The organism is Flavobacterium sp. SLB02, assembly GCF_009664855.1.
GTDB lineage: Bacteria > Bacteroidota > Bacteroidia > Flavobacteriales > Flavobacteriaceae > Flavobacterium.
Genome location: NZ_CP045928.1, coordinates 2,697,755 through 2,755,425, shown reverse-complemented (window position 1 = coordinate 2,755,425; position 57,671 = coordinate 2,697,755). Strand labels below are relative to the sequence as shown.

Below are 57,671 nucleotides of genomic sequence, written 5' to 3'. Positions count from 1 at the left end.
CTGTAGCCACTATATAAAGCTGATTTATAATGAATAAAGCAATATCTGTAAAGGTGTATTTACCTGTAAAAATGTCGGATTCAATTAAGCCATATCCTAAAACGGTCAGGAGAACACTAATTGTCGCAATTAGAGTAAATTGGCGTACTATTTTTATTCTTAATAATACCACCCTCGAATTCGATTTATCGCGATATTGATTGACATAATCAATACTTTTTGGTGTTACCGGATGTATGGTTTCTCTGAGCATTTCGTTCAAAACTATTTTATGGGATAGCTTTTTGGTTTCGGACAATGAGCCTATTTCAGCTGCTATTTTTTTTCCTTTTCGAATGATGAATTGCAGCATGGTTTCAATCTCTTTTTCGATCAGGGTTTCAAAAGCTGTTTTGGTATCAGTAGTAAGGGGTAAAGGTTTCACTTCAGCCGGAATAAAAGCATCTTCTTCTATAGGTTTTACAATTACGATCTCTTGAGGAGCATTCTCTATTGGTGGTTCAGGAATTTCTGAAGTATTAGGAGAACGATTTTTTAGTTTATCAAATATTGCATTCATAATTTTTCGTTTTAGTCGTTATAAAGTTGATCCTGTATAAAAGTCCAGCAGTTTTCCCTGAGTTATAGTGTCGTATTTTAGTACAACAGCTTGCAGCGCATTTTGTCTGTTCCAGTTTCGGAGCAGTAAATACGATTCGTAAGTAGAGTTTCCTGCTTCTAAATTTTTTTTGCTTTCGCTTAATAAAAGCGTGGTTTTATCAAGGGTAATGAGCATATTTTGATAGACAGCTTCTTTATTTGTCAATTCATTTATAATAAAAACCACGGTATTGAATAAAGTCTTTTTCTGATTTTCGAGCTGCGTTTTTTGGTAATTAAAATTGATAACAGCGCGTTCGATATTGGCATTTTGCCCTTTTAAATTCAATACAGCAACAGCAACACGCAAGCCTAAATAGTTCTGAATTCCAGACAAATTATTGTTATTATTGAAAGCATAAAAAGAACTTCCCTGAAAACTTATGGTAGGTGAAAGAAAAGTTTTTGCAATAGCTATATTCTTTGCCGCAATTGCAACTTCTAACTTGTTACTGCTTATTCCGGGATCTGCCAGAATTGCTTTAGGAAATGCTTCTGTAAGCATTTTGTAAGCAGGGGCAAAAGGCGGAATTTCTTCGATATCAAAATCAGGTGTGCTGTCCAGGTTAATGAGCTGTTTGATTTTTAATAATGCCAGTTCGTATTGCAGACTTAAGGATTCAATTTCCTGCCGATCTTGTTGTAGTATTGCATCAAAAAAAGTTTTATCTGTAAGGGTAAAGATCTTTTTTTGAGAAAGCTCATAGCGCAATTGTAGTGCTTTATGATAAAATCGAACACCAACCAGAAATTGTTCTTTTTTAGAAAGTGCATCTGTATAAGCATACATAACCTGCAGTTCGATATCATTTTGGGCACTGGCAATATTATATTCACTTTGTACGACTATCATATCGGCTTTTTCAAGTTCATATTTTTTTTTGGATCCTGAATAAATAATAGCATTGGCTTCTAATCCAAAACCGGATTGCCATAAATAACCTCCCGGGCCTTTTGTATAATAAGGATTGAGTACAGCATTGAATTGCGGAAGATATAAGGCTTCAATATTTTTTTTATCTTCTGCATAAGTCGCATTTAGTATTGTATTTTCTTCGGCCTTAAAACTACGTTTCCTGCCATAAGCAATACATTCTTTAAGTGTCCATACCTTTTGAGCCATTAATTTTGGAACAAGGCATAACAGGACCAGGCAAATTAATGCAATCTGTTTTTTCATGATAAATGATTTTAAATGAGATCTAGTTTTTTGCCAACTCATCAAGATTGATGGCATTGAACCCGCTGATGTCTACCTTTTGCCTGATTTCGCAACTGGGGTAGCGAACGCCATTTTTTGCAGAGAAATCGGCTATTGCATAAATGCAGAGTTCATCATCTAATGCCAATCTGTTTACTGTAGTTGTATAGAGTGCTTCTTGTTTTTTTCCTTTTACGGTGATTAAACTTCCCATAGCATTACATTTTTAGTGAAATATTCCTGATAACCTCTTACACATCCGGATGTTTTTTTGAGGAACTCCCACGGGAGTTTTTAAATTTTAATGCTGAAACAACTAAGTTCTTCTACAGCTTATAATTTGTCTATTTGCATTCACGTAAGTAATCTCGAAGATTCTTGGTGTCCCATCTTGATTTTGTGTAACGTAGAAGTGAAATGCAGTATTAGCGGTGTTTCTTCCTGTAAAGTGAAGACAAAATCCTCCGTGAACTAAATCTTCCGGCTGATGCGTTCCTTGCTCAATCGCGTAGACTTGAGTGCTTGATGCTACGGCAGTTCTAATAAAGTCTGCTGCTACAGGATCTGTAAAATGAGAGTTAGCATCACTAAATGCCTGCTCGATCAATAATGGTGTCAGGGTATCAAGAAAAGCCTGATACTCTCCGTAACGTGCTACAGTACGTGGAATGGGAGCATTCCAGCCTGGTCTAAAATTAAGTGCCATAATATTTATATTTAAAAGTTAATAATCAATGTTATACTACACTTTTAACCAGATAGTCATTGATCCTTAAAAAGGATTCTGAAGGGTCTCCGGCCTCAAATGTGATTTCAACGTTTGCCGTGGCTTGTTTTTTTCCAAAAATTCCGCCGCCGCCGCCCATGTCAATATCCAGACTTGGCCCATTTTTACTATCACCTTGTTCTACTTTAATTTTACCCAAACCAACTTTAAACTTTAGTTTGAGTTCTTTGATTTTGATTGCAGATGGCGGCAAAAGGCTTAATAAAGGAACACTTAGCGTTGTCATTGCGTTAGGATCATCATCAGGATCAAGGGTTGGTACATGAAGTTCTTGTACAAGTGGTTTTCCGTCTTCGTCAAAATATTTTGCGATTTGCATGATATGTTGCTCCTCTGTTAATTCCTGAGCTTTTAATACTGCACTGTGGATAGCCTGTAATAAATGGTCAAATCTTTGTTGTGACATGGTTTCAGTTTTTTAAATGTTATTTTTCATCCAGCCAGTATGGCTTTCTCGTAAAACCTACATGATAGGTTGTGCTTTGCATGTTGAGTTCGTGTTCACCCAGCTTAAAACTTCCGATAGAAATATCTTTGCCTATTATGACTCCCTTAGGGTGCTGCGAAAGACATTTGTTAAGCAACACCAACTGATCTTCCCGCATTTCTTCGGTAAAAGGTGCACTTGGATTAATAGAACCAATTGTTATTTTTTTTATATATCGTATATCTGCGATAGTGATCTTTTGCGAATTATCTGGTAGCATATCAGTTGGTGTTAGGTTGCTTCATCAATTACTCGTTAGGCTTTTCTGTAGATGGGGTTGCTTCAGAACCATCTGTATTTACGAGTTTACCTTGTTCTTTAGGTTTACCATCTTCGCCTCTTTCGATTTCGCCATTAGCATTTGGTTTATAAGCCATAACCTGACGTGGTTTTGCAGCATCATTCATAATATCAAGTACTCTTGCCAAACCTTCAGGTAAACCGTGGTTGGTTGCTTTTACTTCGACATGATATTTAGCCGAATGGTCTGTTGAGCGGGTGTTTTCTTTACTCGAAGAAACAGAACCCGAAACGCTTGCATTGATAGAAAAGAAAGCGATTTTTGCACTCATTGAGGCACTAAATTCTCCTTTGGAAGCAGATGATTCAACAGATTTCGTAGAGCTTTTAACTTCCATATCAAAGGTGATGTCTACCAAATCTACTTGCAGGTTAGGAATGGGTACAATGGCCAGCATTGGTACTTTCATTTTAACTTCTTCGACTGTAGCATTTCCGTCTTTGTCAAGCCCAGGGCGTTCAAAAACAAAATCTACCATTCGTGCAGGACCGGGAACAATAAGCCCTTCTGCATCTTTTACTTTTTCAAAACCAATGTCGTTAATAAACGCTGCTGTGGCTTTGGCCAAATCGGTATTTGATTTTACAGCTGCTGATAACGGTCCACCGATCAGGTCTTCCATAGGAAGGCCCTTAAATTGATCTCCAATGTTCATAATAAATTATTTAAGTGTTATTAATTTGTAGTAAAGTCCGACTCTTCCAGTAAGGTGTAGGTAAAAGAATTGCCGTAAAGACTTTTGGATTTGTTGCAGATTCCCATAAAGAATTTGAAATCGGCAACTTTTTTGAAAACGGTGCATCCGGCAGACCATTTTTCAACCGCCTGAGATTCTGAATCCGGATTGCTGCGGTGAATATTAATTCCAAAAATACCTTCGTGTTGTGGTCCGGAAAAGTCCAGTTTGCCATCTTTATTGGCATCTCTCCACACTTTTACGGGAGCTTTTTGTACCAAAGCTTCGTATTGGCCTTTGTGCAGCCCAATTTGGTGCGATCCTTTGTATTGGCCTGGTACTAAAATTGCAGTACCACTCACGTTTAATGGGTTTTTTAACCAAAATAATCCGGGATCTGTTGTGGCGGCAAAACTGAATATTTGCGGAGTAAGACTGTCGTCGCTAAAGATTAAACATAATGTATCATCAAAGGAATTGGCGATTACATTTTTACTTCTAATCCCTATAATGTTCAGATTATAAGGTTTGGCCGGGTCAAAAAAAGTATATCCTTTTTTGGCAAGAACGGCCTGGATTTCATTAATAGATGGTTTCATAGTCCTTATTTTATTTGATAAATTGATTATCAATGATTTACAGGACAATATTACTTCTGGTTAAAAGACTTTTTTGTTCTAATGGCACGAACGGTAAAGTTTTAGTTATGAACGGTTTAAAATAAATTATGTAGGATTTTATTTCTTATTTTTGGTTTATTGTATAACCCCAAAACAAATCATAATTATGACTATTACAGAAATTAGTGTTGAAAAAAGGGTTCAGACATCCATGCAAAAGAAGCAGGATTTGAACCAGATGGCTTTTTTTAATACTGTATCCCGATCAGATCAGTATTGTAGAAGTACAGTATTCAGGGTAATTGAGAGCAAATGTTGTTGGCACCTCACTACAAAAATTACAACAAAAATGCCCGTCGTCACGACAAGCTTCATTGGTTTACCACTTCCTTTTTATTAATAAATTGATTGTAGAGTCTATAAAGGAGTGACTGTCATAACTATAGAATATGCTTAAAAAAGGAATTTAATTCCTGATTTTAATATAGTTTATGATCAAATAATGGCATGAAAAAGAGGAAACTTTAAAGGCTCAATATTTCATTGTATAATGAGATTTATACTGAAAATGAAGTTAATTGTTTGATTTTTAATAGTATTACTGTTGAATCCTGAAATAATATTTTATTTAGAAAAGAGACTACATATAAAAGTTTATAATCGTATGAAGTTTGTTATTATTTCAATTATTAAGTCTTTACCAATTTCCTGAAAAAATGATACAGATTGCATGTTAAATTGTAATGCTATAATTTTTTTAGGAGATTATTACTGATATTCCCCCGTTTTTTTAATGTTTAATTTCATTTCTGTTTGAGATCCTTCAACAGACTTTTCCTCTTTATACTATTTACTTTTTAGTCTCGTCAACTTTTTGGTGAGGAATTTTTCTATGCTAATTTTTTAATGATTTAAAAATAAGCTTTAAAGATTCAGTGTCCAAAAATAGATGGGATCGAAGCACTGAACTATACTTTTTGAACTTTTGAATGAGCTTGAATTTTAAGGCAAATTTTAAAAGTTATAAAAGGTATGGCAATCCGTGCATTTATAACATTCAAAAAGATAAGATATTATGAAAATAAGAATACTAATTATAGAAGATGAGGCTTTGCAGGCACAATCTCTAAAAGAAGCACTTGAAGAAAGAGGATATGAAGTTACGGCTATAGCCAATAATCTAAAAGATGCATTAGGCTACTATTATGCTCAAAAGCCGGATATTGTTATTGTAGATGTGTACCTGAATGGGAAACCGGACGGAATTGTATTTGCCCAGCGAATAAACGAAAATCAATTTACGCTAAAACCTTTTGCTTTTTTGACAAGCTCGATCGACAGAAAAACCTTTGAACTGGCAAGAATTACAAATCCATATTGTTATTTGATCAAACCTTTTAATGTTCTCGAATTAGAGTTTGCTATTGAACTTGCGATCGAAAAATTTATGGGAATGCAAGGCGTTTTTTCAGGCAGTCAGTCCGGAGCCATTTTGATGGATGGTTTTTTCCTGATCAAAAAAAAAGACACTTTGGTAAAAGTATCTTTCAATTGTATCGAATACATTTATGTAGAAGGAAAATACACGTCGATTATTACCAGAGACGAATCATTTTTGGTCGAAATATCCTTAAAACAAATTCAGCAAAAATTACCCGATAAACAGTTTATACAAATACACCGCAATCATATGGTGAATCTGAATGTCATTAAAAGAATTCATATTTCTGACAGTCACATCGAATTATTATCCGGTAAAACGGTATCCATGAGCCGAAGATTTAAGGAAAAATTTGGAGATCATTATTCTATTTTGAAATAGAAATACCGTTAAAGCTTGCGGATAGATAAAACACTAATTTCACTAATTGACACAAATTTTAAATCCTGATTTGTTTTGTGAAATTAATTACACAAACTTAATTCGTGTTAATTCGTGAAATTCGTGTTTATGATATCGTACGCATGCAAGATAGATTCTTTTAGATTTTTTATCTTTTAAGAAGCATCAAATCCGTCTTCCTTATCTTTAAAAGCCCATGTTGCCATGGCTTCTATAACGGGCATTAAACCCTTTCCTGCATTACTGAGTTTGTAGGTTACAAACGGTGGAACAACCGGTTTTGCTTCGCGAATCACCAAATTATCTGCTTCGAGTTGTTTGAGATGCTGAATGAGCATTTTCTCGGTGACTGCCGGAATCGCTCTTTTAAGTTCGCTGTAGCGTTTGCTTCCGCCTGAAAGATGGTAGATAATAATGGGTTTCCAATATCCGCCAATTTTCTCCATAACATAGGTTACAGGGCATTGTTCTAAGGCATATTGCTTATTTTCCTGAATGGTCGATGATTCTTTGATCGCTGTCATTTGTGCATACTTTAGGGTAAGTACTTGTATAAAAGTAAGTACAAATATACCTTTGTTACAGATAATAAAAAAATAATTTAACTATGAAAATTACAATCTCAGGTTCTTTAGGAAATATAGGAAAACCTCTAACCACAAAACTAATTGCTTCAGGCCATGAAGTAACCGTAATTACGACTAATAATGACAGAGTTGAAGCTATTGAAGCTTTAGGCGCAAAAGCTGCTGTAGGTTCAGTAAGCGATGCTGCGTTTTTAAAAAATGCTTTTACAAATGTTGATGCTGTTTTTGCTATGACACCGCCAAACTTAGGTGGATCTAATATTGTTGCGAATACCACGGAAGCGGGTAAAGCTCTGGCAACTGCGATTAGCGAAGCAGGAGTGAAGCGTGTAGTAATGTTAAGCAGTATTGGTGCCGATTTGCCAGAAGGTACAGGACCAATTGCAGGACTTTATAATATCGAAAAAATATACGAAGGTTTAGATAACGTATCGCTTACTTTTCTTCGTGCTGGATTTTTCTACACAAATTTGTATAATGATGTTCCGATGATAAAAGGAGCGGGAATTATTGGATCTAATTATCCATCAAACGCTAAAATTCCTTTTGTGCATCCGGAGGATATTGCAAATGCGGTTGCCGAAGAATTGCAAAAAACATCGTCAGGAAAAAACATTCGTTATATTGTAAGTGATGTGAGAACTCCAGGCGATGTTGCAAAAGTTTTAGGTACTGCAATTGATAAACCAGAATTACCATGGATTGAGTTTACAGATGAGCAAGCGCTTGGCGGAATGACACAAGCAGGATTACCGGAAGAAATGGCTGGATTGTATCTGGAAATGGGTTCAGGTTTAAGAAGCGGAAAAATTCAGCATGATTTTTTGAGTAATACAATTGCTGTTGACGGAAAAATCAAGTTAGAAGATTTCGCAAAGGAATTTGCTGCAAGATTTTAATTTTTATAGAGAGCTGATTGTTAGATCAGCTCTTTTTTTTAAGTATTTTTATTTCAAGATACGTTTAATTTTCTGTTAACCAGGTTAGTAATTTACTTCGTTTTTCTCTGCTCACAATTATGTCTTTATCAAACGGAAAGGACAAATTGACTTTTAATTTTCTCGGAAAATAATCTGTTGCATCAATAATAGCGTTACGATTAACCAAAAATTGCCTGTTCATTCTAAAGAAAGTTAATCCTGTTTTATGTTCGAGTTCTTCAAGACTTTCTGTCATTGCATAGATTTTTCCGGAATAAGCGTGCATGTAAGTGATTTCATTTTCGAGACAGAAAAAAGCAATTTTATCAAGTGTAAAAGTTAATAATCGATCGCGGTATTTGATCATGATGGTACTGCTGCTGTTTTTGTTTTTAGCTTCTAAAGTTGCCATTGCCGCTTCATATTTTAAGGCAATACTTCCTGCCATTACTTTTTGCATGTTCTGAAATTTGACAAGGGCTTTTTCCAGCGATTCGATACTAAAAGGTTTCAGGATATATTCAATTCCGTTTGCCCTAAAAGCTTCTAATGCATATTCATCAAAGGCCGTACAAAAAATCACCGGAACTTCAATAGCGATAGTCTTTGCAATATCAAAACTTAGTCCGTCGCCCAATTGTATGTCACTAAAAATAAGATCCGGCTGCGGATTGGCTGAAAAATAATCTATAGCTTCCTTAACAGAACTCAGAACACTTACAATTTCGACATCAGGTGTTATTTGTTTGAGATTACTGATCAGATCATCGGCGACAAGTTGTTCATCTTCAATTATTACTATTTTCATGGGACATGATTTTAAAGCTTACCGAAAATAATTTTCCGTTATTCTTAATTATAATTTCTTCTCCAGACCACAATTGGTAACGTTCGGCTAAATTGCTTAAACCGCTTTTTGTTGATGTCTCTCCGGCATTTCTGAGGTTTATAGCATTAGAAACACTAATAAAATTGCCTTGCTGTTCTATCATTAATTTCAAAGGAGTTTCTTTGGTAAACATATTGTGCTTAATAGCATTTTCAAGTAAAGGCTGTAGCGAAAAAGAAGGAACAAATCCTTTTAGCAATTCGGGATTTTCAATGTTTAGATTCCATTCTAAAGCCTCACCAAAACGTATTTTTTGCATTTCCAGATAGTTTTTGCAAATGTCTAGTTCTTCCTGAAGTGTTGTCGCATGGCTATCGTTTAATGATACCGCAGAACGAAGAAAATCAGCTAATTGAAGCAAATAAATTTCGCCAAGTTTTAGATCCTTTTTATATAAAGCTTTTAATGTATTTAAAGAATTAAATAAAAAATGAGGATGAATTTGCTGTTTCAATAACAAGTTTTCTGCCTGAGTACTTCGAAGTTGTAAACGGGAATTTTCAAGTTCTGTCTGAATTTTATTCTGTCTAAAGATTACAAAATTATGCAGGAATAAAATGATTGTAGTTAGTACTGTAGAAATGGCTATAAAAGCGGCTAAAAGTTTGTAATTGTCTAAATGACTCGGAATTTTAGCAAGATAAGAGAAAATGGGCCATAAGGTAAGGTAGATTCCAATACCGGATATATAACTAAGACTTAACCGGCAAAGCTGAAATTTAAACAAATCATCCGGGAATTTCTTAGCGCTAAATTTTAGAATCCAGACCAATAAATTGCTTGTAATAAACATGTAACAGGCAGTTTTAATAGCGAGCACAAACAATGACGACAGAATTTCTTCGAATAAAAAGAGCAATAAAAAAGTAAACGGAAAGGCGAGACTTACCAATAGTATATTCAATCTTCGGATCTCTTTGAGATTGTAGGGAGTTATTGTTTTTCTTATATTTTTTATCATAGAAAATAGAATATCGAAACTGAGGTTTTTTCTTTTTATTTGGTGTATGAAATGTACAAATATCTGATTAAGAATTAGAATTTATTCTTTGCTAAAAATTCCGGCTACTTTATGCAGCCGGAATTTTTTAGACAGTTTTTTCATCTATTAAAAGATATAAAATAAACTTACCTGTGCGGTATTGTTTTGGAAATCAGTATTGAATCCTGCCGTTTTTACTTTGCTCACATCCGTTAAAGACAAATAATATCGCGCTCCAATTCCGAGCCCGTTTTGAAATTGATATCCAATTCCTGCAGCAACTCCGCCATCAATTTTTTCTGCAAATTTTGTACTCGAATTGATGCCCAGACTTGTAAAATCCTCGTCGACTAAAATCCCGATTTGCGGACCCGCTTCCAAATACAATCCAAAATTAGTTTTGTATTTTAAAAGAATCGGAACAGTAACATAAGAAAGTTTTATGTCCTCACCATCCATAATTCCCCCTTTGATTTTCGCACCTTGTGTAGAGTATAAAAACTCTTCCTGAACGGCAAAATGATCATTGAATTTATAGCCTACAAGTGCGCCAGCATGAAATCCGGCTAAACCTTCGGTATCGAAACCTGCATTGGTAAAGTCGCTATAATTCGCTCCGGCCTTTACACCAAAATAAAGGCGTTCTCCTATATTTTTAAAAAAGCTTTGACTAAAACTATTTGCAGAAACAAGGAGGATACAACCAATGAATAAATTTTTGATGATTTTCATAATTTTAAATTTTTGTTTTATACTAATTATTTTTTTATACCCGTCAAAAGTATATTGAGTTCAGTTCTTGTAATGGATAAATTAGGCGGAGGCGGACAAAATTGTACGGGAAACGGATTTTAGGAAATTAACCAGTAAAAAACACCGTCGAAATTTGGTAAATTTATACAGATATACAATCAACTTATACCATTTGTACAATTCCAACTGCTAGTATCTTTGTAGTATAATGAGAACTTAAAAATTAAAAAATATGAAAGCTATAGGATTTAAAACTTCATTACCCATTGCTGAAAAAGAGAGCTTTATAGCATTTGAAACTCCAAAACCAATTCCGGTTAAACGTGATTTGTTGGTCAAAATAAGTGCTGTATCTGTAAATCCGGTTGATTTTAAGATACGTCAGAATAGTGCAAAAGATACGGTTCTTGAAACTCCAAAAATTATTGGCTGGGATGCCGTAGGAATTGTAGAAGCAGTAGGAGAAGATGTGCGTTTATTTGAGGTAGGCGATGCGGTATTTTACGCCGGAGATATTACCAAACCAGGAAGCAATGCTGAATATCAGGTTATTGATGAGCGAATTGTGGGTAAAAAGCCAACATCGCTAAGTATTGAAGAAGCTGCTGTTATACCATTAACTGGTTTAACTGCCTGGGAAATATTATTTGACCGTATCAGAATCAGTCCTGAAAAAGACAAAGGAAAATCGATTTTAATTATTGGAGGCGCTGGCGGAGTAGGTTCGATTGCAATTCAACTGGCTAAGAAAATTGCCGGACTTACCGTTATTGCAACAGCATCCCGTCCGGAAACTATCGATTGGTGTAAAAAACAAGGCGCTGATTTTGTCGTAGATCATAAAGATTTGGTTGCTTCGGTTCGTAAAGCGGGATTTGAATATGCAGACTTTATTTTGGACTTTGTTGATACCAATGCTTATTGGGACACCATGGTAGAATTGATCAAACCTCAAGGTCATATTGCATCCATTACCGGAAGCAATGATCCAGTTGTACTAAATAAATTAAAGACTAAAAGTGCTTCTTTTTCCTGGGAATTCATGTACACGCGCTCGATGTTTGAAACGGAAGATATGCAGGAGCAGCATAACATTCTAAATAAAATTGCGGATCTTCTGGATGATGGCATATTAAAAACAACGCTGAACGAAACACTTATCGGGCTTACACCTGAAAATTTTAAAAAGGCGCATGAGTTGCTGGAATCTGGAAGGACGATTGGAAAGATTGCTATTAAGTTTTAATATAAATTCAAATGAAAAGGGAATAGAAACTAAAATTTCTATTCCCTTTTTTTAAGAAATAAATTATTTAATCGTAATTGCCATATTTGGAACAACAACATCGCCGCTACTGGAGTTTGCACGTTGTACACCAATTTCTATATAGTCATTATTGGATAATTCAATAGATGCATTTATTGGAAGAACAATAATATCAGTACTCAAAAGGGGAGGATTGCCTTTGCCGTAAATTTTATATTGATTTAAAGCAGTACTATTTTTAGCTATATAAATAGCGTAGATTGCTGTATTAGAAACTTGAACGGAAACTGATCCTGAAATTTGAAAAATTCTTTTCTTTTTTCCTAAATATTTCAATCGATTACTTATACCTGAGTCTGTAGAAAATCTGAATAAATTATAAGAGGTAGAATTTCCAGCAATTTTTACGATAGCACTTGGATTTCCTGACCCAAGATTTGTACTAACTCCACCACCAATCCCTCCGTCAATTGCAAAATCTCCAACTGCATTGGCATCTGATTCTGTAGGAATTCCGGCGCACCTTACATTCCAGCTGTTGTTAAAATTATATCCTGTATATGTTCCGGATGTATATGGTTTTATATATCCAGCACTATTAGCTCCCGAAAAAACCACTGATTCTAAAACTGCATCACCAGTTATGGATGGATTCGAAGAAACATCAATACCTATTGCACCAGCACCAACCTGACTAAATCCACTATTTTTTTGTATTTGCCCAAAGATGCCCGTAAAGGTTTCAAAAGTTCCGGTATTTGAACTGAACCAAGCCTGATTGCTTAAAAGTAAATTACTAATACTGGTATAAGTCATTCCTCCTATATTGTTTATAAACTGAATAATATTTCCAAAATATAGCCCCACATTTGCAATGGTTCCAGCGGTTCCGGTTGTCTGCCCGTCTACAATTGTATTCTGAACAAAAAGAGAAGTCCCGCCAGTGATGTTAAAAGCTCTTCCTCCTCTTAAAGTCACATTCCTGATACTTCCTCCTGTAGTCCCCTGAAAAATTGTTCCTCCCGGAAATGTAAGAATATCTTCGTTGGTATCAACTCCGGTTACATAGGCATCATTTAAATTAATAGGCGCAGCCAGTGTTATTGATCCGTTTATTTCATATAATGTATTTGTATTTAAGAGATAAACAGATCCTCCTGCTAGAAGCTCAGGCGCCAAGTCAGCTGCAGATTTTACGCGTTTAAAATTAGTTCTTCCTACCGAGCTGTTTAAAAGAGGTAACCAGCCGCTTGGAGTAGAGAAATAATAAAATGATTTTAAATCGGTATCATAAACTAATAGTCCTTGTGCAGGAGTTGTTATAGCATTTCTCTGAATAGTTGTCATTCTGGGAGCTAGCATCCCTTTTGTTGTTGAGGTGATATCCACAATAGAAGTAGCATCTGGCGTTGTTGTTCCAATACCGATTTGTGCATTTCCTATCGAAGTAATAAGAAAGAAAAACAACATTAATAATGTTTTATGATTTTGTAGAGTAGATTTAGTGCTCATAATTTCTAAATATTAGTTAGTGGTGTGTATTTTTTTTGCTCAAAAGTTTAAGTTTTATTTGCCTGAATTTGAGATGACAATTTTCTCGGTAAATCTTTGGTTATCGGTAGTTAAAAATTCTGTGATGTAAACACCGCTGCTTAATCCTGTAGTGGAGAAAGTATAATTTTCGTTTGTTCCCAGATCTTTTTTAGACAATACATTTTTGCCCAGAATATCATAAAGTTTAAATGATTTTAGCGCAAAATTATGAGGATTTGAAACTTTTAAATTGCTATTGACATTGTCCTGACTGATGAAAAATTGTTTGACAATATTGCTGCCGACACCAAGTGTATTGGCATCTCTAAAAGCAACTTTAAACCGGTCATTGTAAACACCCGGTGTAATAGAAACTTCATAAGTTCCATTTTTAACGTCATGATAAGAGTTATCAAGCGCATCATAAATATAAATTTTCTGAGTTGTGTCAAAGTTGATGACTTCCGGAATGAAAAATTTAAAATTAGTAGTTGTGGCAGCTTTTACCGTGAGTGCGATTTTTTTTGTTTCATCAAAAGTGACTCCCTGAATAACGTAGCTGCCATTTTCGATCAAAAAAGTAATATCATTAGGCAAGCCATCATCCATATTTAACGCATCGATGCCGTAATCAATCCCGTCTGTAGCTCTGGGTAAAAAAGCTAAAGCTAGTTGTCTGGTAAATTGATTGTTGATAATTGTATTTAGTTTAAAATGCGAAACATTTTCAGCCACATTATTTTCTGTTTCTGAGTTTTCTTTGGCAGTATCTTCTTTCTTGGTATTTTTATCTTTTGGTGTTTGTCTTTCAAATTGAGAAGAACCTACAGCTTCTTTAACATAAACTCTATGACTATTTTTGAATATTGCACTTCCATTAGCAATAGCATTAATGACAAACCCTTGACCTATAGGTGAGTATCGTCGATTTATTACAAGTCCGGATGATGCACCACCAGGATTCATTGATCCGTCTCCATTATAAGAGCTAAAAGTTGCAGCGGTATAAACACCATTAGAATTTACATCCATAGGTGCGTAAGATCCATAACCTCCTCTATAATTAATTAGGGTATGAGAGTTAACTGTTTTATCATGTTCCCAAAAGTAAGCAGTACCTCCGGTTGCTGTATTAGACGGATCAAAAAGAAAAGCATTTAGATCTATAGCCGATGGATAAGGATTACCTGTTAAAGTACTACTGTTAGTAGCCAATGTAATGGTTATGTTACCATCATTGGGTCTTCCTCTAAAATCATATCGCTGTGCACTTCCGGGATTGTTGGTTATTCCAGTTACTTCAGGATCTGTGGGATCAGTTCCGCTGGTTCCTTTCATAGAAAAGCCTTCTCCGGGAGCGAGTGTTGTAGCATTGCCAACGAAAACCCATTGCGAATAATTAGTAGCACTACTTAACTTGTAAATCCATTTTGAGGCTATTGCAAGGGGAGATGATGTTCCGTCAGAAGTTGTTGCAGGTAAAATGGTAGCAGTCGTGAATGCAGTGGAAGTTGTAGGCCTGCCTAACATTGTGATTCCAAATTTTCCAATTTCTGCTGGAACAGGACTCGTACTTCCTACGGGAGCGCACCAATAATTGTAATCATAGTTATCTGATGTACCTTCCTGATAAACAGATAATGTACCAGTTCCGGTATTGGCATTGGTTGTTATTGTACCTTGTAATAATTGCGAATTGTTTCTCAAATATAAATTTGAATTCGACGCTAAATTAATATCCTGCTGCACAAAGAGCACTTCGTTTTTTACGTACATATAAGCATTAGGACTAAAATAGATTTGCGAAATGCATTTTGTAGTAGTCAGTATCAAAATAAGTACTATAGTTTTTTTCATAACTTATGATAAAGATTAAACTGTAGATTTTGGTTTTCGTAATAAAAAAAATAGTCCAAGTAAAATACCAGCAGCAAAAAGTATTGCTATTTCACTGTCTATAGGTACCTGATCACCAACAGGAGGAATTCCCCTGGGTTGGGGTTCGGGGAGGTCAGGCAAGGCATAACTATCAAAAGAGATGCAAAGGAATAAGGCGAATAGTAACTTTAACTTTTTAACTTTCATATTGTAATTCTAGATTTGGGTAAATAAAATTCATGAAACGAATTATTCTTAATTTATGAGTAAGAATAATTTTATAAAAAATAAGAGCGGCCTGTAGTAATATTGGTATTTTAAATAAAAGGCATGTAAAATGTAATTTTTTGGCTACTAAATTATAATAACATAATTTGTTAAAACATGAAACAAAATGATAAAAAAGCACATACTAATCCTACGTAAATTAGAGTTTTTGTATTTTTTTAACAATTACTCTTTGTAGTATAAATAAGATATTTATTCTAATTTATTGAAAATAATCGTATAATTATGCTGTTTGTCGATAATTTTTTAAGTAAAACCTTATGAAGATACGTTGTTTTGGATAAAGTAAAAGATTGTTGAAAAATGAAATAAAAGCCTGTTTTGTTTAAGAAAACACAAAACGAGATGTGACAAAAAAAAGAGCTGATCCCATCATCAGCTCTTTTTTATAAGTAAAGAAGTTTTACTATTTATGTGTATTTTAAAATTGTATTATTGTTCAATAATAGACAAAATACTTTTAGGAATTTCATCAAAGCCTTCGATAGAATAAGGTTTTATCAGATAAGCTTTTACGCCCATCAAATCGCATTTTTCTTTATAAACAGGATTTATACTTGTTGAGTACACAAAGCAGGGAATCGTTTTTAAATCGTTATTATTTAAAATTTGTTGCAAAGCCTCAATACCATCAAGTATTGGCATGTTGATATCGGTAAGAATAATATCCGGTGTTTCGTTTGAAGTATCTTCTAAATAATTTAAAAGCTCTTCACCATTGGCAACGAGGCTTACTTTTGCAAAATCTGGATTTTTATTAAAGGTATGACAGATGATATCGGCATCATCGATATCATCTTCAGCTATAATAATATGGAAGTTATATAATTGTGGCATTTTATAAGATTGGGAAATAAAGGTTAAATGTAGTGCCCTCATTCAGTTTACTTTCTACGGTAATATTTCCTGAATGGTTCTCCATGATTTTTTTGCAGATGGCAAGACCAATTCCGTTTCCGGAATATTCATTTTTGGCATGCAGACGCTGAAAAATAGTAAAAATTTTAAGCAAATGATTTTGTTCCATACCTATACCGTTGTCTTTGATCTGAATTTTTAAATATTGTTCAGGCTGGTTTGGAATTTCTGATTCAAAATTATCAATTTGAGAAATCTGAATGAGCGGGAAACCCTCTTTTTTGCTGTATTTAATAGCATTTGAAATAAGATTAGAAAAAAGCTGACGCATTTGCACTCGCGAAGCTTTTAGGGTAGGCAGTTTTCCTATCTCAATAACTGCTTTTTTATCTGTTATTATAATTTCGAGATCATCGCTTACTTCACGGATTATATCGACCAGGTTAACATCTGTACGTTCTTCCTGTGCTGTATGAGAAGAATAACTCACTAAATCATCTACCAGCGAATTTAATCGTAAAGCAGCTGATTTCATGACATTCATAGATTTAGCATCAGCTTCAGAAAGGTAACTGGCATCTATACGACCATTATACATTACAATTTTCCGAAGAGGTTCTTTAAGATCATGCGATATGACATGAATAAACTCTTCCAGATTGGCATTTATTCTGTTTAATTCGTGAATTTTTTCTTCAAGATCTTTTTGATGCTGTATCAAAGCATCTTCGTGTTTTTTCTTCTCCGTCAGGTCTGTAATCACGATTCCAATTCCCTGAACTGCAGGTTCAAGATCTGTTACGGCTATATAGGCAGGAAAAGTATTTCTGTACGTCTCTGTTTTAAACACAATTTCATGTGTGGTAATACCATATTTTAAAGCTTCGATAATGGGTACGAAATTGTCCTTACTATTAAAGTATTCGTAAATGTAATTTCCAATTATTTTTTCAGCAGGCAAGCCTATCAGTTTCGAGAAATAATCATTACAATATAATATCAGCCCGTTTCTCGAAATACTCAGCGCACCTTGTCCAAATTTTTCGATCAGAAGCCTGAAGGTATAATCGGCAGTTTCTAACGAATAAAGTTGTGGGGTCCCATTTGTATTGACCACCAATGCATCGACATCTCCCTCTTTTATGGCATCAACAATACTATTAGATTCATAAAGTTGTTCTTTTAAGGCAGCTATTTCAGCTTGTAGGGATTCTATATTTGTATTATTGTCCTTCAAATTATTCGCGTATGTTTAGGATTCTTAATACCTTTTCTTTGTCTGATAGATCACCAAGAATTATTCGTCTTGGAGCAGGATTTGTTTTAATCAGGGTAGGTATTGCTACTATTTGATGTATTGCCGCCTGTTCTGTATCGCGACTAATGTCTATAATCTCTAATTCGTAATTATCTTTGAGATATTGGTCGCAGATTTTACGCAGGTTTTCGATAGCATGACCTGATTTAACAGACATACCCGAAACAAAAAGCATAAATTTATGTTTGGTTGTACTTGAGCCATCAGATGAATCATCCATTTTTTTAAGAGTTTAAGGGTTTTATATTAAGCCCAACAAGTACTCGTTCCTCATTCGAAAGATCGCCAATGATCTTACGAATAGGTTCTGGAAATTTTCTAACCAATGTAGGTACAGCAAAAATCTGATCACCTTCTGCCAATTGCGGATTTTTAAGCAAATCTACAATCTCAATACTGTAAATTCCTTTCAAATGTTCTTCAGCGTATTTTTTTATATTTTCCAGTGCCGTTATTGATTTTGGCGTTTGGCCTGCAATATATAGTCGTAATTGCCATTCGGCTACAGCTTCTTTTTTCATTTTACTCTATTTTTTTTTCGAAGACATCTTTTCCTGCAATTCTTCTGTAGCTTTCAGGATACTTAACTCTTCCTCTGCAGATTCGAATTCATTTTTAAGTGCTTCTATATTGGCTTCAAGAACTTTGCGTTTGCGCTCAATTTCCCTGTCTTTTCGGCTAATTTCGTTCTGAAGCTTAATATCAGAAATTGTTTTCTTGAACTGATACGTTTTTCTCGCAGCACCGGTTAAGATACCCTGAGGACCTAATTCTACATCCAGTAATTCTATACCTTTATCAGTAATTACAAATTCCCTTACCTGATTAGAATGTCCCATTCCTCGCGCTTTTACAATAAATATCCCGCGGTTTCTTTCGCCAATTCCTTCCATATCACGCACGGTGATCCAGGTATCGACCAATGAGGATACAGATTCTTCTGCAAGATCAGGCCTGAAATTATCCGTTTGTTTATTTAATGACGTAAAAAGTGCTGTAATATTGTTTGCTTTTAGCATATCAATAAGCCTTACCAGCATCGAACGTACTTCATGTTCACTTCCTACTGTGATTAAATTACTAATAGGATCGATAATGATGGTAGTAGGTTTAAACTCCTTTATTAATTTTCGCAACGTAAGCAAATGAAGCTCGAGACCATTTAGCGAAGGTCTTGAAGAATGTATTTGTAAAGTACCGTTGTCAAGATGCTTTTGCAAATTCACATTGATCGATTTCATGTTTCGAACCAATTGCTGAGGTGATTCTTCAAACGCAAAATAAATTGTTTTTTCTTTCTTTTCGCATTGCTCATTAGCAAAGTAGCACGCAATGGTGGTTTTAGCTGTTCCTGCCGTTCCGGATACTAATATATTACTTCCGCGATAAAATCCGCTACCCTGAAACATTTCGTTTAATCCCGGAACTCCGGTCGAAATTACATCCGAAGAGACTTCGTTATCCAGTTTTAATGAGGTGATTGGAAGCACTGATATTCCGTCTTCATCAATAAGAAAAGGATATTCATTTGTACCGTGCGTTGATCCTCTGTATTTTACAATACGAAGCCTTCTTGTAGAAACCTGCTCTATAACACGGTGATCCAGCACAATTACGCAATCTGAAACATATTCTTCCAGTCCCTGACGCGTTAACGTTGCTTCGCCACGTTCTCCTGTAATAATGGCTGTTACACCTTTAGTTTTTAACCAATGAAATAATCTTCGCAGCTCCGCCCTAAGAATCGCCTGATTGTCAAGACCTGCAAAAAGAGATTCTATAGTATCAAGAACCACACGTTTTGCTTTTATCGAATCTATGGCATGGCCTAACCTGATGAATAAACCATCAAGATCGTATTCGCCGGCTTCTTCAATTTCAGATCTTTCGACCCTAACATGATCTACAACGAGTTTTTTATCAGCTTTAAGCTTTTCAAGGTCGAAACCAAGTGATTTTACGTTTAAAGTAAGGTCATCCGAAGGCTCTTCAAAAGACATGAAAACTCCGGGTTCGTTATACTCTGTAATACCTCTAATAAGGAATTGCATTGATAACAATGTCTTTCCGCAGCCGGCACCACCGCAGATTAAAGTTGGTCGTCCTTTAGGAAATCCACCATCAGTAATCTCATCAAGGCCGTCTACTCCCGTAGGAGTTTTGGGAAATATAAAACTATGTGATTTTGATTGTTCTTGCACGCTATATAATATTCTATGTTACTCAAATATACGTTTTCCTATAATATTAACAATTAATATTTATTAAAGATTTAACAGCTGTTTAGTGTAAAATGAAATATTTCACAAATGCTTTGCTAGTAAACATGGGAATAATGTAAAATTTAAGGAAAATTATAAAACGTTTTATTAAAAATCTTTATAACTTATTAGCGGCTTTTTGATATTTTGAACAATTAATTTTTGTCAGAATTAGAATTAGCCAGACCAAAAAAGCATTTTCAAAGTGCTCTCAAGACGTATTATCATCATTAACCTGAATATAAATTACCAGAGAAAGTACAGTTAAAATACATAAAAAAAGGGAATAGTTTAGAGCCTATTCCCTTTTTATACAATCAAATTTTTATTATTAAAGTTAAATTATTTAATAGTAATCGCCATATTTGGCACTAAAATATCGCCAGTAACTCCTGAGTAACGTTGTGCATATACTTCTATAAAATCGTTATTTGATAATTCAACAGATCCATTTAAAGGAAGAACAACAATATCATTTAAAACTGCACCTCTTCCATAAATTTTGTATTGATTCAATGGTACACCATTTTTCGCTATATAAATAATATAGACTGCTACTCCCGGAACCTGAAAAGAAATGGATCCTGCAATCTGAAAAATTCTTTTCTTTTTTCCCAAATATTTTAATCTGTTATTGTTATTGGGGCTTACATCTAAAGCAAATCTAAATAAATTGTACGATGTTGAATTTCCGTTAACTTTTACTGCAGTACTTGGATTTGATGAAGTGAAAGAAGTATTCGCTCCCGATCCAACTAAATAATCCATCGCAAAATCGCCAACCGCATTTGCATCTGCCTCAGTAGGTATTCCGGCGGCTCTTACAGTCCAATTGTTGGTAAAATTATAACCTGAATATGTTCCTGCTGTATATGGTTTTACATATCCAGTAGTGTTTGCGCCTGTAAACACAACTGATTCTAATACAGCATCACCGCTTATAATTGGGTTTGAAGATACGTCAAAACCTATAGCAGTACCCTCAACCTGACTAAAACCGCCTTGCTTTTCTACTAGGGTAAAAGTTCCGGTAAGTTTTTCATAAGTTCCTGTATTATTAGCAAACCATCCCTGATTACTAAGTAACAATTGATTAATGTTATTGTACGTCATTCCGTTTGTATTTGCGGAAAACTGAATGATGCTTAAAAATACTAATCCGAAACCTGAAATTGTACCCACTGTATTAGAATTGGCAACAACACAATCCCTAAATATTAAATTTTGGGTTGCTGCACCACTAAGGTTAAATACGTTTCCGGCTGTTGCTATAATGGTTACACCTTTGATGCTTCCTCCATTTGCTCCTTCAAAAATATTCCCTGTAGTTCGTATGATAATATCGTTATTGGTATCCAATCCCTGAACATACGCATTGTTTAAATCAATAGGAAAATTAAATGGTACTGTGCCATTGATTTCATACAGGGTGTTAGAATTTAAAACATATTTTGATCCACTTCCGGCAGCAAGTTCAGCAGCTAAAACAGTTGCTAAAACATCTGTAGATTTTATACGTTTAAAATTGATTCGACCTGGTACACCGCTAATAATTGGTACCCAGGCACCGGTTGAATAATAATAAAATGTTTTCAAATCAGTATCATACACAATTAATCCCTCTGCCGGAGTTGCAATAGCATTTTTTTGTATGGTTCCCATTCGTGGGGTCAACATTCCTTTTGTACCAGACGTAACATCCAAAACAGAACTTATATTTGGTGTTATCGTTCCAATCCCGATTTGGGCATTTCCTGTTAAAGTAAAAAGAAGAAAAAACAGTACTAATAATGTTTTATTATTTTGAAGTGTAGATTTAGTGATCATAGTTTTTAATATTAGTTAGTTGGGGTATATTTTATTTACCTGAATTTGATATGATAATTTTTTCAATGAACCTTTCATTATCAATGGTTAAGAACTCTGTAATGTAAACGCCGCTGCTGAATCCGCTGGTTGAAAAAGTATAATTCTGATCTGTGCCCAGATCTTTTTTTGATAATACAGTCTTGCCTAAAAGATCATATAATCGAAATGATTTTAGATTTAAATTATTAGGATTTTCGGCCCTTAGTTTACTATTATTATTGTCCTGAATAATGAAGAATTTTTTTGCAGCATTCTCACCAATGCTAAGTGTGTTGCCGTCTTTAAAAGTGATCTTGAAGCGGTCATTGTATATTCCGGGAACAACAGTAACCTGATAAGTTCCATTTTTAATGTCATGATAAGAATCATCAAGCGCATCATAAATGTAAATTTTCTGCTCGTTATCGAAGTTTATTACTTCCGGAATATGAAATTTAAAACTAGCGGTACTAGTAACTTTTACCGTAAGGGCTATTTTCTTTGTAACATCAAAATTGACTCCCTGAATTACATAGCTGCCGTTTTCTAACAAAAAAGTAATGTCGTTAGGGAGTGCGTCATCCATATTTAAGGCATCGATTCCAAAATCGACTCCATCTGTCGCTGTTGGTACAAAAGCCAATGCTAATTGTCTTGTAAATTGATCGTCAATGATAGTATTCAATTTAAAATGCGAAACCTCTTCAATAACTTCTTCAGTAGTTTCTTTTTTAGCTGGTTTTTCAAATTGCGATGAACCGGAGCCATCTTTCACCAGGACTCTGTGGCTATTTTTGAATGTGGCAGTTCCGCTGGCAGTAGCACTAATTACGAATCCCTGCCCTATAGGAGAATATTGTCTGTTTATTACAATACCAGATGATGCGCCACCATTATTTACGGAGCCATCTCCGTTATAAGAACTAAAAAAAGCCGGTACATATATTCCGGAAGAAACCAAATCTATAGGGGAATAAGATCCGTAACCTCCTTTGTAATTTATAAGTGTGTGGGAGTTTACCGTTTTATCCTGTTGCCAAAAATAGGCCACTCCACCAGTTGAGGTGTTAGACGGATCTAAAAGAAAAGCATTCAGGTGCAAAGCCGAAGGGTAGGGATTACCTGTCAGGGTTGCGTTATTGATACCTAAAGTAATGCTGATATTTCCATCATTAGGTTTTCCTCTAAAATCATATCTCTGCGCACTTCCCGAATTGTTGGTTACTCCGGTTCCTTCAGGATCTGTTGCATCTGTTCCGCTTGTGCCCTTCATAGAAAAACCTTCGCCGGGAGCCAATGTTGTAGCTCCGCCAACAAAAATCCATTGCGAATAATTATTGGCATTAATTAATTTATAAATCCACTTTGAGGCTATTGCAAGTGGGTTAGAGGTTCCGTTCGAATTACTTGCAGGTAAAATAGCAGCTGTTGTCGAAGCAATCGAACTTGTTGGACTGCTTAACATCGTAATTCCAAAATTCTCATTTCCGGAGGCAGCAGAAGCATTTCCTACCGGAGAACACCAATAGTTATAATCAAAATTGTCTGAAGTACCTTCCTGATAAACAGAGACAACACCTAATCCTGTATTGAGAGACGCTGCCGAAGTTCCTTGTAATAATTGTGAATTATTTCTTAAATATAAATTTGAACTTGAAGCTAAATTGATATCCTGCTGAACATATAAGACTTCATTTTTGACGTACATGCTAGCATTGGGACTAAAATAAATCTGTGAGATAGATTTTGTACTTACCAGCATCAAAATGAGCAAAGTAGTTTTTTTCATGATTTTCATTTTTTTAGGGCATTAATAGCGTATGTTTTTTGCTTGCATCATGACTGATCTGATTTTTCGATGAACGATTTTGAGATAAGTTTTGGTCTTTTTAAAAGAAAAAAGATGCCTAGCAAAACGCCGCTTACAAATAGAATAGAGATTTCGCTGTTTATTGGTACCGGATCACCTACAGGAGGGGGTATAGATCTTGGCTGCGGAGGAAAAGGAGCAGCAACACTTTTAATAGTTACACTAATAAATAAGAGTAGCAATAACTGTAACTTTCTAATTTTCATATGATATTTTTAGATTTGGGTAAATAAAATTCATGAAATCGAAATTATTTTTAGTTTATCGACGAATCAATTGGTAAGAATAATGGCATAAAAAATAAGAACGGCTTATAGTATAATAGTGATTTAAGCAAATCGCACCTAGTGCTTAATCTGCTGGTAAAGAGGGAATGATGGAACAATGTGTTAATTTGTGAAGCAATCCGACAAGAATTTCAATTTAATCTTGTAATAAGTAAGCTTTTCGTACTTTTAAGATCTATTAGGTTTAATAGAAGTAGGTAGGTTTCTTTTAAATATATTAAAATTTTACCAGGTATTTTTAAATATTTTTAAAGATTTAATATTTTATAATAATAAATATTGAAAAATTCGTGAATTTTATACAAATGCGTGACGAATATTTTATTTGAGAAAAGAATAGTCGACTGACAAAATAATGATTGACTTTTAAGTGAAGTTTCTTTTATTAAATAGCAAATTTTGCATAATAATTTTTAGTATAAATTAAAATGCAGGCAAAAGAGAAGATTGTTCTTTGAAGGTGGATCTAACGTAACAAATAACTTATTCTTTCGTTAATTATTTTTGTTGGAAAGTTCCAGCATGTTTCTACTGATAATATTTTTATCAGAAACAGTTTTGGCTAAACCAAAGGCAGTTTCAAAGTGCTGCAAAGCTTTTTGGTTATCGTAACCTGAATATAAATTGCCGAGTAAAGAATAATAAAAATGATTATCATTTAATTGAAGTTTTTCTGCTTCAGCAATAGCTTCTCTTTGCCCTACTACTTTAGATAAAGCGTAGGTTCTGTTTAAAGCTACAATTGGCGAATATTCTAAAATAATCAAATTGTTATACAATTCTAAAATATGCTGCCATTTTTCATTGGTATCTTTTTTCTGGGTGTGCCAATACGCAATTCCGGCCTCGAGATGGTATTTAAAAAGCGTATTTCCGGTAGAGGACTGACTCATAAAATATGTACCCTGGTCTATCAATTCCTGACTCCAAAGTGATTCATCCTGATCCTGATACAAAATAATTTCGCCGTTTTCTGTTGTTCGGGCTTCGAATCTTGAGGAATGAAAACACATTAAAGCCATTAATGCATTAGTTGCAGGTAAATTGGTAGATTCATTTTGAATTAGAAGATACGTAAGGCGCATGGCTTCGGCACAAAGATCTTTTCGCAAAGTAGTATTTTGCGAAGTAGAGTAGTAGCCCTCAGAAAATAAAAGATAAATGGTTTTGAGTACCGTATCTATTCGTTCTTTTATTTCAATAGGGTTTGGATTTTGAATTTTAATATTTTCTTCCTTAAGTTTCTCTTTTGCGCGATTGATTCGTTTATAAATTACTTCTTTGTTAGACAAAAAAGCATCTGCAATTTCACTGATTCCAAAACCGCATAATAAATTTAGGGCAAGGGCAATCTGGGCTTCATCAGAATTACACGGATTACAAACCGTAAATATCATCGCCAATTGGCTATCTGCAATATTCTGGTCAGATAAATCAATTTCGATCTCGGGATTGCTTATTGGGGAATTGTATTTTATTTCGGTTACAATTTTCTTTTCGAAAATATCATTTCGTTTAAAGTAGTTTTTCGTTTTGTTTTTAGCCACGGTATACAGCCAGGCCGTTGGATTTTCAGGAATTCCTTTTATCGCCCAGGTTTCTGATGCAGTCAAAAAAGTATCGCTCACAATATCTTCGGCAATCTCAATATGATGAATGCCAAAAAGACTGCATAAAACTGAAACGATTTTTTGATACTCGGTTCTGAATAAATGGGGGATGAGTTCCTGGTTCATAAATTAAGTTAAGATTATAGAATATAGAAAAAAGAGTATAGAAAAAAGAATATAGATTCAAGAAGCAAGAAGCAAGATTTTAGAGTAAAGAGTTATCATAAATAGTTATAAAGAATGTAAGATCTATAATCTGCAAATCCATAAATCCATAAATCTTGATTCTATACTCTTTACTCTTTACTCTTTACTCTTTCCTCTTTTTTCTTTTTTCTTTTTTCTATCTTTTAAATTCTACATAGCCTGACGTATCTCTACATTTCCTCCCAAGTTCAAAACCGGACATCCTTGTGCTATTTCTGCAGCTTCGTCGTAATCTTTGGCTTTTATGATGATGAGTCCTCCAATAGATTCTTTGATTTCTACAAAAGGTCCGTTAGTGACTCCTTTTGCTTTGCTGACTACTTTTCCCTGTCCGTCCCATTTTTGCAAAGGCCTTGCGAGTTTATCTTGCGCGGCCAAACCTCCAAACCAGTTTTGCCATTGCTTCAAATGTTGTTGTAATTCTTCCGGTGAAGGCTGATTTTCTTTGGTTGTAAAATCTCTTCTGAATATTAATATGAATTCGTTCATTGTTTATTTTTTATATGTTTGATTTCAAATATTTTCACGCAGATTTTAAAAGATAGAAGCAAATTCAAAAATGATTATTCAAATTAAATCTACTCAATCTGGCAAATCTGCGAGAAATAAAAATCTTTTTAATCCTTTAATCTGTGGCCAATGTCTAATGAAAAAAGCTGTCTTTTATCTAAGATATAAATTTAGTGTTTTACCTTAAATAAAAAACAGCCTGATGTATTTATCCAAATTGTCCTACTCTGTAAGTTCCCGGAGTATTAGGAAAAGCAAGGTTAAAACGATTCCAGGTGTTGATGGTGGTAATTACAAGCGTAAGATCTATCAATTCCTCGTCTGAGAATTCGCTTTTTGTAATAGCGTAAACTTCATCATGAACCTGACAAGCGGTTACAGCTTCTGCCCAGGCCAATGCAGCTCTTTCTCTTGATGTATAATACGGAGTTTCTCTCCAGGCGCTTAAACCAAATAAACGTTGCGGAGTTTCGCCGGTTGCCAAAGCTTCTTTTGAGTGCATGTCTAAACAATACGCACAGCTGTTGATTTGTGATACTCTAAAATCGACTAAATCCAAAAGTGATTTTTCAAGTCCTGATTTTTTGATATAACCGGTAATGGCAAATAAAGTACTTAAGGCTTTTTGACCTTTTTCGAATGCATTAATTCTAGTTTCCATAATGTATAATTTTTAATGTTATACCCTAATGACAACTGAACTTTCGAGACTGGACAAATTTTAGAAAAAAAAGATAAAATTTTAAAAAAATATTTTAAAACCCTTGATTTTACTGAGGTTTCAAATTCTTAATTGACAATTAAATCTATATTTTTAGAATAGTTAGACAATAAAGGTTTGCCATTAAAACTATTTGTCATTGTCCACGGCACAAGCTGTCCTTTTTCGATGATTTCTTTTTTAGAATAAACCATACTAAAATACATTTCGAAATCATTTGGATTTTTTGGAATACCCTTATTTTTTGACTCTTCGGGAATATCTTCGTAATAGTATGTGGATTGTTTTAAGACAGGATATTTATTCAGTAAATAATCATTTAAAGTAAATCTCGGGCCATCACCGTGGTATAAATCTTCAAATAAAATGGGCGTAATGGTGAGACTTTTAATATTCTGTTTTAAACTTTTGTATTGATCTGAAGTGGTAGAAAAATCAGATTCTTTCAAATTATCTTTTTGAGACAATTGCCTGATAACTGACAGTCGGACATAATCGCCATGGATTTCGGTTACCTTAAATACAAAATAATATTTTTGGTAACTCTGACTTCCGTTAATGCCTGTTTCTTTACTAAAAATAAAGCTTCCTAATTGTAGTTGATGTTCTTTTGTATTGATGGCTTTTTTCCACATATAAGGTTTGTAAACTTTTTCTCGAATGAGATAAAAAACGATTAATGTGATAACGGAAATAAGGATTATTTTTTTCATTTGTCTGGATAGTAGGAGCGAAGTGCTTTTACAAATATCAACAAATTCCAATTATGATTGTAAAAAAAAATAATAGCCACAGATTAAAAAGATTAAAAGGATTTTTTTTAAAGATTTGCTAAATCTGCTGAATCTGCGTGAAAAAAATTAAATACATAGAGACATAGCTTTTAGGATCGTGTAAAAGGCGTTTCACTTAGAATATTATCACATAGTGCAATCGCGAAACGATCCGGGAAAAAATAGCCACAGATTAAAGGATTAAAAGGATTTTTTAAAATATCTGCTGAATCTGCTAAATCTGCTTGAAAAAATTTAAACACATAGAGACATAGCTTTTAGGATGATGTAAAAGGCGTTTCACTTGGAATATTACCACAAAGTGCAAATGCGAAACGATGCGGGAAAAAATAGCCACGGATTAAAAGATTAAAAGTATTTTTTTAATATCTGCTGAATCTGCGAAATCTGCGTGAAAAAAAAACAAACAGAAAAATAGATTTTGCAAACTAAAGATAGACATTGCCACATAGCTATGTGAAAGAAATGAGTTTCTCATTATCTTCTTTCTCAACTATAAAACCTATGTCTCTATGTGTTTAAAAAAAATAAGCACAAAGTATTAAGAATCCAGCCAATTCTTAAAATTATTAATTTCCTTTTTACTTAAAATAATAGGTTCAGTATCCGGAACATCGACATTGAATAAAATTTCGATTTTCTGACTCGAATGTTTGATGATTTCCTGAATATGATGGCGGTTGATGATGTATTTTCGATTGATTTTAAAAAAAAGAACAGAATTAAGTTTATTGACCAAATCTTTTAGATTGCTGTTATACAAATAGCTGCTGCCGGAATTGGTGTAAATATACATATGCTTTCCTGTAGCATAAAAATAGGTAATCGAAGTGTCATTTATAGAAAGGAGTTTATCTCTGTGATTGACTAAAAAATGATACTGAACGTTGCTTTGATTTTCAATTTCGACCAAAGATTCAACAATCAGGTTGGTGTTGAAGGTTTCTTTTATGTTTTTGTATTTTAGTAAAGCTTCATGTAATTCCTCTTCTTCATATGGTTTTAGAAGATAATCGATGGTGAAATGTTTGAAGACTTTTACGGCATAAGAATCGTAAGCGGTAATAAAAATAACAGGACATGAAACAGTTGCCTGCTCAAAAATGTCAAGACTTTTTCCGTCTCCTAAATGAATATCCATAAAGGCAAGATCAACAGTATTTACTTTAAAAAAAGCAACGGCATCTTTTACAGATTTCAGTACCGTTATTTCATTAATCGAAATGATACTTTGCTGTTCTAAAATAGATTTGAGATAGCTTGAAGCCAAATGTTCGTCTTCAATAATAACTACTTTCATTACGTTTAGTTTTCTGTAAAGTTAAAAAAAAAGCTCCGTTAAAAACGGAGCTAATTTTATTACAATTCAGGATTGTTTAAACGGGCATCAAGAGGAAATGGAAGCGTATAACGCGGATCATTTTCTATTAATGTATAATCCTGATCATTAAAAGTATGAATGATTTGTTTTTGAGTGGTTCTTCGCAAATCAAACCAACGGTGACCTTCTACAGCAAACTCACGTTGTCTTTCCTGAGTAATAAAATCAAGAAGCTGAGTTTGTGTCATAGCAGCAATCGATGAACTTAAGGCGTTAAAAGCCGTTGCAGTATATCTGTTTTTGATAAAAGTGATTACAGTTGTTCTCGCTGTTGGCAGATCGTTTAATTGTGCTGATGCTTCTGCTTTGGTTAAGTACAATTCAGCTGTTCTGAAAGTACATTTTTGAGCGATATCACCCCCTTTTCTGAATCTGTATCTGCTTCCGCTTGCCTGATAATACAAAGCAAAACGTAAGTCGTTTGTTTTATCATAAACCCCTGTTAAGGTTGGCGCAGCATAGGATGTCCCTTTTAAAAGATTAATAAAAGGATCCTCAAGCGCTAGTATAGATTCTGGTCCGTTATAAAGATTAGGCAAAGCAGCTGTTGTGTTTAAGTTGATTAAAGCACTTTTGTATGTCATGGCTTTATCTGCAGCTTCAATAGCTTTAGCCCATTCTTTTCTGTAAAGGAAAATACGAGATTCCATAGCATATAATGAAGCTTTAGAAAAACGGTAGTTTATACCCGCTGTTTGAGTATCTAAATTCAATAATTTTCTAGCCTCTTCATCATCAGATAAAATCTGGTCGTAAATAACAGCGACACTTTGGGGAACATAAGCCTGTTCTAAATCTATTTTTAAAGCTAATGGAACTCCTCTGTCTGTTGCAGCTGTTGCAGCATTATAAGGTTTACTAAATATGTTCAATAAGTCAAAGTAAGTTAATGCTCTTAATGCATAAGCTTCTCCAAGTAATTGATCTTTCTCTGCAGAAGGCGCTAATTTTGCGCTTGCTTCGTTGATGATCACATTCGTATAGAAAATTCTGTTGTACAAACCAGCATACGGAAAACTGTTTGTTGTTTTATCAGGATTGGCATCTTTCCAAATATAATGATCCCTGTAGAAAGTGGCATTATCATTAAATTCATCTAAAACCAATTCGTCTGCTCTAATAGCAGATAATGCTTTATGAATAGCTGTTATAGAATAGCCTTTTGTCATTATTGCTCTATAATCAGTTAAGGTTTCCGGAATTACTTTGCCAACCGGTTCAACATCAAGATAATGGTCGCAGCTTACAGTCGTAATGGCTACACCGGCAAAGAATACGTATTTTAATATATTTTTCATTTTAAATCAGATTAAAAAGTTAGGTTACATCCTAAAGAAATTGATCTTGGGATTGGTTGTGCATAGATATTTCCGAATGTTTCCGGGTCAAAGTAACCTTTATAATCAGAGCTGATTACAAATAAGTTTCTTCCTTCGATACTAAATCTAATGCTATCCATAAACAAAGTTTTTGTTGCAGTTTTAGGCAATGAATATCCTAAACGAACACTGCTTAAACGCATGTAACTCATTTCGTGAACCCAGGTATCCAGATAATTGTAAACATTAAGTGGTGCTCCGCCAGAATACCATTGGTATGCCATCCATGAATCTCCTGTTCCTGAAGTCTCACTGGTAATTCCTGGTATGTGTGAACCTGTATTAGTAGGTGACCATGCATTAAGAACATCTGTAGTGTAGTTTTGACCACGATCTAACGTTGTACCATTAAAATTTGGTTTCTCAACAACGGTTTGTTTAAGATTGAAAGTAGTAGCAATTGTAAGATCAAAATTATGAACTTTAAAAGTGTTGATAAAACCACCGGTAAATTTAGGATCTGCATCTCCAACATAACTAAACAAATCTCTTGTTTCTTCATCCGTAAGTTTTGATTGAGATAAAACGCCAGGGAAGAAATCTGCATAAGGATCAAAAAGACCAAAAAGAGTTTGTGTGCTTACAGTTTCTCCTTTTTTGTTTACAAATAAAGGGAAACCACTTTCATCAATTCCTGCTGTTTTTAATGCAAATACGGCATTAACAGGTAATCCTTCTCTTGATGGTAAATAACTATTAGATCTTGTCTGAATACGATCAACCTTGCTCTTATTGTGAGCAAAATTTATAGTGGTATTCCACTTAAAGTTCGGGCGATCAATGTTTCGTGTAGACAAAGCTATCTCATATCCTTTATTCGTTACCTGAGCCCAGTTAGCGTTTGTAAACTCAAAACCGTTTTCAACAGGAAGCGATTGTAAACCAATTAAATCGGTACTTTTTCTTCCGTAAACATCTGTTACAATACTAATACGGTTATTGAACAAACCAAGATCCATCCCAAAGTTGGTATTCTCTGTCTTTTCCCATCTTAATTTATCATTTGGAGGAGAAATTACATTAATAATAGGTTCTGTTTGCCCCGGTAAAATAACTACCGTTTTGTTTTCTCCAACTACATAGGGAGAAGTGTTTTTATCGATATTTCCTTGTAAACCGTAAGATGCACGTAATCGTAAATTAGAAACTACTTCATTACCTTTTAAGAAATTTTCTTCAGATACTGCCCATGAACCGGAAACTGCCCATAATGGTAAGTATTTGTATTTAGGATCTACACCAAATAAATCTGAACCGTCGTAACGAACACTTCCAAAGAAAGTATATTTTCTGTCATAAGTATAAGATGCTGTTGCAAAAAACGATGCAAATGCATTTTCGTTTTCATTCTTTAAATACGTTCTGTAGTTTGCGTCAGCTGCATAATTTTCAGTTGGAAAAACAATTTGAGTTGTAGTCAACGTTTTTGGGTCGAAACCAAAACCTTTTGTATTGATAGCTGTGCTTTTGTTTTTTCTTAATTCATTACCCACCATAAATTCTAACTCATGTTTTCCTCCAAGAGTGGTGCTATAGTTCACCATCGTTTTCCAGTTATATTGAAAAAAGTCAGTGTTTGAATTTTGAATAATTCCGCCAACAGGAAGGAAATAAGTATAAGCTCCGTTTGCAAATACACTTGTTTTTTCTCTTTCTTTTCGGGTATAGTAAGTGTCTTTACCGGCATATTTTTCAGAGGCATTGTTGTCAAACTGTAAACCAATTTGTGTACTTGCTTTTAATCCTTTTGTAATATTATAATCAACATCAAGCAATGCTTTTATAGATCTTGTTGTCAATTCATAATTGGTATTTTCTCTTTCTTCTAAGTAATTAAAAGGAATATATACTCTTCCGTTTCCATATCCAAGCATATCTTTATCATAATTATAACTTCCATCAGCGTTTAATGGCGTTAGATATGGATTTGCATTTCTGGAGTAATTAGCAGGATTGGTAAAAGTGTCTGTATCTGAAATATAAGATGATTTCTTGCTTTGCGTACCAAAAATTCCAACACCAACATGCAATTTATCGGTTACATCAAAGTTGTTTTTTAAGGTAAGGTTGTATCTGTCAAAACCAGTTCCTATAGTAGCACCTTCTTCATTGTAAGCTCCTAAAGAGAAATAGTAATCAGATTTTTCTCCACCACCAGATAAACTTAATGTATACTGTTTATTGATAGCACTTCTGTACAATAAATCACCCCAATTAGTATTGACATTTCTTAAAGCGTTGATTGAGTTTTGTGTTGCTGGACTTAGAGACGAAAAACCTCCCGATCTGTAGGCTCCTAATTCATTAGCCTGATTAAGAATACGGGAAATTTCTCCATTACCGTCTCTGTAAGTCAAATCCTCTCTTGAAGCCAGCGAAAGTTCAAAATCTACTTTTTGAGAAGAATTTAAAAGGTTTAATTTAGAAAAATCAGGTTTTTGAGTCACGAAAGTATTTACATTCAAATCTACTTTCATACTTCCTTTTTTTCCTTTTTTAGTCGTTACCACAATAACTCCGTTTGCAGCTCTTGCACCGTAAATGGCAGTTGCAGCAGCATCTTTTAATATGGTAATATCTTTAATATCTTCAGGATTTAAACCTGCGATAGAAAAATTGCTCAATACGTCAATATTGTCTTTGTCGTAGTTTTGAGGAACATCATTTCCTTCAAGAGGTAAACCATCTAAAACCCATAACGGATCCTGTGCACCATTAAGAGATGCTGTACCACGAATTCTGATTTTTGAGATCGTTCCCGGAGCTCCTGTTTGTTGTGTTACGGCAACACCCGCAACCTGACCAATTAACATTTGATCCAAACTCGCCACACCCGCTTGTTTGATATCTGCCATTTCAACTTTTGCAACAGCTGAAGTCAGTTTTCTTTTTTCGATCTTTTGGTAACCTGTAACTACAATTTCTTTTAATTCGCTTACGTCAGATTTTAAAGAAATAGTATATTGGTTTTTATCTGTAATATCAATTGTATAAGGCAAATATCCCATATAGGAAACTCTTAAACTTTTGATGTTACTGTTGATTTTGAATTCGAATGCACCATCAAAATCAGTTACTGTACCTAGGCTTGCGCTCGTGATGACCCCTTTTTGTTCTGTGTTGTTGGATATAGAACTGTTCTCGACATAAACAGTAACTCCCGGTATCGGCAGTCCGTCTTTGGCGTCCAGTACTTTTCCTTTAATAGTCCTTTCCTGCGCATACCCCGAGAGGGCAAGTAGGAAACTCAGCATGTAAAATAAATTCTTCATTGGTTTGTTTTTGGATTGTGTTAAATTATAGTGTGTTGTTTAATGCTTTTTCGATACGTTGAATGAGGTCGAAATAATGGTTTTTCGTTTCCTGATTGCCAATGTTTCTCTTTGTTTTCAATAATTGCAAAATCTGATTTAATTCGCCTTTTTTATCAGATGTAACTTCAGAAACTCTTTTCAGAGCCGACTGATTAATATTACGTGCCATTTTAGATTCCTCTAAATAATCACATAAATGAGGCATGCTTAATGTTTCTTCTAACTGAATAATTTTTTTAGTATCTGTTTTTTCAAAAAGTTTGTTGGTAGAAACAATTAAAACATCTACATAGTTTTTCTGTGTCATACGCTCCATAATCGTAAGTGATTTGTTTTGGATCGTAGGAGCAAAAATGCTTTGGTGTACTGTTTTGAATAATTGTGTTACCGTGAATACATTTTCTTTTACCTCGTTACGCTGATACAGTTCGTTTTCTGTCATTCGCAATAAACGATCGTCACTTAACAGATTGTATAAAACTCCATATTGTAATTCTCTTGCCAATGTATAAGGCGTGTATTCGTAAGGCCCAAGAGGTGAATCTTTCAACGGATTTGTTTTATCCAAAATCGGGTTAAAAAACAGCCATTCCGGAAGTTTAATACTATTGTTTAATAAGTAAGAAACCGCTCTTTTCTGGATCGCAGCCGGAACCGCTACATAACTTTGTTTGTTATCACCATGAACTGTAGTATTCAAATAAATACCACCAACATTGGTTAATACATGATAGTTGTACAAATTCCATTGGCCAATTGCACCAATATATAGTTTACCCGTTTGGTAATAAGATTCATCCTTATCATACGTCCATTCCAGGATTTTTCCAACAACTCTTTTTAAGTTTTTAAGTCCGTATTCGCTGGCTTTCATAGCGTCATCACCCAAATCTTCAGATTGTGAACGAGGATCTATTGTACTGTCACCGTCTTGTTGTTCTCCGTAGAAATAAACAGGATCATTTTGGTGTTTCGAGATCAGGGCGTTCAACGCATTGTGTTCTTCTGTTTGATCTGCATACCATCTGTAACCCCATTCGATAGCATATTTATCGTATTCACCAATTTTTGGCGTGATAGCTTCTACATTATCTTCCGGTTGAGCGATATAATTGTAACGTGCATAATCCATGATCGAAGGAGCAGTTCCTCCCATTTTTGCTGTAAAAGCTGGTGATCTTAATGATTCTACCGGATAAGCAAATGAAGCACCCATATTGTGTTTCAAGCCAAAAGTGTGTCCAACCTCATGAGACGATACAAAACGAATTGCTTCTCCCATGTGTTCATCGCTAAATTTGTTGCCTCTTGCTTTTGGGTCAATTGCTCCGGTCTGAATGCGCATCCAGCTTTGTAATGAAGTCATTACATTGTGCCACCAGATAATATCAGATTCAATAATTTCACCGCTTCTTGGGTCTACAACCGCAGGTCCCATAGCATTTGATTTTGGCGAAGCCACATAAGTAATCACGGAGTAGCGTACATCATCAATATCAAAATCTGTATCTTCTTCTGTAGGTTCTTTTGCGATAACGGCATTTTTAAAACCTGCTTTTTCAAAAGCGGCCTGCCAGTCGCGAACTCCTTCTATAATATAAGAGCGCCATTGTTTTGGTGTCGATGGATCGATATAATAAACAATAGGCTTTTTAGGTTCTACCAATTCGCCTTTTTTGTATCTTTCGATATCTTCTTTTTTAGGCTCTAATCTCCAGCGCGTAATCAGTTCTTTTTCGAGCATGGCATGTTGATTATCACTAAAATACCAGTGTTTCTCAGAGAAATACCCAACACGTTTGTCGGCAAAACGAGCCTGCATAGGTACTTTATCCAATAAAATAATATTAGAAGTAACACCAATTGTAACCGAAAGGGCAGGACCGCCTTCAGCAACAGAAGTAGTCAGTTGCGATTTTACGACAATATTTTTAGGAAACGTTTTCACATTTTCTATATACGAAAGTTCAGATTTTACAGATCCTCCAAAACCAATATTGCTTAACACATCATTAAAACTTTTTTGTTTTCCGTCGAAAACCTTATTGGCTTTGATTACTACTGATGTCGAATCATTGTTTTTGGTTTCGATATCAAAAACTTCGATAATCGATTCTGAGAAATTGCTGTTGACAGATTGTGTAATAGCATCTCCAACCGGCGATGAAACTTTAGGTACAGATGATTTTACCCAAACTTTTTTGGCAACAAGATCTTTATGAAACGTGATGATTTTATTCTCGTAATTCATTCCTTTATTTAAACCTGCATCATTAACAGGTAAAGGAACATTTGAAATTTTATTGACAACCAAAAACTCTCTTTGAAACAATGAATCATTGATCTCCAGGTAAAGGTCTGTTTTTACCTGAATGGTATTGAACAATCCTTTTTTGAAAGTCCCTTTTTTGATAAGGTCATCATATTTTTGTCCTTTCGAATTTTTTAATGAATCCTTAACTTGTTCTGTTTTGTCTTCTTTATTCTTTTTATTCTTTTTTTGAGCCATCATAGTACTAGTATTCAGTACCAATACCACCAAAGCGATATTTTTTAGACTTCTCAACAATGCCTTTTCTCTCATAGAAAGTTAAGTTTAGGTTAATTTTTGGCTAAAAATATTGCATGAATTACGTTAAAAAAAGCAAAATGGAGTGAGTGGCTTTTTTTCGGGAGTGAATGTTTTTTTTTATCCAATTAAAGGTAAAATGCAAGTAAAATCGCCATCTTTTTTGAAGGCTTTAAAATCGTCCTTACCGTAGTAATTATAAATACTTTGTAAGTATTTGTGACCAAACTTAGATTCTTTCCCGAAGTTTTGCTTTTCGTTTAAATTATTGGTAATAATTACAACGTTTTCGTTAATGCTAATTGTTATTTTTAATGGAGTTTCTTCAGAAGCAATATTATGTTTGATCGCATTTTCAACCGCAATCTGAAAAGCCAGATAAGGCACTTTTTTTGCCAGAAAGCTTTCATCTTCAATAGTGATCGTAAAGACGAATTCTCCAGTAAAACGGGTTTGCTGCAAAAAGATGTATTTTTCGATAAAAAGCAATTCTTCCTGAACCGTAACAATATTGTTAACAGGAGGATTTATAAGATACCTGTAAATTTTAGAAAGGTTTAATGTAAATTTCCGCGCCACGCCGGTATTATTTTCAATCAGCATATACAGCGAATTCAGCGAATTGAATAAAAAATGCGGATTAATCTGCTCCTTCAATTGCTGTAGCTGAATCAGGGCTTTCTCTTTATTAATCATTTCGTTTTCCAAGAGAAGCTTGTTTTTTTCCTGAGACAGGATTTCTTTCTCCTGAAAAGTTCTTCGGGTGAAAATGTTAAACAAATAAAAGAAGACAATTAATATAGCAGTGGTAATAATATAAATGAGATACGCATATTTTTTAACCGCATTTACATCTTCATTAGCAATTTCTCTCGGAAAGTTTACCGCGATATACCAATGTGTTCCTTTTACATTCAGACGTTTGGTATATCGTACAATATCCAAAAGCAAATATTCCGAAGGCGCAATTCGTTTGCTGAATCCTTCTTTTTTAGCAAAAGTAGTATCCTGAGGTGCTATATTGGTAAGCTTAAAAATATTCTTTTTGAGTAATTTTATTTCAGGATGATAAATGATCGTTCCCTTTTTATCGAAAACAAAAGCATAATTGGGCGCTTTCTGGTCAATAGTCGAGAAATAAGACTGAAGAGACTGCAGATCTATATCATAGCCGTATCGAACCACAGTACCATTCGCAGCGATGTATTTATAATAAATACGCCAAAAAAAGTTTTCAGAATCGTCAACAATAGAATTAGATTGTTTTAAGTCTTTGTTTTTAGTACCAAAATCCTTTATAGAAGTTTTTAAAGCAGGGCTGTTTTTAGAACTTGTAAATTCGATTTGTTTGTCATTAATCTCAAACCAGTTGTTTTTGACAAGACTATCATTGGCATGAATAGTACTTAAAACTTTTAGATTATCAGATAAGTTTTTAGCATTGCTGATATCAACAATTCGTTTTAGTTCGTTTTTGGTCTCTAAAAAGCGGGTTAATTCCTGCGCAATGACTTCCTGTTTTTTTACAAAGCTTCGCTGTGAACTTTCGGCATTTGATTTTTCGGTAACCTCGGTCATTAAACCACTCAGTATATAAATAGAAAGCAGCGTAAGAACAATGAAAATGATTCCTAAAATGAAGAAGTTCCTGCCGGAAAAGGTATTTTTTAATGTAAATTTCAAAGTGTAATAAAAAAAAAATTAAGGAGCATTGAAGTCCTTAATTGTAATAGGGTAATAAATTTTTTCGTGTGCAAATATAAAACTTTTTGACTGATACACTTTGAGTTATGAAATCTTAACACATATTTCGGGTAGTCGTTTAGTAAAAATCTTGTTAAGAGAGAAAAGAGGTTGAAATTGTTTCAAGTTTCAGGTTTCAGGTTTGAAAAGTGAATGGAAGTACTTTATCATTTTACCGCAAAGGGCGCAAGATTTTTTACTAAGCAAGGTTTTATAAAAACGCATCCCGAAGCCTCGGGACGCAAAGCTTTGTGTTTAAACTTTGTATTTGCTAATGTTTGTAAACTTAATTTTTAAGTTGCAATGTTTTAATCTCGCAAAGACGCAGGGGCGCAAAGTTTTTTAAGCTTATGTTCTTATTTTAGAGTTAATTAAATACTATTAAAACACAGACTTTGCATCCTTGCGCCTTTGCGAGATTATTCCAGCCCAGTAAAAAAAACTTGAGCAGTCGGTAGCAAAAATTGATATGCTTCGAAAATACTTTGCGAACTTTGCGTATAACTTTGCGCTCTTTGCGGTAAAATGACAAAGTATTCTCATTTCAACCCTGAAACCTGAAACAAAAAACTAAGAAATCTGTAAATGTTCCAAAGTTTTTCCCACCAAAGTTTTCACTCCAACCACTTTAAAACCTAATTTTAAATAGAGTTTTTTCGCTCCGGGATTTCCTTCCTCAACCAATAAACCTAAAGTCTGTTTGTTTTTGGTTACAAATTCTTCAATCAAAAACTGCAATAGTTGAGAACCAATTCCTTTTCCCTGATGATTTGGACTTACGGCTAAAGAATCAATATAAAACTCTCCGCTTTGCGTTTCGTTTTCGGGACTAAAATCAGGATTGAAATTAAGACGAACATAATCAACAACAGGTTTTCGCAGTTCTTGTAGTTTTCCTCCATCATAAACAGCAACTGCACCAACAATTTCGTCGTTTTCTTCGGCTACAAAACAATTCTGATAAGAGTACTGATTGTTTTCAGATTCAACAAAATGAAGCAGGAAATAGTAAGCTGTTTTTGGATCCTTTTCATCAATAAATTTATATATAATTTGTTCCATTGCTAACAATAAATATTTGGCAATAGATTCTGAATCGTCAATTGTTGCTTTTCTAATAATCATGATTTCTTATTTTAAGAGTACAAAATTACGGTAAGTTTTAAATATTAATCCTTTTCATTAAAATAATGCGAAAAATAGTGTTGATTTTTGGATTTTAGATAAAAATAAGAAAATCTAAAGGATTCGTTTTGTTAATATAAATCACTTAAAATCAAAAAGTTATTTATTTTTAAGAGTAGAAAGATGAGCAAATAATGGTATAAAAAGAACAAGACTGAAAATGTTCTTGCCGGACGAAATTATTTTTAATAAAATGATAAAAACGTATGAAAAAAGCTACTTTTTTTAAGTCGATTGTTGATAACTGTTTTTTTTGAAATGGATATCGACTTCCTTTTTTATGTTGATAACTCTATTTAGATTTATTTTAAATAGCTGATGTTTTGGGTGTTACGGAATATTTTAAGGCTGTTGATAAAATGTAAATTTCTGATCGATTTTAAGAGGCTTTCGGCTGTTGATAATTGGATGGTTTTTTAACATCAAAAGGTGGTTGAAAGAAGAACTGTGGGTTAATTTTGTATTTATAGAATATCGTTTAAACTCCCCCAATAAACGAATCATTTTTATTCTGAATAAGTCACCATTTAATACTATACATATGTCTATTTTCGATAAAAGAATCAACTATAAACCTTTTGAATATCCAGAAGTGTTACAATTTACTGAAGCCATCAATAAAGCGTATTGGGTGCATACCGAAGTCGATTTTACTGCTGATACTCAGGATTTTCATTCGCATTTGAATGCCGCCGAAAAAACAGCCATCAAAAATAGTTTATTGGCCATTGCACAAATAGAAGTAGCCGTAAAAAGTTTTTGGGGTAATATTTATGAGCATTTCCCAAAACCGGAATTCAACGGATTAGGAAGTACTTTTGCTGAATGTGAGTTCAGGCATTCTGAGGCATATTCGCGCCTTTTGGAGGTTTTAGGATATAATGATGAATTCGAAAAACTTATGGAGATTCAGGTGATCCGCAAACGTGTAGATTATCTTTCGAATGTATTAAAAGATACAAAATCGCAAGACAATAAAAAGTACGTGGTTTCGCTGATATTATTCAGTATTCTAATCGAAAATGTATCACTTTTCAGCCAGTTTGCGATTTTATTGTCGTTTACAAGATTTAAAGGATATATGAAAAATGTGAGCAATATTATCGCATGGACTTCTATAGACGAACAAATTCATGCCAATGGCGGAATTTATATTGTAAACAAAATACGCGAAGAATTCCCGGATTATTTTGATGAGGAAACTTTAACGCTTATCAGGGAAACGGTTAAGGATTCTATCAACGTTGAAGCCGATATATTAGACTGGATTTTTGAAGATGGTGAAATCGAAACAATCAAAAAAGCAGATTTGGTAAACTTCATGAAATTCAGATTAGACGAAAGTCTGACTCAGATCAATATTCCAACCATATTTAATGTTCCTGCAGAAGATTATAAAGCAATGGCATGGTTCGAGGAAGAAGTTTTTGCCAACAGCCTTGATGATTTCTTTGCGAAAAGACCGGTAGAATATACCAAACACGACAAAAGTATTACGGCAAACGACCTTTTCTAAAACAGCAAATTACAATTATGAATACAATAGATACAATTTCAGGAAACAGCGCTCCGCTAAGCGAAGCAGACAATAAAATGTGGTGGAAAAACTCTGAAAGTGAGCAAATTTTAAATCGTGGATATCTTTTAAAAGGTGAAACCGTAGAAGGGGCAATTGACAGAATTTGTACCGCTGCTGCAAAAAGATTGTACAAACCTGAGTTAAAAGAGTCTTTTGTAGAAATGATCGAACGCGGCTGGATGAGTATCAGCTCGCCAGTTTGGGCCAATATGGGAACAGAACGCGGTTTGCCAATTTCTTGTTTTAATGTTCACGTTCCAGATGAAATCGAAGGAATTACACATAAATTGGGTGAAGTAATCATGCAGACCAAAATTGGCGGAGGAACTTCAGGCTATTTTGGAGAATTGCGCGAAAGAGGAAGTGCCGTAACCGATAACGGAAAGAGTAGTGGAGCGGTAAGTTTCATGAAACTTTTTGATACGACGATGGATACGATTTCGCAAGGTGGCGTTCGTAGAGGGGCTTTTGCAGCTTATTTAGACGTAGATCACCCGGATATCGAAGAATTTTTGAAGATAAAAAGCATCGGAAATCCAATCCAGAACTTGTTTACCGGAATTTGTGTACCGGATTACTGGATGCAGGAAATGATTGATGGTGATGCAGATAAAAGACAAGTTTGGGCTAAAGTTCTGGAAAGCCGTCAGCAAAAAGGATTGCCTTATATCTTTTTTAGTGACAATGTAAACAAAAACAAGCCACAAGTTTATAAAGACAAAAACCTGCGTATCAACGCAAGTAATTTATGCAGCGAAATCATGTTGCCATCGAGCTTTGATGAATCGTTTATTTGCTGCCTTTCGTCAATGAACCTGGAACTTTACGAAGAATGGAAAGATACTGAAGCAGTAAAACTGGCGATCTTTTTCCTTGATGCGGTTTTACAGGAATTCATCGAAAAAACAGAAGGGAATTATTATCTGGCAGCAGCGAATCGTTTTGCAAAAAGACACCGCGCACTAGGATTAGGGGTTTTAGGATGGCATTCGTATTTGCAAAAAAATATGATTCCGTTTGAAGGTCTTGAAGCCAAAATGAAAACCACAGAAATTTTCAAACATATCAGTGATAAAGCCGATAAGGCAACTCAGGATTTGGCCAGAATTTATGGCGAACCGGAGTTATTAAAAGGATACGGAAGACGTAATACCACAACAATGGCAATTGCGCCAACGACTTCATCATCGGCTATTTTAGGGCAAACTTCACCGGGAATTGAACCCTTTAGCAGTAATTACTATAAAGCAGGTTTGAGTAAAGGTAATTTTATGCGTAAAAATAAATACCTAAAAACCTTATTAGAAGAAAAAGGCCTTGATAACGAAGAAGTCTGGAGAGAAATCATGCTAAATGGCGGAAGCGTTCAGCACATGAGTCAGTTGAGTCAATTAGAGAAAGATGTCTTTAAAACCTTTAAAGAAATCAGTCAGTTAGAGATTGTGCAACAAGCTTCAATCCGTCAGAAATATGTAGATCAGGGACAAAGTATCAACTTAAATATCCCATCGGATTTACCAATTAAGGATGTAAACCGTTTGCTTATCGAAGCATGGCAATTAGGAATCAAGAGTTTGTATTACCAACGCAGCCAAAGTGTATCTAAAGAATTGGTTACGAGTTTGGTGACTTGTAGTAGTTGCGAATCATAAAAAGTAAAGGCTGTCTAATTTTGACAGCCTTTTCGTTTTTTTTTGGCCCGCGGATTATTCGGGTTTAGCGGGTTTTCGCTGGTTTTTTTGGGTTTGGGGATCTTTGTCAAAGTTAGTCAGCGCATTTTTGTCATCTCGACGGAGGAGAGATCACACTAGAAATGCCACAAAGAAAATCACCACAAAGTTTGTCATCCCGATCCCGAAGCTTCGGGAGAGGGATCTCCGCGAGAAATTCGACAAAGAATGTTAACACAATCTTGTAACCACAATCTTGTCATCTCGACGGAGGAGAGATCACACTAGAAATGCCACAAAGAAAATCACCACAAAGTTTGTCATCCCAAGGAACGAGGGATCTCCGCAAGAAACTAACACAAAGTTTTGCTTGGATTGTCGAGCTACTTGTGGAGATCCCTCGTTCCTCGGGATGACAAAAAAACGGGCTACTTTCTTGACTTAAAAAACATCGTTGCTTCGTTCAACGCAATGACAAGTAAGAAAAAAAAAGACTGCCCTTTTACAGACAGTCTTTCTCAAAATAAAAAAAACAAAAACTAATGATCTTTACTATTTTCAAAGCCCAAAAGAGTAATCGTGTAAGGTGTATTCGAAACCTTTATTTTCTTTTCAATTTTCATATTAGACAAATTCAATTGCAATAATTCTCCGGTTGATGGAGAAGTGATGTACGCAAAATTCTCTGTTAACTGAATTTGTGTTTTCGAGGCTGCATCGCTTGCTGTTTCCGGAATTACTTTTCCTTCTTTTTCAACTTGCAAACTGGTCAGGTCGAATAATTTGAATTCGCCTGAAAACAGCAGAATCCCTAATTTACTGGTATTGTAGCTTACTTTACATTGCATAATACTAGTGCTTTGCAAAATTGGTTTGATCGTTCCGGATGTAACATCAATTAAATAAGCACCTTTTGCGGCGGTATATCCTATAAATTTTCCTTTGGCTTTCGTTTCTAAAATGGTTCCAAACCAGGCACTTCCAAAGTCTTCCGGAAGCGCAATTAATTTTTGTTTTCCTGAACTTTCTACTACAAGCACGCCGCTTGCTGAACCAAAAACCGCGTAAGTTCCGTCAGAAGCATTTCCGTGGATTCCTTTTGTTGCAATAGTAGATTCAAAAAGCGTTTTACCTGTATTGTCGATAATTTTTACTTTTTCAGGCAATGTTCCCGCAACTGAATTGTCTTTTTGGGTAATGGCGTAAGTTCCGTTTAAGAAAGTCGCCATAGCGCCGTGATGCGCCAATAAACCTGCATTTATTACTTTAAATTTAGCTCCGGCTGTATTGATCTCCGATTCCTTGGCAACCGATAAAGTTCCGTCTCCGTCATTGAAAGTGAGTAATTCTCCAATTTTACTTTTAAAATGCGTTGGCAAAGGCGATTGTCCTGTTAAGGTACCAAATTTAGGGATTCCGTCTACATCAACGTGATCACCGTGACTTTCGAATCCGCTGTCGAAAGTTTCAACCGTATTGTCTGCACGGTGAACAAGTCCCGCATAGCGACCGGATTCTGTGGTATAAAGTGATGACTTTGCAAATTTGGCATTAAAAGAAGTTATCGTAGCGTCAACCGGATTTACAAGCGTAATGGCGGTTGTTTTTTCATCAGACAATAATACTCTTAAAAATTTGTATTCAGAAAGGGTTTCTTCTGGCGTTTCGGTAGTATTGTCATCGTCATTGCTGCAAGAGACAGCAAAAGCGGATAAAGCAAATAAGAGAAGGAGTTTGAAATAATTGTTTTTCATGGTAAAAAGTGTTTAAATTAATTTAGGTTTTAAAAAATTTACAGATTAAAAATTAATGGTAATAGGCATTGATTTGTAGACGCTCAGATTATAAGAGGTATTTTTATAAAGTATGACCCAGTTGTATTGTCCGGATTGCCATGATTTATCTGCGGTTGTAGGGTTTCCTTCGGCATCTTTATCAGTGCCAACGACGATACCTTCACCACCCCAAACGTCATTGATTTTTTGCAGCGTCGTAATTTTTGAAGCCGCCGGAAGACCTGTATGTTCTACTTTTGAAATCACGATAACTTTTTTGAAATCAAGATTGTCAATACTTTCGGGATGGTAATTAAGGCTCTTTTTTATCAAAACAGAATATAGAATTCCGTCGCCCATAATCTGGCTTACTTGTGCATGCGCTGTGATTTTATCGTTCTTTTTGAAGATCAGTTCCGGTTCTGTCCATGTTTCCATATAATAAATAAGATCGTCATTTCGAGAAAGCATATCACGCCCAATTAACGGATCAGCAGGCATATTGGCAGGATCTGTAATGGTCATTTCTTCTTTGATTTCGAGTTGCGACCCGTTTTCATCCAGAACGATAAACGAGAAATCGAATTTACCTTCGGGAGCATCGGCAGGGATATTAAAATGCTTGTGTACATTGGTGTTTTTAGCTCCTTTATATTCTATAAATGACAATTCGAACTTCCAGTCTTTAGTATAAGTTTCACCTTTTTTAGGAAGGATTTTGATTTGTACATCGGCAATTTTATCACCGGCAATTACATCAGCGTTGAAATGGAAATCGCGGCCAATTAAGGCGCGTTTGTTATTCGCAGTTCCAATCTCAACATTCGTGGCTGTTGGTTTAGAAACTTCGTTATTATCGTCGTTATCACAGGCTGTAAATACAGCGGCGACAACAAAAAACAGCAGCAATAATTTTGCTTTTTTCATAAGGAATTGGGGTTTGTTAATTGAATTCATATTAAATTGATTTATGTATTAAAAAGGGAATTTTCACAGATAGAATAATATTTCGGCTTGCTTCAGGAAGTTCAATCAGCCTGTAAAAACTGGTATGATTGAGGTATTTTGCATTGAATAAATTCTGAACCTGAAGGCTAATGATAAAATCCTGTTGTCCCGCTTTTGCTTTGGTTCCCATTGCGAGATTGAATACGTTGCTGCTAGCCGTTTTTCTTTCGGGAGGAACAATCTGATTTTGTTGTGCGGTATAGCGATAATCAAGCGAGAAATAAGTGTCATTTAAGCCTTTAATTTCGGGATTATATGTCAGTCCAAACAAAACCGAAGCAGGCGGAGAGAAGGGAAGTGTATAGCCTTTTTTGCTCCCTGATAATTGTTCTGAATACAGATATTCAGCCAAAATCTCGCCGCTTAAATTTTTCAGGAATTGGTAACGTGTTTGCAATTCTCCGCCATAACGCATGACTTTACTTTGCTCATATTCAAATACCTGATTTCCGGCTCCGTAATAAATATCATGCTGTGAAGTAGGATTCAGGTAAATGTAATTGGGGAAATAATTGAAAAACGGACTCAGCTGCACCGACCATTTGTTTTGCTGCCAATCGATACCAAGATCTAATTGATACGAACGTTCTGCCGATAAATTGGGATCTCCTTTTTCAAACCTGAAATAATGATAATCCACCCCGTTTGAGGCCAGTTCTTTGGCAATGGGCATTCTAAAACTTGTTCCCAGATTAGCTTTAAGCGATAATTGTCCCGGAGTATAATTAACACCCGCTGACCAGTTGAAACTGTTGAATGTTCTTGTCAGGTTTTCTGAACGTTTTAAATACTCAGAACGAGTCTCGCCATTTTCTGTAATTTCGCTTTGAAACCAATCTGTATATTGTTTCATTTCGATTCGCCCATAATCCAGACGTACTGCGCCATGAAGCAGCCATAAATCATTGAGCTGATATTTATCGTAAACAAATAATCCGGCATTCGATTGTTTGAAAGCGGGAATCAGGAAACTCCAGCCATTAATTGTATTTTGCTGCTGTTCGCCGTTTATACCCATTGTAATTTGATGTTTTTGTATCGAAAACTCATCTTTAATAGCTACAGAAAAAACTTCCTTATCATATTGCCTTTCGAGATCTTTTGGCGCATACATATCTTCAGGATAAAGCGGTGGCATATAGCCATGATTGACATAATGACTCCATTCGCGACGGAAATTTTGCTGAAAACCCAATTGTGTTTCCAGTTTATGAGTTCCTATTGAAAATGAAGTGGTATTACTCATTTTAGTATGCGTCACTTCCTGATAAGGCATTAGAATATCACGGCTCGATTTGTCATGAAGGTCGGTGTCAACATTTCTTGGCTCTAGTCCGTGGGCATTGGCAAAAAAGCCGCTTTTGGTGTAAATATTACTTATATAGAAAACCGATTTAAATCGATCAGTAACGTAACCAACACTTCCGTGTAAATCGATTTCTTTTCCTGCGGTATTACGCAAATGATTTTTGTACAACGGCACGGCATAGTTGTACACATGTACGGTATCAGTAGGAACGCGGTAATCGCCATATTCCATCGCGGTGATTCGGGTATCGAAAAACCATTTTTCATTGCGGCCAAATAAATTAAACGATCCTCCAAATTGTTCGTTGTTGCTTTTTCCTGTAAAATCAGCGATTCCGCCCAAAACATTTTTAGAAGGAAAGGGGACAGGTTTTATATTAATAGCGCTGCCAATAGCATCAGATCCGTATAGGAATGAAGATGGCCCTTTGATAATTTCAACCCGATTTACGGCATATTGATCGATTTCTAAACCATGATCAGCGCCCCATTGCTGGCCTTCGTGTTTGATACCATTTTCTACCACAATCACCTGATTAAAACTCATTCCGCGAATCAGGGGTTTTGAACCTCCTGAACCAATAGAAATGGTTTTAACACCCGGAAGTCTTTGCAGCGATTGCATCAGGCTTCCGCCGAGATTGCGCTGAATAAAACTGCTGTTAACGGTTTCGATATTCAGAGATTCTGTCTTTTTTCGGCGTGCTTCATAGCTATCTGTAATCACAACTTCTTGCAATTGTTTTGCTTCGGGTTTTAAGAAAATAGGAGGCAGGGCATTTGAATTTTTCTCCAACGAAAGTTTTACTTCATAAAGCGAATAACCGGAATAACTCACTGTTAATCTGTTAGAATTTTTAGGGATTTGAGGAAAGAAAAAATGCCCTTGTTGATCTGTAAGCATACTTATAGCAGAAGGATAAAGGGTAACGATAGCGCCATCCAACGGTTTATGGCCGTCGGAAAATACGCTGCCGGATACAAGAACAGATTGCGCTGCAGCTTTTGTAACTATAGCAAAACAGCAAAGCAGCAGGAAAAAAGTCCGTAATCGATTCGGTTTATTTTCGTTCATCAATTCATTATAAAATCTTAATACTTAAGCCTTTAATGGTCTGCCAGCCTTCTTTATCGGTCAGGCGGATCATAAAATGATAATCGCCCGGATCAATATCGGTTGGGATCGTGATTTCCTGCACAGCTTCGTAATTTTTTTGTCCATCTGGAATTGTAACTGAATTGATGTACAACATAGGATTCACAGGCTTTTTGATAGGATCTGCAAGACAATTATTAACTTCGGTACTGTGCGTGTGATGGTCAAAATTGTGATGAATGTCGAGACTGTATGATCCCAAAGCAGCATTGTCTGTAAATTTTGCCCTAAAAGTAATTTTTTGTCCGCGGGTGATTTCGCTGCATTGTATCGGGAATGCATTCGAAGCCGAATTATCGATTACAGGATATTCGGTATCAATTTCGTTGTTGTCGCTGCTGCATGACGACAGAGCAAAAACACTTAGTAAAGCGACGACAAGAATTTTAGTTGGCTTCATTTTGTTGATTTTAAAAGGATTCATATGTAAAAAATTGAGTTACAAAAAAGCAGTCTACTGCGCAGAAAATCGCAGGAAATGGCACTTTACGGCATAACAAGACGACGCAAAAATTTTAGATTTTTAGACTTTAGATTTTTAGATTGTGGAATGTGAAATGTAAAAAGCAGGCGTGCGAAGTGCTGATTCAATTAGATTATTGAATTTAATGTGGTAGAAAATAATGGTCATACTATTCTTTTCGATCTGATTATAGACAATGTAGTTTTATTCCCCGAAAGGGAAAATTTTACATATCCAAATAGTAAAACGTGTTTCTAAGCAAGTTGTTGCAAGAAAAAACTAATAGTAATGATTAAGAAAAGTGAATTGCTTTTCGAACTTAAATTAGATTCTAAAACATACAAACGCACATCAATTCATAAAAATGAAATGATTACTTTTTATAGTTCTAGACAATAGGAGGTGCCCTTAATGAGAATAAAGAGCCTTTGAAAAATGGAGAATATGATTTTGAATAAAAATGTACAAAATGGATTATTGTACTGTTTTTATAAAATTGAAAGGTTACAAATGAGAAAGTACCAACAGGGCTAAATTTAAAATGACAAATAGCACATTCTTCGTTTGAATGGTCGTGTACTTTAAATTCGGTTTTAGAAGAATAATTGTAATGCTGAATGCATTTATGCGCCGCATTATGATTCTGTATGTGTTCATACGAATGTATTGCCGGAAATAGTATAGCAAATACTACTAGTAGCGGCATAAAAAGATTTAATATTTTAAAATTCTTTTTCATTCAGATGAATCGATATTGATAATGCAATATTGTTGCAAATATAAAATTCTTATTTATAAATGCAACATTGTTTCATTAAAAAAGTAGTAAATAGTTAGAATAAAGAATATAGAGTAAAGAATACAGAATTAAGAATTAATATTGATTTTTAACATCAAAACTTAGACTTCAATCTGCTTAGTGTTTCCTGCGAAACGTTGATGTACGACGCCACAATTTTATTTGGTAAACGTTTTACAATCGTCGGATTTATTTTTAGTAAAAGCTGGTATCGTTCGAGAGCATCCATGGTGGTAAACGACATCAATCTGTTGGTATTATTGACATAAGCTCTTTCTAAATAGCGACAATAAAATTGCATCCATTCCGGGATGGTTTGAAGTAAGTGATTAAAATCTTCATGAGTAATATACAATAGTTCCGATTTTTCGATCACTTGTATATATTCTGCCGAAGGGGCTTTGGTAATAAAACTTACTAACGCCGTAGCAATTTGGTTTTCGAAAGCAATATATCGGGTTACATCTTTTCCTTCTTCATTGATATAATAGATTCTCAGGCAGCCTTTGCCCACAAAATAAGTATTCTGACTGGTTTGTCCCGCTGAAACCAATAGCTCATTTTTATCGTGTTTTAGGGGCTTAAAATAAGATAAAATCGTATTGAGGCTTTCATCAGAAACCTCAATACGATTTTTTATATAATCACCAAGTTGCTCGTATATCATTTGTTACTTATAATCTCTCACAAATTTGCGGTAATAAATAATATCCTCAATAGACAATACTACCAAATCGTGTTCTTCTGCAAAGCTAATGATTTTGTCAAGTTTGGCCATACTGCCATCTTCATTCATTAACTCACACAAAACAGCCTCTGGTTGTAAACCTGCTAATTTCATTAAATCTACACTGCCTTCTGTATGTCCGTTTCGTTCGAGAACTCCGTTGTTTTTGGCACGTAAAGGGAAAATATGTCCGGGTCTGGCTAAGTCTGAGGCTTTTGCATTTACAGCACTTGCCGCTTTAATAGTGGTAATGCGATCTACTGCCGAAACTCCGGTTGTCACGCCTTCTTTGGCTTCGATAGTTATGGTAAACGGAGTCTGAAAACTGCTTGTGTTTTCCTTAACCATATAAGGCAATTCGAGTTCATCTGCTTTTTCGTTAGACAGACAAAGGCAGACAATTCCGCTGCATTCGCGAATCATCAGAGCCATATCTTTAATGCTCATATGTTGTGCCGGAAATATCAAATCACCTTCATTTTCGCGGTCTTCATCATCGGTTAATAAAATTCCTTTTCCGTTTTGCAGATGTTGTAGCGCGTTTTCTACACGTTGTACGCTTGTTAAACCAAATTTTTCTAAAGGATATGGTAGTGTGCCGATCATTTTGTTTTGGATATTTTAAATTAATGAGCAGCAAATCTAGAATTGTTTAAGATGCAAAAGTTTGATGTAGGTCAATAAAATGAGCTATTCTAGTTGGTTATGAATTTTAACCACAAATTACGCAAATTTTCGCAAATTATTTTTTTATGATTGCGCATAGACATTAGACTTTAGTATTGTTTTTATTTTTTTTAAGCTTAAAGATTGTAAAAAGAAATTTGCGGAAATTTGTGTAATTTGTGGTTAACTATTTTTAGCATTACAAAAGAAATTTGTGGCAAAAAACTCTTAAATTAATTCTAAAAGTCTTTTAGTATCGATTACTTCTGCGAATTCGTTGTGCAAACTTGCCAGGGATATTTGATGTACTAATTCCGAATCGTATTTTTCGCCGTTGATGCCAATTCGGTCGAAGGTTGCTGTCGCGTCAGAAATTAAGTAGACATCATAACCAAAATTTCCCGCCATTCTTGCCGTTGTCGAGACGCAATGATTCGTTGTTAAGCCCACAATAACAAGTGTTTTGATATTGAGATTGTCTAATCTTTCTTTTAAATCAGTTCCTATAAAAGCGCTGTTGACATTTTTTGTAATCACAGGTTCTCCGGTAATAGGTTTTACTTCGTCTTTGATTTCGAATCCCGGATGCGAAGCGTGCAGTTTTGAATCCGGATGCAGAGAACTATGCACAATATGAAAAATGGGCAATTTTAATGTTCTCCATTGCCCGAGAATCTGAGCCATTTTGGTTTCGGCATCTTTATTATTTCGGTTTCCACCCCAATGGTTTTCTTCATTAAAACCCTTCTGAACATCAATTAAAATCAGGGCTGTATTTTGGTCTCTAAGTTTCATCTTTTTATAAATTAGATTGTTATAGGCAAATTTACCTTTCTATTAAAGATCAAAAAAGGACAAACGATAGTCGTTTTAAGACCAGCAGTTTTTGATTTCACTAGGTAAGGCGTCAAGATAACTTTCGAGAATAACCCTTAATTGTTTGGAGGTTTTATAACCGCATAAATGGGCAATATGTTCTATTTTATAATCAGAATTAAGGAGTAAACTTTTAGCCTTTTCGATCCGTAGTTTGGTTCGATATTCTGCGATGGTGATTCCGGTTTGTTTTTTGAAAATTCGTGTCAGGTTTCTGGGGCCAATGTGAATCAATTCGGCTAAAAAATCGATTGTAGACGTTTTTTCCAAATTCGAAATAATCCAATCCTGAATGATATGAATCTTTTCGTCGCGATGATTTCGGTTTTGCAAATACACGCTTTCCTGTTCGTCATTGCCATGCCTTCTTTTATAGACTACCAATTCTTTTGCAATCGTAGCTGCGGTTTCTTTGCCATGGCGCTGTTCGATGATATGCAGCGCAAGATCAATTCCCGTTATAATTCCGGCGCTCGTATAAATAGTTCCCGATTGGGTAAACAAAGTATTATTTTGAGTTTTGGCAAGCGGAAAATCTTTTTTGAGCTTATCTACCAATTTCCAGTGTGTCGTACATTCTTTATGGTCTAAAAGTCCGGCTTTCGCCAAAAGAAAAGCGCCTGAACAAATACTGCAAATTGTAGTTTGATTAGCATTTAATTGTTGAAGCCATTCAAAAAACAAAGCGTCTTCAGCATTCAGATCGATCTGGTGCGTACTGCTTCCCGAAATAAAAACAAGATCATTTTCTTTTGGATTTGTTTTAGAAAAATGGGTTAACGATGCAAACTCTAGCCCCGAAGATGAAACTACAGAAGACTGGCTGCTAATAAATTGAAGCTCATATTGAAATCCTAAACCAATTGCTTCCTGAAAAACTTCGACAACACCGCTTAAGTCAAGAAGTGTGACTTGTTTAGGAATGTAAAAATATATGATTGTTTTTGTCATTGGCACAATCTCTTGGCTATTTCATTTTGCATAACACAAAAATAAGCCATTAATTTCATTTTAAGCTTATTTGTAGTGGAGCGTTCCTTCTTTCTTAAAAAAATAAAAAAATATTTATGTAGGTAAAAGACTATTTATATGTAGATATAATACAAGTGTGTAAAAGTAAATTAAACTCAATATTATCAATGATTTAAGTGTATTAATAGCTATTTTTTAAACAAATTGATAATCTTATTGATAAAATGTTAAGTTAATCAAAGCTAATTCTTCATTCCAATTTATTTAAGCGTACATTTGAATCTAACGCGACCCAATGATGAATACTCAAAAGAATATAAAGATTTTACTTACCGATGATGATGAAGACGATAGAGATTTTTTTGCAGAAGCTCTGGAAGATCTTGATCTCGATTATCCAATCGAATTTTGTAAAAATGGTGTAGAACTTCTCGATCGTCTTTATGATACCAGTTTGGGTATTCCGGATATCATTTTCTTAGACCTGAATATGCCTATTTTATCCGGTTTTGAGACCTTACAGCAAATTCGCGAAGATGCTAAGTTTAAAGATATTCCGGTTATTGCTATTTACTCAACATCTGCAACTGCAGATGGTGTCAAAAGCACTTTCGGATTAGGTGCGAACGCTTACGTGGTAAAACCTATTGCTTTTAGTGATTTAAAGAAATTATTAAAAAAGGTGATCGAAACAGATTGGAAAGAAAAATTAGCAGATGCAAAAATTGAATCTTTCGTTATTACAGTTTAGTAAAAAAATATGCAGTTTTAATATTATGCATTGATTTATAATTACTTAAATATTTAAAAATTGAAATCATGCATAAGCAAAAGAACAATTTACCCAAGGCTACCCGCCAGGATTTTCCCATAGTTGGTATTGGTGCTTCTGCAGGAGGATTAGAGGCTTTTAGACAATTTATTGAAGCCATTCCTGCTGATTCTGAAATGGCCTACGTCATTGTGCAGCATTTGCATCCGCTGCATGACAGTATGCTTACAGAGCTGCTTTCGCGTGTTTCCAAAATTCCAATAAACGAAATTACCGATGATATTCATTTGGCTCCCAATACTATATATGTTATTCCGGAGAATAAAATGCTTACTTCTTTTGATGGTGTTTTAAAATTGAACCCAAGAGAAAAGGACACTAAAAATCAGGCAATAGATGTGTTTTTTAATTCATTGGCGGAGGTGCATCTTGACCTTGCCTATGGCGTATTGCTTTCAGGAAACGGATCTGACGGAACAATTGGTCTTAAAGCGATCAAAAAACACGGCGGAATTACTTTTGCCCAGGATATTGAAGCGGCTAACAACGAAATGCCTCAAAACGCTATTAATGCCGGAGTAGTAGATTATGTGCTATCGCCAGGTAAGATTGTACAGAAATTGATCGAACTATCAAAAGCCAGAGATCAGATTAGCGAAGAAAACGATCCCGATGACGAAGAAGTATTTCAGGAAATTATCAAAATTTTACGCCATCATAGCGGTGTAGATTTTACTTATTACAAACAAACTACCATACGTAGACGCATTGCTAGAAGAATGGCTTTGAATAAAATCGTAAGTTTAAGAGATTATCTAAAAGTACTTCAGGGCGATAAACTGGCGCCAGAAGATTTGTTCAACGATTTATTGATTCCTGTGACTGAATTTTTTAGAGATACCAAGATATTTCAAATAATGAGAGAAAAAGTTTTTCCCTTATTAACCAACAGAATAACCGAAGGAAACGCCATACGTATCTGGATTGCAGGATGTTCTACAGGAGAAGAAGCCTATACTTTGGCAATTGCGCTTCATGAGTTTTTAGGCGAAAATCTGGAGGGAAAAGAAATTCAGATTTTTGCTTCGGATATTTCTGAAGTGGCGATAGCCAAAGCACGAATTGGGTTTTACAGAAAATCGCAAATGCGAAATGTTTCTGAAACCATCCTGACCAAATATTTTACCGCCAATACAAACGGTTACAAAATTAAAAGTCAAATTAGGGATTTATGCATTTTTGCAGTACATAATTTTCTAACTGATCCGCCTTTTGCCAAAATGGATCTGATTACGTGTCGAAATGTATTCATTTACATGGATTCGTTTTTGCAGAAAAAATCGCTGGCTACTTTTCATTACGCCTTAAAAGAAAACGGATTTTTACTTTTAGGAAAATCAGAAACTGCTGTTCCTGCCGCTGAACTTTTTCAGCCATTCGAGAAAGCGGGAAAAATTTATACCCGTAAACAGGTTTCAGGCCGATTGGTACATTCCGGTATGGGAGGCAATGATAAATTGAAAACCTTAAAAGCCGATATTCAACGAAAAGAAATCGTCAAAGAAGACTTTAGAAAAAGCGCCGAAGCACTCTTGATTTCTAAATATACTCCTGCCAGTGTTATTGTAAACGAGCAAATGGACATTGTACATATAAATGCTTCTATATCCGAATTTATTGAACTTTCGACAGGAAAACCTACGTTTAATTTGCTAAAAATGACCAAGGAAGGTTTGGCATTTGAACTACGAAATACCTGGCATAAAGCCAAAGAAACGGGAGCTTTGGTCAAAAAAGAAGGAATTCAGGTTAAAAATAAAGGCACTATTAGCGAAGTTTCTATTGAAATTCATCCCTTAGAAGATACTTCAGAACCTTACTTTTTGGTTTTGTTTTATAAAACCGTTGTTCGAAAAGAAGATGTAATTTCGAATCAGTTTACGGCAGAAGAACTACGCGAAAATACTAATTTGAGAAGGATTGCGCAACTCGAGAAAGAACTGGCCAAAATTCATGACGATGTAAACGCCATTAGCGAAGAGCAGGAAGCATCTAACGAAGAACTGCAAAGCGCCAATGAGGAATTATTGAGTGGGAGCGAGGAACTGCAAAGTCTGAATGAAGAACTGGAAACCTCAAAAGAAGAATTGCAATCCAGTAACGAAGAGCTTTTGCAGATTAATCAGGAACTCCTGAACAAACAACAGCAAATAAATATATCTAAAAATTATACTGAGGCCATTGTAGCGACTCTTAGAGAACCTATTGTAGTGCTGGACACCAATTTAAGGATAAAAAATATCAACAGGGCATTTTCTAAAAAATACAATATTACCAAGGAAGAAGCCACCGGAAAACTAATTTACGAAATACAAAATCATCTTTTTGATAATATCCCGATGCGTGCCATGCTCGAAAAAGTATTGCCCGAAAAAACGCAGCTTGATGATTATCAGATCTCGGTAAATTTATTGCCTTACGGCGAAAGTGTCATGCTTTTAAATGCCAGACAAGTAACCAATGAAACCAGTAAAGAACAATTGATTTTACTGGCAATTGAAGATATTACCGAACGCAGAATTATCGAAAAAAGACTGCAGGTATTATCAAGTGGTTTTGAAGCAAAAGTAGAGGAACGCACTACCGATTTGCTTACAGCGAATCAAGAACTCGAAAGTTCTGTTAAGAATTTGCACGGCGCTAATGTGCAGCTGCAGGAATATGCCTATGTGGCCAGTCATGATTTGCAGGAACCTTTGCGTAAAATATTGATGTTCATAAGCCGATTGCTGGAAATGAATGAAGATTTTTCTGCTGAAGCTCTTACTCTAGTCGAAAAAATCAGCAAATCTTCGATAAGAATGAATACGCTCATTAAAGATTTACTGGCTTATTCTTATCTTAACAACCCTGACAGACTGTTTGCAGTAACAGATCTAAATGTTATTATAGCTGATATTCTGGTTGATTTTGAGTTAATGATTGAAGAACGCGATCTTGAGATAAAAGTAGGTGAATTGCCTGTTATCAATGCGATTCCGCTACAGATGAACCAGCTTTTTTATAATTTAATAAGCAATGCTCTTAAGTTCTATAAAAACGACGGTTCAAGCTCTAAAGTCGAAATCAATTCGCATAAAATGACTGCCAGTGAGATTAAAAAATTTCCAACCTTGGATCCTACTTTAACCTACTGCGAAATCATCATAAAAGACAACGGCATAGGTTTTAACAAACAATACGAGAATAAAATTTTTACCATTTTCCAAAGGTTACACAACAACGAAGTTTACACCGGAACCGGAATTGGCCTCGCCATTGGCAAAAAAATCGTAGAAAACCACAAAGGCATTATTTTCTCAAAAGCCGAAGAAAATATTGGCGCTGAGTTTCATATTATTTTGCCGGTTTAAGAGTTTACAATTTATTTAATTAATGAAAAGACGATATGCTGAAAGGTATATTGTCTTTTTTTTAATCTATTTTACCATGTAATAACAGTCATTCACTAAAACCCGTATTTATACGTATTGCTTAATCTTTCTTTATTGTTATATATTTCAAAACCCTATCGCCCGCGATATTAATATTACCAAGACACAATAGTGCATATTTGCAATTCGTGCCCGCAAAGGATATCACAATATAGTAAGAACGATAATCTAAAATCACTTTAATATTGGAACAGGCACGGATTGCAAATTATAAATTTGCGAAACCTGTTGCTCTGAAAGAGCCTCAGCAATAGCATGGTGAGAAGCACTACGAATAAAAAACGATTGTAATTTTAAGCCCTGAAAGGGCGGAAGCCTAATTTCAAAAAGCACATTTACTTTACATGATGTTCTCCTGGAAAACACCTTTTTCTTTGCCTCTTTATGCTCTATTTTCTTTTGCCCTTTCAAGGCAATTTCCACTTTTGATTTAATTCGTAGTGCGTTGCACTACGCTATTGCTTTTAGGACTTTCAGCCCATTTTTAAAAGTTTGGCACACTCATGATTGCAAATCCGCGCTATATTTACGTTTAGCATTCCTTTTTGCAGAAGCGTTATTCCTTTTATTTTTTTTCTTTAGAAAAATAAAAGATATAGTCCCGTCCCGAAGTTTCGGGATCGGGCAATGTCATTAAGTTAAGCTTTAAAAGAATAAAAATTATTGCAAATCAAATCCGCTTTTATCCGCGTTTTTACGAAGTAAATCTGTTTTATCCGTGTCAAAATTAGACGCTGATTGTACTGTCCCAAGACTTCGGGAGCTAAAGCGAAAACGCTGATAAAACGGATTTTTCTAATTGCTTTCTTGATTAACTGTTAAGTGATTTTATAGATTTCTCCTTAACTTAATGACATTGAGCTTCGGGAGCTGGATAAAGCTCCTAATAAAACCCACAAG

The 57,671-nt window shown here is 35.0% G+C and carries 49 protein-coding genes (1 of these 49 cut by a window edge); 7 read left to right on the top strand and 42 right to left on the bottom strand.

Annotated features, from left to right (window positions below; all coding sequences use genetic code 11):
- The 8 genes from GIY83_RS10475 to GIY83_RS10440 form a co-directional block, all read right to left on the bottom strand.
- A protein-coding gene (locus GIY83_RS10475; RefSeq protein WP_208686833.1) for a hypothetical protein crosses the window boundary here: on the bottom strand, positions 1-559 show its 5' portion. The gene continues 260 nt to the left of window position 1, outside the view; the window shows 559 of its 819 coding nt (coding positions 1-559); it begins with the start codon at positions 557-559; the stop codon falls past the left edge of the window.
- An 18-nt stretch (positions 560-577) separates the two neighbouring features.
- A complete protein-coding gene (locus GIY83_RS10470; protein ID WP_208686831.1) occupies positions 578-1,819 on the bottom strand; it encodes a TolC family protein in 1,242 nt (413 codons plus the stop codon).
- A 22-nt stretch (positions 1,820-1,841) separates the two neighbouring features.
- Positions 1,842-2,054: a hypothetical protein gene (locus tag GIY83_RS10465; protein ID WP_194616697.1), complete on the bottom strand. Its 213-nt coding sequence runs from the start codon at positions 2,052-2,054 to the stop codon at positions 1,842-1,844.
- 102 nt (positions 2,055-2,156) lie between these two features.
- Positions 2,157-2,546, bottom strand: a complete 390-nt coding sequence (locus GIY83_RS10460) for a hypothetical protein (protein WP_194616698.1) — start codon at positions 2,544-2,546, stop codon at positions 2,157-2,159.
- 31 nt (positions 2,547-2,577) lie between these two features.
- Complete coding sequence (locus GIY83_RS10455) at positions 2,578-3,033, bottom strand: DUF2589 domain-containing protein (RefSeq protein ID WP_194616699.1); 456 nt, start codon at positions 3,031-3,033, stop codon at positions 2,578-2,580.
- 19 nt (positions 3,034-3,052) lie between these two features.
- Positions 3,053-3,334 carry a hypothetical protein gene (locus GIY83_RS10450; RefSeq protein WP_194616700.1) on the bottom strand — a complete coding sequence of 94 codons (282 nt, stop codon included), beginning with the start codon at positions 3,332-3,334 and terminating at the stop codon, positions 3,053-3,055.
- Positions 3,335-3,362: 28 nt separating this feature from the next.
- Complete coding sequence (locus GIY83_RS10445) at positions 3,363-4,070, bottom strand: DUF2589 domain-containing protein (RefSeq protein ID WP_194616701.1); 708 nt, start codon at positions 4,068-4,070, stop codon at positions 3,363-3,365.
- Between the two features lie 20 nt (positions 4,071-4,090).
- Entirely contained in the window at positions 4,091-4,690 is a 600-nt protein-coding gene (locus tag GIY83_RS10440; protein ID WP_194616702.1) for a hypothetical protein, read from the bottom strand.
- Between the two features lie 1,096 nt (positions 4,691-5,786).
- On the opposite strand from GIY83_RS10440, the gene GIY83_RS10435 reads away from it, so the two are divergent.
- Entirely contained in the window at positions 5,787-6,533 is a 747-nt protein-coding gene (locus tag GIY83_RS10435; protein WP_194616703.1) for a LytTR family DNA-binding domain-containing protein, read from the top strand.
- Between the two features lie 176 nt (positions 6,534-6,709).
- Here the strand turns inward: GIY83_RS10435 and GIY83_RS10430 are convergent, their stop codons facing one another.
- Positions 6,710-7,078 (bottom strand): helix-turn-helix domain-containing protein, encoded by a 369-nt coding sequence (locus tag GIY83_RS10430; protein WP_194616704.1) that lies wholly within the window; start codon positions 7,076-7,078, stop codon positions 6,710-6,712.
- Between the two features lie 83 nt (positions 7,079-7,161).
- Between GIY83_RS10430 and GIY83_RS10425 the strand changes: the two genes are divergently transcribed.
- Positions 7,162-8,040, top strand: coding sequence for an NAD(P)H-binding protein (locus tag GIY83_RS10425; protein ID WP_208686829.1), 879 nt, complete (start codon positions 7,162-7,164; stop codon positions 8,038-8,040).
- 64 nt (positions 8,041-8,104) lie between these two features.
- Here the strand turns inward: GIY83_RS10425 and GIY83_RS10420 are convergent, their stop codons facing one another.
- From GIY83_RS10420 to GIY83_RS10410, 3 genes are all read right to left on the bottom strand, one after another.
- Entirely contained in the window at positions 8,105-8,869 is a 765-nt protein-coding gene (locus tag GIY83_RS10420) for a LytTR family DNA-binding domain-containing protein (protein ID WP_208686827.1), read from the bottom strand.
- Positions 8,850-9,743 carry a sensor histidine kinase gene (locus GIY83_RS10415; protein WP_208686824.1) on the bottom strand — a complete coding sequence of 298 codons (894 nt, stop codon included), beginning with the start codon at positions 9,741-9,743 and terminating at the stop codon, positions 8,850-8,852. Before GIY83_RS10415 ends, GIY83_RS10420 begins: the two co-directional genes overlap by 20 nt.
- 315 nt (positions 9,744-10,058) lie before the next feature.
- Positions 10,059-10,664, bottom strand: a complete 606-nt coding sequence (locus tag GIY83_RS10410) for a porin family protein (RefSeq protein ID WP_229029287.1) — start codon at positions 10,662-10,664, stop codon at positions 10,059-10,061.
- Between the two features lie 253 nt (positions 10,665-10,917).
- Between GIY83_RS10410 and GIY83_RS10405 the strand changes: the two genes are divergently transcribed.
- Positions 10,918-11,931 carry a zinc-binding alcohol dehydrogenase family protein gene (locus GIY83_RS10405; RefSeq protein WP_208686822.1) on the top strand — a complete coding sequence of 338 codons (1,014 nt, stop codon included), beginning with the start codon at positions 10,918-10,920 and terminating at the stop codon, positions 11,929-11,931.
- Between the two features lie 63 nt (positions 11,932-11,994).
- Here GIY83_RS10405 and GIY83_RS10400 read toward each other — a convergent pair whose 3' ends face one another.
- The 20 genes from GIY83_RS10400 to GIY83_RS10305 form a co-directional block, all read right to left on the bottom strand.
- Positions 11,995-13,464, bottom strand: coding sequence for a hypothetical protein (locus tag GIY83_RS10400; protein WP_208686820.1), 1,470 nt, complete (start codon positions 13,462-13,464; stop codon positions 11,995-11,997).
- 54 nt (positions 13,465-13,518) lie between these two features.
- Positions 13,519-15,342 (bottom strand): T9SS type A sorting domain-containing protein, encoded by a 1,824-nt coding sequence (locus GIY83_RS10395; RefSeq protein ID WP_229029285.1) that lies wholly within the window; start codon positions 15,340-15,342, stop codon positions 13,519-13,521.
- Positions 15,343-16,083: 741 nt separating this feature from the next.
- Complete coding sequence (locus GIY83_RS10390; RefSeq protein ID WP_208686818.1) at positions 16,084-16,488, bottom strand: response regulator; 405 nt, start codon at positions 16,486-16,488, stop codon at positions 16,084-16,086.
- Between the two features lies 1 nt (position 16,489).
- Positions 16,490-17,746, bottom strand: a complete 1,257-nt coding sequence (locus GIY83_RS10385) for an ATP-binding protein (RefSeq protein WP_208686816.1) — start codon at positions 17,744-17,746, stop codon at positions 16,490-16,492.
- Position 17,747: 1 nt separating this feature from the next.
- Positions 17,748-18,047, bottom strand: coding sequence for a circadian clock KaiB family protein (locus tag GIY83_RS10380; RefSeq protein ID WP_194616713.1), 300 nt, complete (start codon positions 18,045-18,047; stop codon positions 17,748-17,750).
- 4 nt (positions 18,048-18,051) lie between these two features.
- Positions 18,052-18,348 (bottom strand): circadian clock KaiB family protein, encoded by a 297-nt coding sequence (locus GIY83_RS10375; RefSeq protein WP_055092894.1) that lies wholly within the window; start codon positions 18,346-18,348, stop codon positions 18,052-18,054.
- A gap of 6 nt (positions 18,349-18,354) precedes the next feature.
- Positions 18,355-20,028 carry a circadian clock protein KaiC gene (gene kaiC / locus GIY83_RS10370; RefSeq protein WP_194616714.1) on the bottom strand — a complete coding sequence of 558 codons (1,674 nt, stop codon included), beginning with the start codon at positions 20,026-20,028 and terminating at the stop codon, positions 18,355-18,357.
- A gap of 402 nt (positions 20,029-20,430) precedes the next feature.
- On the bottom strand, positions 20,431-21,915 hold the full coding sequence (locus GIY83_RS10365) for a hypothetical protein (protein ID WP_194616715.1): 1,485 nt from the start codon (positions 21,913-21,915) through the stop codon (positions 20,431-20,433).
- 31 nt (positions 21,916-21,946) lie between these two features.
- Positions 21,947-23,725 (bottom strand): T9SS type A sorting domain-containing protein, encoded by a 1,779-nt coding sequence (locus tag GIY83_RS10360; RefSeq protein ID WP_229029283.1) that lies wholly within the window; start codon positions 23,723-23,725, stop codon positions 21,947-21,949.
- A gap of 47 nt (positions 23,726-23,772) precedes the next feature.
- On the bottom strand, positions 23,773-24,012 hold the full coding sequence (locus GIY83_RS10355) for a hypothetical protein (RefSeq protein ID WP_194616716.1): 240 nt from the start codon (positions 24,010-24,012) through the stop codon (positions 23,773-23,775).
- Between the two features lie 575 nt (positions 24,013-24,587).
- Entirely contained in the window at positions 24,588-25,829 is a 1,242-nt protein-coding gene (locus tag GIY83_RS10350) for an RNA polymerase sigma factor (protein WP_208686814.1), read from the bottom strand.
- Positions 25,830-26,060: 231 nt separating this feature from the next.
- Positions 26,061-26,399 carry a YciI family protein gene (locus GIY83_RS10345; protein WP_194616718.1) on the bottom strand — a complete coding sequence of 113 codons (339 nt, stop codon included), beginning with the start codon at positions 26,397-26,399 and terminating at the stop codon, positions 26,061-26,063.
- 229 nt (positions 26,400-26,628) lie between these two features.
- On the bottom strand, positions 26,629-27,081 hold the full coding sequence (locus GIY83_RS10340; protein ID WP_208686812.1) for a carboxymuconolactone decarboxylase family protein: 453 nt from the start codon (positions 27,079-27,081) through the stop codon (positions 26,629-26,631).
- Positions 27,082-27,209: 128 nt separating this feature from the next.
- On the bottom strand, positions 27,210-27,854 hold the full coding sequence (locus tag GIY83_RS10335) for a hypothetical protein (protein ID WP_194616720.1): 645 nt from the start codon (positions 27,852-27,854) through the stop codon (positions 27,210-27,212).
- Between the two features lie 622 nt (positions 27,855-28,476).
- Complete coding sequence (locus GIY83_RS10330) at positions 28,477-29,235, bottom strand: LytTR family DNA-binding domain-containing protein (protein WP_194616721.1); 759 nt, start codon at positions 29,233-29,235, stop codon at positions 28,477-28,479.
- Positions 29,236-29,294: 59 nt separating this feature from the next.
- The gene (locus GIY83_RS10325; protein WP_194614954.1) at positions 29,295-30,614 is read right to left on the bottom strand and encodes a RagB/SusD family nutrient uptake outer membrane protein; all 1,320 of its coding nucleotides are present in this window, start codon (positions 30,612-30,614) and stop codon (positions 29,295-29,297) included.
- A gap of 11 nt (positions 30,615-30,625) precedes the next feature.
- Positions 30,626-33,967: a SusC/RagA family TonB-linked outer membrane protein gene (locus tag GIY83_RS10320; RefSeq protein ID WP_208686810.1), complete on the bottom strand. Its 3,342-nt coding sequence runs from the start codon at positions 33,965-33,967 to the stop codon at positions 30,626-30,628.
- A gap of 25 nt (positions 33,968-33,992) precedes the next feature.
- Complete coding sequence (locus GIY83_RS10315) at positions 33,993-36,593, bottom strand: zinc-dependent metalloprotease (RefSeq protein WP_194614952.1); 2,601 nt, start codon at positions 36,591-36,593, stop codon at positions 33,993-33,995.
- 105 nt (positions 36,594-36,698) lie between these two features.
- The gene (locus tag GIY83_RS10310) at positions 36,699-38,261 is read right to left on the bottom strand and encodes a histidine kinase (protein ID WP_194614951.1); all 1,563 of its coding nucleotides are present in this window, start codon (positions 38,259-38,261) and stop codon (positions 36,699-36,701) included.
- A gap of 630 nt (positions 38,262-38,891) precedes the next feature.
- On the bottom strand, positions 38,892-39,446 hold the full coding sequence (locus tag GIY83_RS10305; RefSeq protein WP_194614950.1) for a GNAT family N-acetyltransferase: 555 nt from the start codon (positions 39,444-39,446) through the stop codon (positions 38,892-38,894).
- 601 nt (positions 39,447-40,047) lie between these two features.
- Between GIY83_RS10305 and GIY83_RS10300 the strand changes: the two genes are divergently transcribed.
- Together GIY83_RS10300 and GIY83_RS10295 are read left to right on the top strand one after the other, a co-directional pair.
- Positions 40,048-41,022, top strand: a complete 975-nt coding sequence (locus tag GIY83_RS10300; protein ID WP_208686808.1) for a ribonucleotide-diphosphate reductase subunit beta — start codon at positions 40,048-40,050, stop codon at positions 41,020-41,022.
- A 77-nt stretch (positions 41,023-41,099) separates the two neighbouring features.
- Positions 41,100-42,737 carry a ribonucleoside-diphosphate reductase subunit alpha gene (locus GIY83_RS10295; RefSeq protein ID WP_370514264.1) on the top strand — a complete coding sequence of 546 codons (1,638 nt, stop codon included), beginning with the start codon at positions 41,100-41,102 and terminating at the stop codon, positions 42,735-42,737.
- Between the two features lie 557 nt (positions 42,738-43,294).
- Here GIY83_RS10295 and GIY83_RS10290 read toward each other — a convergent pair.
- From GIY83_RS10290 to GIY83_RS10250, 9 genes are all read right to left on the bottom strand, one after another.
- Positions 43,295-44,509: a hypothetical protein gene (locus GIY83_RS10290; RefSeq protein ID WP_208686806.1), complete on the bottom strand. Its 1,215-nt coding sequence runs from the start codon at positions 44,507-44,509 to the stop codon at positions 43,295-43,297.
- Positions 44,510-44,554: 45 nt separating this feature from the next.
- Entirely contained in the window at positions 44,555-45,457 is a 903-nt protein-coding gene (locus GIY83_RS10285; protein WP_229029281.1) for a DUF4625 domain-containing protein, read from the bottom strand.
- A gap of 31 nt (positions 45,458-45,488) precedes the next feature.
- Positions 45,489-47,921, bottom strand: a complete 2,433-nt coding sequence (locus tag GIY83_RS10280) for a TonB-dependent receptor (RefSeq protein WP_229029279.1) — start codon at positions 47,919-47,921, stop codon at positions 45,489-45,491.
- Between the two features lie 7 nt (positions 47,922-47,928).
- The gene (locus GIY83_RS10275) at positions 47,929-48,402 is read right to left on the bottom strand and encodes a DUF4625 domain-containing protein (RefSeq protein WP_194614945.1); all 474 of its coding nucleotides are present in this window, start codon (positions 48,400-48,402) and stop codon (positions 47,929-47,931) included.
- Between the two features lie 451 nt (positions 48,403-48,853).
- The gene (locus GIY83_RS10270; RefSeq protein WP_229029276.1) at positions 48,854-49,171 is read right to left on the bottom strand and encodes a hypothetical protein; all 318 of its coding nucleotides are present in this window, start codon (positions 49,169-49,171) and stop codon (positions 48,854-48,856) included.
- A gap of 187 nt (positions 49,172-49,358) precedes the next feature.
- Complete coding sequence (locus GIY83_RS10265) at positions 49,359-49,931, bottom strand: Crp/Fnr family transcriptional regulator (protein WP_194614943.1); 573 nt, start codon at positions 49,929-49,931, stop codon at positions 49,359-49,361.
- Between the two features lie 3 nt (positions 49,932-49,934).
- Entirely contained in the window at positions 49,935-50,597 is a 663-nt protein-coding gene (gene ribB / locus GIY83_RS10260; RefSeq protein ID WP_208686800.1) for a 3,4-dihydroxy-2-butanone-4-phosphate synthase, read from the bottom strand.
- A gap of 288 nt (positions 50,598-50,885) precedes the next feature.
- Complete coding sequence (locus GIY83_RS10255) at positions 50,886-51,452, bottom strand: cysteine hydrolase family protein (protein WP_208686798.1); 567 nt, start codon at positions 51,450-51,452, stop codon at positions 50,886-50,888.
- Between the two features lie 75 nt (positions 51,453-51,527).
- A complete protein-coding gene (locus GIY83_RS10250; RefSeq protein WP_208686796.1) occupies positions 51,528-52,484 on the bottom strand; it encodes a GlxA family transcriptional regulator in 957 nt (318 codons plus the stop codon).
- Between the two features lie 316 nt (positions 52,485-52,800).
- Between GIY83_RS10250 and GIY83_RS10245 the strand changes: the two genes are divergently transcribed.
- Together GIY83_RS10245 and GIY83_RS10240 are read left to right on the top strand one after the other, a co-directional pair.
- On the top strand, positions 52,801-53,256 hold the full coding sequence (locus GIY83_RS10245; RefSeq protein WP_208686794.1) for a response regulator: 456 nt from the start codon (positions 52,801-52,803) through the stop codon (positions 53,254-53,256).
- Between the two features lie 68 nt (positions 53,257-53,324).
- Entirely contained in the window at positions 53,325-56,690 is a 3,366-nt protein-coding gene (locus tag GIY83_RS10240) for a CheR family methyltransferase (RefSeq protein WP_208686792.1), read from the top strand.
- A gap of 255 nt (positions 56,691-56,945) precedes the next feature.
- On the opposite strand, the gene GIY83_RS10235 is transcribed toward GIY83_RS10240, so the two are convergent.
- Entirely contained in the window at positions 56,946-57,194 is a 249-nt protein-coding gene (locus tag GIY83_RS10235; RefSeq protein ID WP_208686790.1) for a hypothetical protein, read from the bottom strand.
- Between the last annotated feature and the right edge of the window lie 477 nt (positions 57,195-57,671).

Bases quoted from the DNA above. Each gene is read 5' to 3' on its own strand.
- GIY83_RS10470 (WP_208686831.1), bottom strand. From the start codon at position 1,819: ATGAAAAAACAGATTGCATTAATTTGCCTGGTCCTGTTATGCCTTGTT.
- GIY83_RS10465 (WP_194616697.1), bottom strand. From the start codon at position 2,054: ATGGGAAGTTTAATCACCGTAAAAGGAAAAAAACAAGAAGCACTCTAT.
- GIY83_RS10460 (WP_194616698.1), bottom strand. From the start codon at position 2,546: ATGGCACTTAATTTTAGACCAGGCTGGAATGCTCCCATTCCACGTACT.
- GIY83_RS10455 (WP_194616699.1), bottom strand. From the start codon at position 3,033: ATGTCACAACAAAGATTTGACCATTTATTACAGGCTATCCACAGTGCA.
- GIY83_RS10450 (WP_194616700.1), bottom strand. From the start codon at position 3,334: ATGCTACCAGATAATTCGCAAAAGATCACTATCGCAGATATACGATAT.
- GIY83_RS10445 (WP_194616701.1), bottom strand. From the start codon at position 4,070: ATGAACATTGGAGATCAATTTAAGGGCCTTCCTATGGAAGACCTGATC.
- GIY83_RS10440 (WP_194616702.1), bottom strand. From the start codon at position 4,690: ATGAAACCATCTATTAATGAAATCCAGGCCGTTCTTGCCAAAAAAGGA.
- GIY83_RS10435 (WP_194616703.1), top strand. From the start codon at position 5,787: ATGAAAATAAGAATACTAATTATAGAAGATGAGGCTTTGCAGGCACAA.
- GIY83_RS10430 (WP_194616704.1), bottom strand. From the start codon at position 7,078: ATGACAGCGATCAAAGAATCATCGACCATTCAGGAAAATAAGCAATAT.
- GIY83_RS10425 (WP_208686829.1), top strand. From the start codon at position 7,162: ATGAAAATTACAATCTCAGGTTCTTTAGGAAATATAGGAAAACCTCTA.
- GIY83_RS10420 (WP_208686827.1), bottom strand. From the start codon at position 8,869: ATGAAAATAGTAATAATTGAAGATGAACAACTTGTCGCCGATGATCTG.
- GIY83_RS10415 (WP_208686824.1), bottom strand. From the start codon at position 9,743: ATGTTTATTACAAGCAATTTATTGGTCTGGATTCTAAAATTTAGCGCT.
- GIY83_RS10410 (WP_229029287.1), bottom strand. From the start codon at position 10,664: ATGAAAATCATCAAAAATTTATTCATTGGTTGTATCCTCCTTGTTTCT.
- GIY83_RS10405 (WP_208686822.1), top strand. From the start codon at position 10,918: ATGAAAGCTATAGGATTTAAAACTTCATTACCCATTGCTGAAAAAGAG.
- GIY83_RS10400 (WP_208686820.1), bottom strand. From the start codon at position 13,464: ATGAGCACTAAATCTACTCTACAAAATCATAAAACATTATTAATGTTG.
- GIY83_RS10395 (WP_229029285.1), bottom strand. From the start codon at position 15,342: ATGAAAAAAACTATAGTACTTATTTTGATACTGACTACTACAAAATGC.
- GIY83_RS10390 (WP_208686818.1), bottom strand. From the start codon at position 16,488: ATGCCACAATTATATAACTTCCATATTATTATAGCTGAAGATGATATC.
- GIY83_RS10380 (WP_194616713.1), bottom strand. From the start codon at position 18,047: ATGGATGATTCATCTGATGGCTCAAGTACAACCAAACATAAATTTATG.
- GIY83_RS10375 (WP_055092894.1), bottom strand. From the start codon at position 18,348: ATGAAAAAAGAAGCTGTAGCCGAATGGCAATTACGACTATATATTGCA.
- GIY83_RS10365 (WP_194616715.1), bottom strand. From the start codon at position 21,915: ATGATCACTAAATCTACACTTCAAAATAATAAAACATTATTAGTACTG.
- GIY83_RS10360 (WP_229029283.1), bottom strand. From the start codon at position 23,725: ATGAAAAAAACTACTTTGCTCATTTTGATGCTGGTAAGTACAAAATCT.
- GIY83_RS10355 (WP_194616716.1), bottom strand. From the start codon at position 24,012: ATGAAAATTAGAAAGTTACAGTTATTGCTACTCTTATTTATTAGTGTA.
- GIY83_RS10350 (WP_208686814.1), bottom strand. From the start codon at position 25,829: ATGAACCAGGAACTCATCCCCCATTTATTCAGAACCGAGTATCAAAAA.
- GIY83_RS10345 (WP_194616718.1), bottom strand. From the start codon at position 26,399: ATGAACGAATTCATATTAATATTCAGAAGAGATTTTACAACCAAAGAA.
- GIY83_RS10340 (WP_208686812.1), bottom strand. From the start codon at position 27,081: ATGGAAACTAGAATTAATGCATTCGAAAAAGGTCAAAAAGCCTTAAGT.
- GIY83_RS10335 (WP_194616720.1), bottom strand. From the start codon at position 27,854: ATGAAAAAAATAATCCTTATTTCCGTTATCACATTAATCGTTTTTTAT.
- GIY83_RS10330 (WP_194616721.1), bottom strand. From the start codon at position 29,235: ATGAAAGTAGTTATTATTGAAGACGAACATTTGGCTTCAAGCTATCTC.
- GIY83_RS10325 (WP_194614954.1), bottom strand. From the start codon at position 30,614: ATGAAAAATATATTAAAATACGTATTCTTTGCCGGTGTAGCCATTACG.
- GIY83_RS10320 (WP_208686810.1), bottom strand. From the start codon at position 33,967: ATGAAGAATTTATTTTACATGCTGAGTTTCCTACTTGCCCTCTCGGGG.
- GIY83_RS10315 (WP_194614952.1), bottom strand. From the start codon at position 36,593: ATGAGAGAAAAGGCATTGTTGAGAAGTCTAAAAAATATCGCTTTGGTG.
- GIY83_RS10305 (WP_194614950.1), bottom strand. From the start codon at position 39,446: ATGATTATTAGAAAAGCAACAATTGACGATTCAGAATCTATTGCCAAA.
- GIY83_RS10300 (WP_208686808.1), top strand. From the start codon at position 40,048: ATGTCTATTTTCGATAAAAGAATCAACTATAAACCTTTTGAATATCCA.
- GIY83_RS10295 (WP_370514264.1), top strand. From the start codon at position 41,100: ATGTGGTGGAAAAACTCTGAAAGTGAGCAAATTTTAAATCGTGGATAT.
- GIY83_RS10290 (WP_208686806.1), bottom strand. From the start codon at position 44,509: ATGAAAAACAATTATTTCAAACTCCTTCTCTTATTTGCTTTATCCGCT.
- GIY83_RS10285 (WP_229029281.1), bottom strand. From the start codon at position 45,457: ATGAAAAAAGCAAAATTATTGCTGCTGTTTTTTGTTGTCGCCGCTGTA.
- GIY83_RS10280 (WP_229029279.1), bottom strand. From the start codon at position 47,921: ATGAACGAAAATAAACCGAATCGATTACGGACTTTTTTCCTGCTGCTT.
- GIY83_RS10275 (WP_194614945.1), bottom strand. From the start codon at position 48,402: ATGAAGCCAACTAAAATTCTTGTCGTCGCTTTACTAAGTGTTTTTGCT.
- GIY83_RS10270 (WP_229029276.1), bottom strand. From the start codon at position 49,171: ATGCCGCTACTAGTAGTATTTGCTATACTATTTCCGGCAATACATTCG.
- GIY83_RS10265 (WP_194614943.1), bottom strand. From the start codon at position 49,931: ATGATATACGAGCAACTTGGTGATTATATAAAAAATCGTATTGAGGTT.
- ribB (WP_208686800.1), bottom strand. From the start codon at position 50,597: ATGATCGGCACACTACCATATCCTTTAGAAAAATTTGGTTTAACAAGC.
- GIY83_RS10255 (WP_208686798.1), bottom strand. From the start codon at position 51,452: ATGAAACTTAGAGACCAAAATACAGCCCTGATTTTAATTGATGTTCAG.
- GIY83_RS10250 (WP_208686796.1), bottom strand. From the start codon at position 52,484: ATGACAAAAACAATCATATATTTTTACATTCCTAAACAAGTCACACTT.
- GIY83_RS10245 (WP_208686794.1), top strand. From the start codon at position 52,801: ATGATGAATACTCAAAAGAATATAAAGATTTTACTTACCGATGATGAT.
- GIY83_RS10240 (WP_208686792.1), top strand. From the start codon at position 53,325: ATGCATAAGCAAAAGAACAATTTACCCAAGGCTACCCGCCAGGATTTT.